This is a genomic window from Mesorhizobium sp. ISC25 (genome assembly GCF_042295465.1).
Classification (GTDB): domain Bacteria; phylum Pseudomonadota; class Alphaproteobacteria; order Rhizobiales; family Rhizobiaceae; genus Mesorhizobium.
On record NZ_CP135441.1, the window covers coordinates 449,163 to 504,616 of the forward strand.

Below are 55,454 nucleotides of genomic sequence, written 5' to 3' on the forward strand. Positions count from 1 at the left end.
TGTTCGACCGCACCGAACCGATAGCCGTACCGCCGCTCGACCCGGCCGATCGCGTCGGCGGCCATCTCGGCATTATCCAGGATTTCGTCCGCGCCGTCGAAACCGGCACCGAGCCGGAGACGCGTGGCGCCGACAACATCAAGAGCCTGGCCATGGTTTTCGCTGCCATCGAGAGCGCCGAGACCGGGCGCCGGGTCGCTATCACTGCACAGGAAGGATCATGATGCCAAACCCGCTGCTCGACATCAGGATCGGCACAATGGTGCGGGCCAATCTCGACGACCCGGCCGCCTATGTCAGGCAGATCCTGCCGCTCGGCTTCGAGAGCATCCAGCCGTTTTTCTGGCAGACGCTGGGCGGCAAGGATATTCCGCGGCTGGCGGGCGAGATCCGCGACGCGATCGGCGATGCCGATGTCGTCATTTCGTCGATCGGCGTGTTCGGCAATCCGCTGGAGAGCGGCGAAGTCGATCGCGGCGTGCTCCAGGCGTGGGAAACGGTCATCGACAACGCGCATCTGTTCGGCACCAATATGGTCAGCGGCTTTACCGGCCGCATTCGCGGCAAGCCGCTGACCGACAGCCTGCCACGTTTCCGCGAGGTCTGGGGGAAGCTGGCCAAGCGTGCCGCCGACAAGGGCGTGCGCATCGCCTTCGAGAATTGCGCCATGGACGGCAACTGGGCCAGCGGCGACTGGAACATCGCCCACAATCCAGACGCCTGGGAGCTGATGTTCAACGAAGTGCCGGACGACAATCTCGGCCTGGAGTGGGAGCCCTGCCACCAGCTGGTCTACCTGATCGACCCGATCCCGCAGATCCGCAAATGGGCGCCGCGCATCTTCCACGTCCACGGCAAAGACGCGACGGTGCGCTGGGACGTGATCCGCGAACATGGCGTGTTCGGCCGGCTGCCGTTCGTTCAGATGCGCACGCCTGGCTTCGGCGACAGCGACTGGACGCGGGTGATCAGCGAGCTACGGCTGGTCGGCTACAAGGGTGCCATCGACATCGAGGGCTGGCACGACCCGGTCTATCGCGGCGATCTCGAGATCACCGGCCAGGCGCGGGCGCTGGATTATCTCCAACAATGCCGGGGAGGCGCGAGCTACCTGCCGAATCCGGTGTGAGAAGTCGGCCGGCGGGAGGTGCCGGCCAGCTGGAGGCTGCGGCGCAACGCCGAAGCGATCGTCAAAACCCCTCGGCTAGCGAGGAAACAAAGGGAGGAACGTGCATGAGCATTATGATGAGAAGGACAGTTCTGCGCTCGACCGTCTCGGCGGCCGCGATGGCGCTCGCCGCCGCACTCTCGACCTTGCCGGCGCAGGCGCTCGATGCGCAATGGTGCAAGGATGTCCATATCCGTTTCTTCGCCGGCGGGGCGGAGGGCGATGCGTTCGGCACCATCGTCTATAATGGCGCCAAGCAGGCGGCCGCCGATCTCGGGCCCAAGGTCGACTATATCTTCTCTGGGTGGGACGTGGAGAAGATGGTCCAGCAGTTGCGCGAGGCTGTTGCGGTCAAGCCCCAAGGCATCGCCATGATGGGCCACCCGGGCGACGCCGCCATCATGCCGCTGGCCGAACAGGCGCACAAGGACGGCATCAAGATGATGTACCAGAACGTGCCGGTGCCGACGGTCACGGCGGCGTTCGGCGGCGGCTATGTCGGCGCCCAGCAGGAGCAGCAGGGCCGCGCGCTGGGCGCCGAGGCGTTCAAGCTGGCCGGGCTCAAGGCCGGCGACAAGGCGATCATGATCGGCCCGTTCGAGAACGAGAGCCGCGGCGCGCGCGAACGCGGCACGGTCGCCGCACTGAAAGAGGCCGGCATCGACGTCGTTCAAATCAATTCTCAAACCGAGTGGGCCGCCGACCCTAATCTGGCCATTCCGGTGATCACGGCAGCACTGCTCAACAATCCCGACGTCAAGGCGGTCGGCTATCCCGGCGGGCAGCTGCTGGGCAATGTGCCGACTTACATGCAGGCGGCGGGCAGGAAGCCGGGCGACATCTTCAACTTCGGCTTCGACACCAGCCCGCAGATCGTCGAGGGCTTCAAGGGCGGCTGGGTGCAACTGACGGCCGACCAGCAGCCGTTCATGCAAGGCTACCTACCGATCCTCAGCCTCTGCCAGCAGGTGGTGCTGGGTCTGGCGCCGATGAACGTCGACACCGGCGCCGGCTTCGTCACGCCGCAGAATTACGAGATTGTCGCCGAACTCGCCAAGCAGGCGCTGCGCTGACCTCCCAAGCCGTCGGCCGGGATTTAGCCCGGCCGGCGGGGTCGCTGGCGAAGACGCCGGCACGAAATCAAGCGAGGACCGCCATGGCCGAACGCCTCATCGAACTGCGTGACATCAGCAAGTCCTACGGCCAGGTCTATGCACTTGGCGGCGTCAATCTCAGCGTCGACCGCGGCGAGGTGGTCGGCCTGATCGGCGACAACGGCGCCGGCAAATCGACGCTGATCAAGATCCTCTCCGGCGTGGTCAAGCCGACCAGCGGCGAAATCCTCATTCGCGGCAAACCGGTGACCGGGTGGAGCGCCGCGCGCTCGCGCGACGCCGGCATCGAAACGGTGTTCCAGGACCGGGCGCTCGCCGTGCAGCAGACGATCGTGCGCAACATCTTCATGGGCCGCGAGCTCACCGGCTGGCTTGGCTGGCTGAAGGTCAACAAGGAGATCGCGGAGGCGAGCCGGCTGATGCGCGAGATCGGCTTCACCTCGAAAGTGTTCACGCCGCAGTCGATCGTCGGCCAGCTGTCGGGCGGCGAACGCCAGGGCGTGGCGATCGCCCGCGCCATCTACAAGAAGGCCGACCTGATCGTCCTCGACGAGCCGACGACGGCGCTGTCACTGACCGAAACGGCGAAGGTTTTTCATTTCGTGCGCCAGGTGAGGGCGAGCGGCCGGTCGATCCTGTTCATCGGCCACAACATCCACCACGTCTTCGATATCGCCGACCGCTTCGTCGTGCTCGATCGCGGCAAGGTCGCGCTCAGCGCCGACCGGAGCGAGGTCAAGTCGGCCGAAGACCTCATCAATTTCATGGAAGACGTGGCACACCCCGGCGGACTGGCGGGATTGCACGAGGCCGGGGAGCAGGCAACGCGATGAGCAAGACAATGGAGCCCGATCTGCAAACCCCTCTCGGCAGCAGCGAAGCCGCCCGGAAGGCATGGAAACACCCGTCCGACCACTGGATGCGCGGCTTTGTCCTCGACAATCGCGCTGCACTCGGCACGCTTGCGGTGTTCATCGTGATGATGGCGGTGTTCATGATCGCCAATCCGACGGTCTTCACCAGCTGGTATCTCTATAGTTCCGTGCTGACCACGCTGCCCGTGGCGCTGTTCGTGGTGGTGCCGCTGGTTTTCGTCGTCACCTGCGGCGAGATCGACCTGTCGTTTCCGGCGACGATGGGCTTCGCCTCTTGGGTGTTCGCGCTGGTCGTGCAGGCCGGCTACGACCCGTTCCTCGGCATCGCCGCCGCAATGGTCACCGGCATGCTGCTCGGCTTCCTGGTCGGCTCTCTAGTCGTCTATGGCGGGCTGTCGTCGCTGATCGCCACGCTCGGCATGAATTTCCTGCTGCGCGGCCTGATCCAGATCATCAACGAGGGCAGGTCGACGGCGCTGACCGGCCTTGCGGACAGCTGGGCCTACAAGATCTTCTCCAGCCAGCTTTACGGCATTCCGGTGCAGATATTCTGGGCCATCGGCTTCGTCGTGCTGTCGGCGCTGCTCTACAACCGCCATCGCTTCGGCGCGCAGGTCAAGGTGGTCGGCGACAATCCCGACAGCGCCCAGCAGATGGGCATCGACGTCAAGCGCGTCAGGGTGAAGGTGTTCGTCTTCGTCGGCATCGGCGCGGCAATCGCCGGCACCTTCTCGGTGATGATAAACTTCACCTGGTGGCCGACTGCGGGCGATGGTTATCTGTTGCCGGTGCTGGCATCGGTGTTCGTCGGCGGCACCCCGACCTGGGGTGGCATCGGCACCGTCGTCGGCGGCGCTATCGGCGCGGTCACCGTGTCGTTCATCCAGACCGGCGTCGTGGCGGCGGGCCTCAGCGGCTTTTACGTCCAGTTCTTCAACGGACTAATTATCATCTTGTCGCTGCTTGGCCATAAGTGGAATCAGGCGCGGTATCGGTGACGACCGGCGACCTCAAACTCCCGTGACAAACCCGTCCAGCACGCGTTTCTGGCCGGCCTTGTCGAAGTCGATGGTCAGCTTATTGCCTTCGATTGCCGAGATGTTGCCGTTGCCGAATTTCTGGTGGAAGACGCGATCGCCGACATTGAAGGGGGACGGCGTGTCGGCGACGGATTTGGCGACCAGCTCGCCGTCGATGGTGCGGCCCTTGATCGAGGTGCGGCCGGCACCGTAGCCGGAATCGGTCTCGCCATAGCCGATGCGCTCGACCTGGTGGCCGGAGCGGGTGCCCCAATTGCGGTCGGTCGCTTCGGTGCGGTTGGCCTGAGCGCGCTGCCAGCCCGGTGTCGCATAGGTGCTGGAGAAGGCGCCGGATTTCTCGGCGCCGTTATTGCCGCCTATGTTGTCGAAGCGCGATGCTCCATAGGGGTTCTGCCTGCCTGCACCTTGGCCTCCACGACCGGAGGCGAACGAGCCGCCGCCATAGGCATTGCCGTAGCCGCCATAGGAGTTGCCGCTCTCGGAAACTTCGACATGGGCTTCCGGCAGCTCGTCGAGGAAGCGCGACGGGATGGTCGACTGCCAGAGGCCGTGAATGCGGCGGTTGGAGACGAACCAGATGTGCAGGTTCTTCTTGGCGCGGGTCAGGCCGACATAGGCGAGGCGGCGTTCCTCCTCCAGCCCGGAGCGGCCACCTTCGTCGAGGGAACGCTGGTGCGGGAAAAGGCCTTCCTCCCAGCCGGGCAGGAACACGGTTTCGAATTCGAGGCCCTTGGCCGAATGCAGCGTCATGATGTTGACGGCGTCGAGCTCGGCGTTCTGCTCGGCGTCCATGACGAGTGCGACATGTTCGAGGAAGGAGCGCAGCGATTCGTACTCCTCCATGGAGCGGATCAACTCCTTGAGGTTTTCCAGCCGCCCCGGCGCTTCGACCGAACGGTCGTTCTTCCACATGTCGGTGTAGCCGCTCTCCTCGAGAATGGTCTCGGCGAGCTCGGTGTGCGGCGTGGTTTCCAGCGCCTTCTGCCAGCGCTCGAAATTGGCCGATACCTCGCGCAGGGCCGCGCGCGGCTTCGGCTTCAGCTCGTCGCTCTCGGCGAGTGTTGCCGCCGCTTCCAGCATCGGGATGCGCAGGGCGCGTGCGGTGTCGTGGATCTGGCGGATGGTGGCCTCGCCAAGGCCGCGCTTCGGCACATTGACGATGCGCTCGAAGGCGAGGTCGTCGGCGCCTTGCGCGACGACGCGGAAGAAGGCCAGCGCGTCGCGGATTTCGAGGCGCTCGTAGAAGCGCGGGCCGCCGATGACGCGGTAATTGAGGCCGAGCGTGACGAAGCGGTCCTCGAATTCGCGCATCTGGAAGGACGCGCGGACAAGGATCGCCATATCGTTCAAATTGTGCTTCTGGCGCTGGTAGGCCTCGATGGTCTCGCCGACGGCGCGGGCCTCCTCCTCGGAATCCCAGGCGGCGTGGACATGCACCTTCTCGTCGTCCTCGGCGATCTTTTCGGTGAACAGCGTCTTGCCGAAGCGGCCCTCATTGTGGGCGATGAGGTGCGAGGCGGTGCCGAGGATGTGCGCGGTCGAGCGATAGTTGCGCTCCAGCCGGATGATGGTGGCGCCGGGAAAATCCTTGTCGAAGCGCAGGATGTTGTCGACCTCGGCGCCGCGCCAGCCATAGATCGACTGGTCGTCGTCGCCGACGCAGCAGATGTTAACTTTGCTTTCGCTCACGGCCGCGCGCGAGCTTCGCTCGCTGGCCTCCGCAGGGGCGGCCTGGCCGGCCGACGCCCGGTCGGGCTTGCGGCCTTCGGCCGAAGAGCGCCCAATCTCCCCCCTCGTGGGGGAGATGTCGGCGGAGCCGACAGAGGGGGGCGCTGTCCCGCCGGCGTTTCCGCCAGGACTGTTGGTAGCGTCGCGATCCTTCGCGCCCCCCTCTGTCCTGCCGGACATCTCCCCCACGAGGGGGGAGATTGGCTTGCCTTGCGGCCGCTGTGCCAGCAGGCGCAGCCACATGTACTGGGCGGTGTTGGTGTCCTGGTATTCGTCGACGAGGATGTAGCGGAAGCGCTTGTGGTATTCCTTCAGCACGTCCGGATTGGCGCGGAAGATGCGGATCGGGTGGCACAGGAGGTCGCCGAAGTCGCAGGCGTTCAGCGATTTCAGCCGCTCCTGATAGGCCTTGTAGAGCTCGCGGCCCTTGCCGTTGGCGAAGGCACGGGCATCGCCCTCGGGGATGTCGGCGGGACCGAGGCCCTTGTTCTTCCAGCCGTCGATCATCTGGGCGAACTGCTTGGCCGGCCAGCGCTTGTCGTCCAGCCCTTCGGCCTGGATAAGCTGCTTGATCAGGCGCACGACATCATCGGTGTCGAGAATGGTGAAGTCGGATTTGAGCCCGGCCAGCTCGGCATGTCGGCGCAGCAGCTTGACGCCGATCGAATGGAAGGTGCCGAGCCACGGCATGCCCTCGACATTGCCTTCGCCGATCAACAGGCCGATGCGCTGCTTCATCTCGCGCGCCGCCTTGTTGGTGAAGGTGACTGCGAGGATCTGCGAGGGGAAAGCCTTGCCGGTGGCAAGGATGTGGGCAATGCGCGTGGTGAGCACCCGCGTCTTGCCGGTGCCGGCGCCGGCCAACACCAGCACCGGGCCTTCGGTGGTTTCCACCGCCAGCCGCTGCTCGGGGTTGAGGCCGTTGAGATAATCGGGCGCGTTGTTCTGGTTGCTGCGGGCAGCCATGGCGCGCGCGGCAATGCCCGACGGGGCCACGGGCCGCGCGTTCGGTTCGTCAAAAAAGGGCATATCTTCCGAAAACCCGGACATCTCCCCCCGAATGTAGTGATTCGGCAGCGAAAGGCCAGAAGTGTCTCCGTTTTGTTCTCTGTCCAGTCGGTAGACTCACAATCTGGAATGGGTCCGCTAACCAAAACGCCGGGCTTGCGATGGGCCAGCGCCGTAAAACGCCGAGCTTGCTTGACAGGGGAGGCGGGCCGGAGAAAGTTGCGTGGGGGCAGGAACGCAATGCGGGGTTGCCCATGGACGCGTCGCGGAGCGCACCAGTCGAAGGAGCACCGTCTTGGCTGTGGTCATCACCTCCCTGATCCTTTTCCTCATCGGCCTGGCGGTTGGCGGCGGCGGCATCTGGCTCGTGACGCTGGGCGGCAGCTGGTATTACGTCATCGTCGGTCTAGCTTTCCTTGTCGCGGCCTGGCTGCTCTACAGGCGCAGATCCACGGCGCTGTGGCTCTACGCGGCGATCGTGCTCGGCACGCTCGCCTGGGCGGTCTGGGAGATCGGCTTCGACTGGTGGGAGCTCGGCCCGCGTGGCGGCATCATCGTGCTTGTCGCGCTGTGGCTGTTGACGCCTTGGGCGCGGCGTGGGCTTACCGGTCCCGACGGACGCGCGCCGCTGATCCTCGCCGTGCTGGCCTCGCTTGCTGTCGCCGGCTATTCGATGACGACCGATCCAAAGGATATTGCGGGTGAACTCAACACCGACAAGGTGACGCCGACGGCCGATCTCGGCGGTAACGTGCCAGCTGGCGAATGGCACTATTACGGTCGCACGCAATATGGCCAGCGCTATTCGCCGCTCGACCAGATCACCGCGGAAAACGTTGCCAATCTGCAGCCGGCCTGGACCTATCGCACCGGCGACGTGAAAGGGCCCGACGACATCGCCGAGACGACCTATCAGGTGACGCCGCTGAAGATTGCCGACACGCTCTATATCTGCACGCCGCATAATTTTGCCATCGCCGTAGACGCCGCGAGCGGCAAGGAGAAATGGCGCTTCGATCCGCAGGTCAAGCTCGACAAGGACCGCCAGCACCAGACTTGCCGCGGCGTGTCCTATTATGCCGACGCCAAGATCGCCGCCGGCCAGCCCTGCGCCACACGCATCTACCTGCCGACATCCGACGCCCGGCTGATCGCGCTCGACGCCGCGAATGGCCAGGTCTGCCCCACATTTGCCGAAGGCGGCACGCTGAACCTGCTCGCCAACATGCCATATCCGAAGCCGGGCTATTATTATTCGACCTCGGCGCCGCTGATCGTCGCCAACAAAATTATCGTCGGCGGCGCGGTCAACGACAATTATTCGACGCAGGAGCCATCCGGGGTCATCCGTGCCTATGATGCCGACACCGGCGCGCTGTTGTGGAATTGGGATTCCGGCAATCCTGACCAGACGACGCCGCTGCCGCCGGGCCAGACCTATACCAACAACTCGCCCAACATGTGGTCGACGGCGAGCGCCGACGAGAAGCTCGGGCTGCTTTATGTGCCGCTCGGCAACAAGACGCCGGACCAGCTCGGCGCCGGGCGCAGCGCCAACGACGAAAAATTCTCGTCGTCGATCACCGCGCTCGACCTCAACAGTGGACAATTGCGCTGGGTGCGGCAGACCGTGCATCACGATCTCTGGGACATGGATGTGCCGGCGCAGCCGACGCTGGTCGACATCACCACGGAAAGTGGCGTGGTGCCTGCGCTGGTCGGGCCGACCAAGCAGGGCGACCTTTATGTGCTCGACCGGCGCAGCGGCGAGCCGATCGTTCCGGTCAAGGAACTACCGGCGCCGGGCGGCGCGATCGAAGGCGACCATACCTCGCCGACGCAGCCGCTCTCGGACCTGAGCTTCAGTCCGAAACCGCTGACTGGCGCCGACATGTGGGGCATCACCATGTTCGACCAGCTGGCCTGCCGGATCGAGCTTCGGAAGCTGCGCTATGAGGGCCGCTATACGCCCCCGTCACTGCAGGGCTCGCTGATCTACCCCGGCAATTTCGGCACCTTCAACTGGGGCGGCGTGGCAGTCGATCCGGTCCGGCAGGTGATGTTCGGCATGCCGACATACCTGGCGTTCATCTCCAAACTGGTGCCGCGCGCCGACGTGCCGCCTCCCGGTGACACCAAGGGCAGCGAACAGGGTCTGAACCGCAATGACGGTGCGCCTTACGCAGTCATATTGAAGCCGTTCCTGTCGCCGCTCGGCATTCCCTGCCAGGCGCCGCCCTGGGGCTATGTGGCGGGCGCCGACCTTCGGACCGGCAAGATCGTCTACAAGCATCGCAATGGCACCGTCTACGACATGACGCCGCTGCCGCTGCCATTCAAGGTCGGCGTGCCCGGCATTGGCGGGCCGATGATCACTGCCGGCGGCGTCGCCTTTCTCGGTGCGGCGGTCGACGACTATGTGCGCGCGTATGACCTGACGACCGGCAAACAGCTCTGGCAGGCGCGGCTGCCGGCGGGCGGGCAGTCGACACCGATGACCTACACGGCAGCCGACGGACGCCAGTTCGTCGTCATCGTTGCCGGCGGCCACGGCTCGGTCGGCACCAAGCCGGGCGATTATGTGATGGCCTATACGCTGCCGAAATAGAGAAGTTCCTTCAGAGCCCGAGATGCCCTTTCAGGTCGGGTACCGATGCAAGTACCTCATTGGTCAACTGCGGGCCGGCGGCTGTCTCGGCCTGCTGGACCAGCATGCTGCCGGCCTGGCTGATCTGTGCGAGCGTGAGGCCTGATGCCTTGAGTATGGCGACGCCGTTGATCAGCGCGCCGGTCTTTTCGCCGAGAGCACCGCCGAGCGCGCCCTCCAGCGAGGACAGGAGATCCCCACCGGAAGCCGCGCCGGGAGCCATGACATCATATTGCTTGGCCAGGGCGTCGGCTCCCGGGATTTTGGCGAAGAAGCTCGACAGGGTCGTACCTTCCGCCTCGTGTTCGAGCACCGAGAAAATCGTGCCGGCGATCTTTTCCGTCAAAGCCTGGTTGAGACCGGACTTCTGGGAGACGGTGTTGATGATGTCCTTAACGTCCATGATCTTTCCTCAGGCTTTGGTGTTTGCGGGCGGGTGCCGGTTGGCGCGGACCTTGACCAACGATCGTTTGAAGGCGGTGAAGGCGGTGAACCGCAGCGCCAGCAAAGTCATAGCGGCGAGTGCGAACCCACTTGCCAGAAGCGCGGAGGGAAAGGTCATGGGCGTATTCCTTCGTCGTCAATCAGGCATTCTTTTCCCGCCAAATGGCCATTCTCGTTCGCCAAATGGCCCGAGTGAGGCATAGCTCGGTAACTTCTTTTTACATTGTGGTACGTGCATTTTGCATTGCCACAAAGGACCAAAATTTAATGACAGTGCGGCGCGCGGCATCACGGCCCCCGTGCAGGGACTTTTGGCAGCCTCACTCAGCCGTGACTGGACCAGGCAAGCTTCGGCTCTATGTTGCCGCGGGGGGCCGACGAGGAGCGCGCCATGACAACACCTGCCGGACCCACTGCCGCCGAGCCTGTCATTACCCAGGCGATGATCGATGCCTATGACGAATACACGCATCTGACGCTCGACCGGCGGCGCTTCATGGAGCAATTGACCAGGCTTGCCGGATCGGGTGCGGCAGCGGCCGCGATCGCGCCGCTGCTGGCGGCGAACTCGGCCCAGGCGGCAATCGTGGCGGAAAACGATCCGCGCGTGAAAGGCGAGGACATCAGCTATCCCGGCAGCGGCGGCCAGATGAAGGGCTATCTGGTCAAGCCGGCGGACCAGACCGGCAAACTCGGCACCGTCATCGTCGTGCATGAGAACAGGGGTCTCAACCCGCATATTCGCGATGTGGCGCGGCGCGTTGCGCTGGAAGGGTTCGTAGCGCTCGCACCGGACTTCATGACGCCGCTCGGCGGCACGCCGGCCGATGAAAACAGGGCACGTGACCTGTTTTCCCAGCTCGATCCAGCACAGGTCGCCGCCAATGCGGTCGCAACGGTCGCCTACCTCAAAGGTTACAAGGACGGCAACGGCAAGGTCGGCGCCGTCGGCTTCTGCTGGGGCGGCGGCACGGTGAACATGCTGGCCGTCAACGCGCCGGACCTCGCCGCCGCCGTCGCCTATTATGGCATGCAGCCAAAGGCCGAGGACGTGCCGAAGATCAAGGCCGCGCTCATGCTGCATTATGCCGGGCTCGACACCCGCACCAATGCCGGCATCGACGCCTTCAAGACGGCACTCGACGCGGCCCATGTCGAATACTCGGTCTATGTCTATGAAGGCGCCAACCATGCCTTCAACAACGACACGTCGGCGGCCCGCTACGACAAGAAGGCGGCTGACCTCGCCTGGGGCCGGACCATCGCCTTCCTCAAGGAGAAGCTGGCCTGATCAGGCGGGCGCCGGCGCCGGCTTGTGAAATGCAACGCCGGCCACCACCAGCGCGATGCCGATGCAGTCGGTGAGGCTCGGCACCTGCCGCAGCACAATGACGCCGATCAACGTCGCGGTGACCGGCAGCAAAGACAGCATCAGCGCGAAGCTGGAGCGCGGCAGCCGCGACATGGCGAGCTGGTCGCAAATATAGGGAATGACCGACGAGCATATGCCGACGCCGACCGCCGCAAGCAGCAGCGGCGGCGCCGAGAAAGCCGGCAGCGCATCGGCAAAACCGATCGGCAGTACGACGAGAAGGGCGACCGCCATGGCGGCACCCAGCCCGGCGATGCCATCGCCGGCGCCGGCGCGCGCGACGCGGTGGCCGAGCACGATATAGCCAACGAACAGCGCGCCGTTGAGGAAAGCCCAGAACAGGCCGACGGGATCGCTCGACCATTTGACGTCGATCAGCAGCAAGGTGCCGGCGACGGCGATTGCAAGGGCGGCGAGATTGCGCGGGCTTCTGAGGCCGACAAGCGCGACGCCGATCGTGCCGACGAATTCGATCGCCGCCACCAGCGAGATCGGCAGCCGGTCGAGCGCCAGGTAAAACGAGCAATTCATCACCCCAAGGCAGACGCCGAAAGCCACAAACAACAATCGCGTCGAGCGATCGGCGCGGGCGAAGACCGCCCATGGACGGGTCAATGGGGCAAAGACGAGTGCAGCGGTGGCGATGCGCAGCCAAGCCATGCCGAGCACGCCCACCTGCGGGAACAGCAGCACCGCGAAGGCCGGTCCGAGATAGTGGAACACGGCACTGACGCCGAACCAGAGATGCGGCGGGACCGCGTTTGCCAAGGTAAAGGCGGGGCCGGCGAGTGCCGGACTCGCTGCCGGGGCTTGCGTCCGATTTTGCATAGGATCAGTATCGCAGGCGATTTTTGCCATTGATATGGATGATGGCCGGTCTCTGCGGCTATTTGCTTTCCGAAAGCAAGGAGTATTCCGCTGAAACGCCTTCGAAATGAAAATAGCGATCTGGATCCGGCCGACCTGAAAATCCTGCGCCTGCTGGAGAAGGATGCGCGCACCAGCACCGCCGAGCTGGCGCGGTCGGTCGGCCTGTCGGCGCCGAGCGTTGCCGAGCGCATCAAGCGGCTGCAGGAAAGCGGTGTGATCGAGGGCTATACGGTGCGCATCAATCCGGCCGCGCTGGGCATGAAGCTGTCGGCATGGCTGCGCATCAGGCCGGTGCCGGGGCAACTGGCTGTGGTGGCCGAAATCATCCGCGACCTGCCGGAAATCGCCCAATGCGACCGGGTCACCGGCGAAGACTGTTTCATCGCGCTGGCGCATGTCGGCTCGGTGGCCGAGCTCGAGCGGTTGATCGACCGGATCATTCCGTTCGCGATGACCAATACGGCGATCATCCAGTCGTCGCCGGTGGTGCCGCGATCGCCGCTGGGAGCGGTGAAGCGGCTGCTGTGATGTTCAAGGACGGGGCGATCATTCGTGAGCGGGTAGGCAATAGCCACGGTAGCCCTATCGCGCGGCGGCAGCGGTCGCAAGGAGCGAGCATAAGCCGCAAGACGACGCTTAAGCTCGGGACGCGACACGAAGGGCGCGCAGAGGAAAGTCCGCGTCAACGGCAGCTAGGTCATTCACCAGCATAACGGCGGCTTCGCCTTCTGCATCTGGCACTTCGGCAACCATTGCAGCCAACCAAACCACGCGAGCTGGGACTCGGCGGCCCAGCTCGATGCACCAGACAAATCTTTCATATTGTCCTCGTGGGCCATCAACGGCCGATCGTCGCAATCGCCGTGAAGGGATATTCGCGCCATGTCACACAACGTTGCCAAGTCACGGGAGATACTGGCTAGGTCCGTTCGCGAGACCGCTGCCTCTTCAAGCAGCGCCAGGCAGGCGTGCAGAAAAGCAAGGAGAGCCTGATCCCCGCCACCGGGTGCCGCGACGCGGCGGCGAAGCGCAGCCAGAACGACCGTCAACTCACTGATGCTATGTTTGCTGAAATGCCGGCTCCGGAAGAAGTCAAGTCGACCAGCGATCGCCGCCGCCCATGTCGGCAATCCTGCTTCGATTTCAGACAGCGAGTCATTCGCCATCCCGCATCTCCATTGCTATCCGCCAGCAATCCATATTGGCAGGGAGTAGGCAATGCAATTCACCGACGCAATTCACCGACGCTGTAACCGTCGCGGAACGCGTTGGCGCGATGGGGAGAAGTGCACTGCGGGGCGATGAGGGGCGGCGCAAATATACCAAATGCAAACCGGACGGCCGGTCTGTTTCTTCCCGCACCGTTCAGGCGTGGCCGCGTTTCATCCGCGCCTGCTTAAGGATGGCGCGCCAGCGGATCATGGCGAAGGGGATCGGCTCGTTGTTGTTGGCGATGTGGAAGATCTCGTTGTTGAGGTTCTTCAGCGAGCGCCAGAAATCATAGTCGGTGATGCGTGGATCAGCCGCCAGCCTGTCCGCCTCGACCTTGATGTCGGTTTTCATGCACGTTCCCCGAACCGCTGCTGCTCCGCCGCCCGTATCGCAATTCGATGCGGATGGTTTTCCAACGCCGCGCTGAGTCGTTCAACGTCTCAATTCGGCTTGTTCACGTTAAAACCTCGGTAAGGTTAACGGCGGTTGGACTGCGGTTCAAGCCGGCTTAGACGAATACCGATCGAGCGGCCGGCGCGCTCCGGCATCGGCAGGGCGGCATGGGCGGCACGCATCGCTTCCACCCTGGCCAGGACGTCGGCGGGGAAGGGCGCGACCTTCGGGCCAGCCATGTCGACATGCAATGACAGCGTTTCGGAGGTGGCGGCGAGCCAGCCGTCGAGATGGCGGATTTCCTGATAGGCCCTCAGCCGCTTCTCGTCGTGGTCCAGCAACTGGAACGAGACCGTGACCTTGTGGTCGAGATGCAGCTCCTGGACGTAGCAGACATGGACTTCCGCGGTGTAGATGGTCAGCCGTCGTTCCTTCACATAATCCGGCCCCATCCCCATCATCTCGAAGGCTTCGTCGGAACAACGGTCGAAAAGCACGTTGTAATAGGCCATGTTGAGATGGCCGTTGTAGTCGATCCAGGCCTCCTCGATCTCCATGGCGCGAGAGACGAAAGGGGCGGGAATGGGCATCGGAAACTTCCTTCTCGTCATGCCGGGTTGAGCGTGGACTGGACAGAGCGTGGTTGGTGAGACTACGCATCCCTAGATGCAGAACAAGGGTGGATGCTGGTCCATTCGCGGAGGAATCGATGGCTCTAAGCGACCTCAATCCGGTCGAGCGCAACGAAGAAGGGATTGCCGCCGTACTCGGCATCCTCAAGCAGCGGCTCGGCGAGCGATTCCAGACCGGCCAGGCGATCCGCGCCCAGCACGCGCACACCACGACCTATATTCCGACGCAGGCGCCGGACGGTGTCGCCTTTGCCGAGACGACGGAGGAGGTGCAGGAGATCGTGCGCGCATGCGCCGCGCACCGCGTGCCGGTGATTGCCTTCGGCGTCGGCTCTTCGCTGGAAGGCCACACCAATGCGCCGGGCGGCGGCATCTCACTCGATACGTCACGCATGAACCGCATCATTGCGGTCAATCCGCAGGACCTCGATTGCACCGTCGAGCCCGGCGTGACGCGCGAGGACCTCAACCGGCACCTGCGCGACACCGGCCTGTTCTTTCCGATCGATCCGGGCGCCAACGCCTCGCTCGGCGGCATGGCGGCGACGCGCGCGTCGGGCACCAACGCCGTGCGCTACGGCACGATGCGCGAGAACGTCCTGTCGCTGACCGCGGTGATGGCCGACGGCGAGGCAGTGACGACCGGCAAGCGCGCGAAGAAAAGCTCGGCCGGCTACGATCTGACGCGGCTGCTGATCGGCTCGGAAGGCACGCTTGGCATCATCACACAGCTGACCTTGAAGCTGCAGGGCATTCCGCAGGCGATTTCGGGCGGCGTCTGCCCGTTTCCCAGCGTCGAGGCGGCCTGCAACGCGGTGATCGCGACCATCCAGATGGGCATTCCGGTGGCGCGCATCGAATTGGTCAACGCGCTGCAGATGCGGGCGATGAAGACCTATTCGAAGCTCGATTATCCGGAGAGCCCCTGCCTGTTCGTCGAGTTCCACGGCAGCGATGCCAGCGTCGCCGAACAGGCCGAGACCTTCGGCATGATCGCCGAGGAAAATGGCGGCGGTCCGTTCCTGTGGACCAGCGTCGCCGAAGAGCGGACGAAATTGTGGAAAGCCAGGCACGATGCCTACTGGTCGTCGCTGACGCTGCGGCCGGGCGCCAAGGGCCTGTCGACCGATGTCTGCGTGCCGATCTCGCGCTTTGCCGAATGTGTCACGGAGACCGAAGCGGATATCGCCGAGATGGGGCTGGTCGCGCCGATCGTCGGCCACGCCGGCGACGGCAATTTCCATGTGCTGGTGCTGATGGACGTGGACGATCCGAAGGAGATCGCACTGGCGGAAAAATTCGTGGCGCGGCTCAATATGCGCGCCATCGCCATGGACGGCACCTGCACCGGCGAGCATGGCATAGGGCAAGGCAAGATAGGCTTCCTGCGGCATGAGCTCGGCCATGGCGTCGACATCATGCGCACGATCAAGCAGGCGCTCGATCCGCTGAACATAATGAACCCCGGCAAGATATTGCCGGCCGAATAGTGGAGGAAGATCCAAAATGGTGCCCGGCTTGACCGCACCACCATTTGGATCAAGACTCCAAGGACCTGAGAGGCAGGCAGGCGTCACAGACGGAGGAACGGTGTCATGGCGATTTCACGCAAGGAGGAGGCTCGGGCGCTAAGCGCCGACGAACATGCTCTCGTCGAGAAGTCGCACCATCCAGCAGTGCAGCATCTTGCCGACGCCGAACTCGCCAGCTTGGTCAAGCTCCTAAGGGAGCGGCGCGACAAGGCCCAGACCGAGGCGCATCGCCGCCGCCGCGAAATCCGCGGCAAAGGTGCGCCAAAGGGCGCCGCCGCCTCGAAGGCCGATGGAGGTTCGCAGTTGAAGCTGGCGGTTCTGGCAATGACCATGCGGCGGCTCAATGGCGAGGCCGAACGCCGCCGCCAATTGGCAGCGCGTGTTTCGCTGGTCGAGAATGCACGCAAGGCGCTGTCCATGAAGCAAGGCGCCGCGGCGGACGGTCCCGAGTTCAACACGCGCACCGCGCACAAAGGCATGCGCGCGATCGTGAGCCAGCGGCCTGAGAATCTGATCCGGCCGATGGAACTCGGCCGGCAGCGGCAGGCGGCAAAGGTGGCGCAGGCAAAGCGCGACGCCCGCTGAGTTTTCTTGGCCGCCTTCTTTTGCTCTGGAAGCCTGTCTGGCGGGAATTGCCTCTTTATCGACACGCTGATGCGGGTAGAGTGCGGCTGATTTTCAATCAACCGCTTCGGAGTTCATGCTCGCACGCCTGTTCGTGATCTTCGGTGGGCTTCTCGTGCTGGTGCTGTGTGCGGCGCTGGTGGTGCCGTACTTTGTCGACTGGACGGGTTACCGTGCCGATTTCGAACGCGAGGCCAGTGCCGTTCTGGGGCGCAAGGTGACCGTGCGAGGCGATGCAACGGCAAGGCTGTTGCCGTTCCCCTCGGTGACCTTTTCCAACGTCGCCGTTGCCGGCGGCCCCAACGGCCAGCCGGCGATGACCGTCGAAACCTTTTCGATGGATGCAGAACTCGCGCCATTCCTGCGCGGCGAAGTGCTGATCTTCGACATGCGCTTGGTGCGGCCGAAGGCGATCATCGACATCGCCGCCGACGGCACGGTCGACTGGACGATACGGCCGTCCTCGCCATTCGATCCCGGCCAGATCTCCATCGAGAAGCTGACGGTGACGGAAGGACAGATCGCGCTCAGCCACGCCGCCGGCGGGCGCAGCCATCTTATTTCCGAGATCAACTCAACGATCTCGGCCAAGTCGCTGGCCGGCCCCTGGCGGCTGGACGGTTCGCTGTTGCTGGACGGGTTGCGGACCACGATCGCCGCTTCCACCAGCAAGGCCGAACCGGACGGGCAAATGCGGCTCAGGCTCAAGGCCGATCCGGATGACTATCCGCTGGTCATCGAAACCGACGGCAATGTGGGCCTCGTCGAGGGCGCCGCGGTCTATTCGGGCCAGTTCAAGATATCGGGCGCAGACCGGACTGCGGCGCAGCCGCGCGGCACCAGCGGCGAGGCGCTAAAAGTCAGCGCCGGCAAACCGGACCCGGGCTTCAGGCTGAACGGCAAGTTTTCGCTCGACCACCAGAAGCTCGGCGTCGACGAATTCCGCTTCGAGACCGGACCGCTCGACAATCCCTACACCGCCGATGGCAAGGCTGCGGTCGACCTTGGACTGAAGCCGCATTTCTCGATAGAGGCCAATGGCGCGCAGGTGCAGTTCGATGAGGCCGTGGGGGCGGCGGCCGGTGCCGGATTGACGCTGTCCGAGAGGGTGGCGGCGCTGGAGCAGGCGCTGCTCGATCTGCCGAAGCCGACCATACCGGGCACGGTCGAGGTGAAACTGCCGGCGGTGGTGGCAGGCGACACCACGGTTCGCGACGTGCATCTGTCCGCCGAGCCGGCCGAGGGCGGCTGGGCGGTAAAATCGCTGGCCGCCACGCTACCCGGCCGCGCCAAGCTGGAAGCCAACGGCATGGTCAGCGTCGAGGACCATTTCGGTTTCACCGGATCGCTGCTTCTGGCGGTGGCGCAGCCCTCCGGCTTTGCCGCCTGGCTGTCGAAGGACGTCGACGAGGCGATCCGCCGCTTGCCGGCCGCCGGCTTCAAGGCCAAGGTGGATTTGAGCGAGAAGCACCAGGCCTTCAGCGATCTCGAACTCATCCTCGGCAAGGCAAAGTTCTCCGGCCGCATCGATTCCAGCCAGCCCGACGACACCAGGCCATCGGTGCTGATGCAACTGGAAGGCGGCGAACTCGACGTCGATGGGCTCGCCGCCTTCGCCTCGATCTTCGTCAGCGACAAGGGCGCCAACCGCTTTTCCGACCGTGATCTCGATTTCCGGATCAAGGCCGGGCCGGTCAGCGCCGGCGGCTTGACCGCCGGTAGCGTCGACACCGCGCTTAGATTGCGCGATGGGCTGCTTGAGATCGACCGACTGTCGGTCGGCGGACTTGCCGGCGCCTCGATCAGCGCTACCGGCCGGATCAAGGATTTCCCGGCGAGCCCGACCGGCAAGCTCGACGCCTCGGTGGTCGCCGTCGACCTCAAGCCGCTGATCGACGTCGCCGTCCAGCATTATCCGGACAACGCGGTGCTGAGGGGGCTGGCGGAGCGTGCCGCGGCCTATCCCGAGCTGTTCCAGGATGCGCGTATCGACGCGGTCACGAGTGCGGCAGACAATGGCGATGGTACGACCGGACTGGCAATGAGCGCACAGGGCAAGGCCGGTGGTTCGGCCTTTTCGGCGTCATTGTCCGGCAAAGGGGCGCTCGACCGGCCTCTCGAAGCGCCGGTGACGTTGACCTTCAACGCAAGGAACGCCGACGCCACCGCGCTTCTGGCGCTTTACGGTCTGCCGGCGCTGCCACTCGGCATGCTTGGCGAGGCGACCACCGACGTCTCGGCCAAAGGCACGCTTGGCGGCGGCCTGGCGACACGATTCAGCCTCGCCGGCAATGACTTCAAAGCTGGTTTCGACGGGACAATTGCCGACACGCCTCAGGGCGCGGCAGCCAAGGGCAAGGTCAGCCTTGAAACGGCCGACATCGAGCCATGGCTGATGACGACCGGCGTCGGCCTGCCCGGCATGGGGACCGGCATGTCGACGTCGCTTGCTGCCGATGCCGACTACGGCAACGGTCTCTTGGTGCTGAGCGGCCTCAGCGGCACCGTCAATGAAGCGGCGGTTTCCGGTGACGTAAATATCGACGTCAAAGAGGGGCTGCCGCATCTTGCCGGCGCGCTGTCGCTGGACGAGTTGGACCTCGATCCGATGGCGGTGATGCTGTTCGGTGACCAGGCCTTCCTTGTCAATGACGGGGCCTGGCCGACGGCACCGTTCAGCCAGAAATCCAGTTTGCCATTTACCGCCGATCTCGATCTGACGGCGGCGTCGCTTGCCGCCGGCCCGCTTGCCACCGCCTATGACGCTGCGCTGTCGCTGCAGCTCGACCAGGAGGGTATCCGCGTTTCCGACCTCAAGGCAAAGTTCCTCGGCGGCGAGTTGAGTGGCCTGTTCGAGCTCAAGAACAATGACGGCACCGGGCTTTTCTCCGGTCAGATGAAACTCGCCGGCGCCGATCTGGTAGCCGTACTGCCGGAGGCCGGCATCAGCGGAAGCGGCGAGTTCTCGACGGCGCTTTCGACCAGCGGCAAATCGGTCGACGCGATGGTTGCGGCGCTGTCCGGTTCCGGCACGGCAACGCTCAAGGGCATGACTATTGCCGGCTTCAATCCCGATGCCTTTGGCGCATTCATCGCCAAGGCCGATGCGATAGGGCGCGATATCGACGCCTCGAAGACTGCCGGCTTCGTGCCGCAGATCGCCGCGGCGGGCAGTTTTCCGGCGCAGGACACCGATATTGCCTTCACCATCGCCGGCGGCACGCTGAGGGCGCCGCCGGTCAAATTCGAAAGCCCGGGCGCGACGCTGTCCGCCGACATCACCGCCGATCTGAACACCAGCACCGTCGATGCCAAGGGCGAGATCGCCTATCGACCCGGCGATGAGGCGCTGGTCGGCTCCGAACCGATTTTGAATTTCAGCGTCGACGGTCCGTTCGGCGCCACCAAACGGCAGTTCGACAGCGAGCCGCTGGCACAGTTCCTGACCCAGCGTGCGCTGGAAAAGGAGCAGCAGCGGGTCGAAGCCATGCAAGCCGCACTGCTCGAGAAACAAAGATTGCGGCGTGAGGTGCGCTACTACGCTGCCCTGCAAACTGAGCGTGAAAGAGCGGCGGAGGAACTGCGCAGGCAACAGGAAGCAGCGCGGCTGAAGGCCGAGGCCGACGCCAAGGCAAAGGCCGAAGCTGAGGCGCAGGCCCAAGCCGAAGCGGAGGCGAGGGCGCAGGCTGAAGCCAAGGCGAAGGCTGAAGCCGAGGCGAAGGCGCAAGCTGAGGCCAAGGCGCAAGCTGAAGCCGAGGCGAAGGCCGAAGCGGAGGCGAGGGCGCAAGCTGAGGCCAAGGCGCAAGCTGAAGCCGAGGCGAAGGCGCAAGCTGAGGCCAAGGCGAAAGCTGAAGCCGAGGCGAAGGCCGAAGCCGAGGCCAGGGCGAAGGCTGAAGCGGACGCCAAGGCAAAGGCGGATGCAGCGGCGAAGGCCGAAGCCGAGGCCAGGGCGAAAGCCGAGGCGGCTGCAAAGGCCAAAGCGGATGCCGAAGCCAAAGCCAAGGCGGCGCAACAGGCTGCCGAGGAAGCAGCGCAGGCCGAAGAACAGCAACGCCAGAGGGCGGAAGAGGCGTTGCGGATCGCCTCGGAGGAAAAGGCAAAGCTCGACGCCGAACGCAAGGCCGCGGCGGAGCAAGCGCAGAAGATGGAGCGTGAGGCTCGGCCTGCAACCGATGACAATCAGTCGCCAGCGGAACCCGCGCCAAAACCCCAGATCGATCCCTCATCGATCGACAATTTGCTGAAGTCGCTGGAGGGAGGTTAGAGCGAACCCGTCATCCGGCGCTTGGCCCAATCCAGCACATAGAGCCGGAGTGCCGAGGAGAGATTGGCATCGCGCGGGCGGCTCTCGTCGATCTCGGCGACAAGCGCGGCGAGCGTCAGCTTTCGCACGGCCGCAATAGCGACCAGGTCGTCGTAAAAAGGCTTTTCGAGCGAATAGCTGGTGCGATGGCCGCGAATGGTGACCGAGCGCTTTTCGACCGGGCTCACGCGACGATCCTATTCACATTCAAGCATCGGATTTGTCCGAATCGCCGGATTTTTCGCGGCGATGGCCCGCGACGAATTTGTCGGCCTTGTCGGCGATCAGGCGGTCGCTATCCCGGCTGGTTTTGGAACGGCCATGCAGCGCCCGGTTCTGTTCGGCCAGGCGCTCCTTCTCGGCTCGCGCCTTCTGCTTGCGTGCCTGACGGAGATTGACGATCTCGGCCATGTCACGCCGCCTGTCGGGTCACTTCTTGCGGAAGGCGTCGAGCGACACCACGTCGGCGCCCTTGGCACCGGCGTCGGCCGCGGCAGGCTTCTTTTCCGCCTCGGCGGCTTTCTTCTTCGTCTCGGGCTTTTTCTCGGCGACGATGGCCAGCGGCTCGGGAGCAGGCTTGGCCTTTGTCTCCTGTTCAGCCGGGGTATCCGTCTTGACGTCGAATTCGAGCTCGAAGTTGACGGACGGGTCGTAAAAGCCGCGCACGGCCGAGAACGGGATTTCCAGTTTCTCCGGCACGTCGGAAAACGACAGCCCGACCTCGAATCCGGTGTCGCTCACCTTCAGGTCCCAATACTGGAACTGAATAACGATGGTCATTTGTTCGGGATAGCGCTCGCGCAGCCGCGACGACACACGCACGCCCGGCGCGCCGGTGAGAAAGGTGATGAAGAAGTGATGGTTGCCCGGGAGACCGGTGCGCGCGACCTCGGCCAGGACCTTGCGCATGACGCCGCGCAACGCCTCCTGGGCCAGAATGTCGTAGCGGATGTGGTCGTCGGCCATGTGGCTGTCGGGTTCCGTTGAATCGTCCTGATAGCTGTAATCAAGCTTGAGCGCGGCGTAAACCGGATATAGATCGCCAGCGTGCGGAAGCGAAGCCCATTGGCGACGATTTGATCGTCAAACGGATTTGATCCTCAGGCGTTGGCGAGCGCGCCCGGTTTGCTTGCTCGGGCCACAGGCTGCCGCTTGCCGAAGGCGCGCAGGAAGGTGCGCACGCCATTTGTCGCCGATTGCACCACCTCGTCCTCGGTCGGTGTGCCGCCGAGCATGAACGTCGTCTGCAACTCGGCATTCGCAAGCGCCATGAACTGGCGCGCTGCGACATCGGGATCGTCGATGTCAAGGAAGCCAGCATGAGCGAGGCGGGCGAAACGGGCGGCGATCGCCGGCCACGTCCTGCCCGGTCCTTCTTCGCGCCATTCGGCGAACAACTCGGGATAGCGCCCGCCCTCGGTCTGGATCAGCTTGCGCAGGAATTTGCCGTCGCGGTTGCAGATGCAGTTGTGGTTCATCCGCACAGCAAAGGCGATGAGGTCGGCCTCGAGATCCTTCGGCTGATCGGGAAAAGTGGAAATCGTGGCAAAGATGCCGGCATTGCAACGTTCGGTGAGGTCGCGGACGATGGCAACGAAGAGTTTTTCCTTGTCGCCGTGATGATTGTAGATGGTCTGGCGGGAGACGCCGGCCTCGGCGGCAATCATGTCGATATTGGCACCGGCGAAGCTTTCGCGGCAGAAGACCGAGGCGGCGGCGTCGACAATCGACATCCGCTTGGCCTCATGGCCCCGCGGCGGGAAAATGTCAGGAGAAACGTTGGCCTTCATGCAAAACTATATAGAGGTGGTTGACGAATTAGACAAGCCTGTCTAAATTTGTGGACTTGCACGAAGGGGGTTTCGTTCCGCAGAGGAGTCGGAACTCCACGGGATGGAACGTCCTAGGGTTACACGCCGGTCCTCGGCGGCAACCAGAATTCGAAAGAGCCTGCTATCATGAATGCCAAATTCCTCCGCATTGCGGTCGTGCTCGGCCTATTGTCCGCCATCGGCCCGTTTGCCATCGACATGTATCTTCCGGCCCTGCCTTCAATCGGCGAGGATCTGCATGCCGGCACTGCCGCGGTGCAGATGAGCCTGCTGATCTTCTTTCTTTCCATGGGCTTCGGCCAGATCGTCGTCGGACCGATCTCCGACATGGTCGGCCGCAAGATGCCGCTCTACGGCGGCCTGGCGCTGTTCATGGTCGGCGGCGTCGGCTCGGCGCTGGCTCCCTCGATCGAATGGCTGATCGCCTTCCGCTTCCTGCAAGGGCTCGGCGCCAGCGCCGGCATGGCCGTGCCGCGCGCGATCGTGCGCGATCTGCATACCGGCACCGAGGCCGCCAAGTTGATGTCACTGCTGATGCTGGTGTTTTCGGTGTCGCCGATCCTGGCACCGCTGACCGGTAGCCAGATCATCGAGAATTTCGGCTGGCGCGCCGTGTTCTGGACGGTGACGGGCGCGGCCGTGCTCGCCACCATCCTGCTGGCGACCTCGCTCAAGGAGACACGGCCGGTCGAGGAGCGCGCCGGGTCGTCCTTCGGGACGGCACTTTCCGGCTACCGCTTCCTGATGGGCGACCGCAACTTCCTTGGCCTGACGGCCATCGCCGGCTTCGGCATTGCGAGCTTCTTCGTCTATCTGTCGAGCTCGTCCTTCATCCTGATCGACCATTATGGCCTGTCGCCTTCGGTTTACAGCGTGTTCTTCTCGATCAATGCGGTTGCCTTTATCGGCATGTCGCAGCTGACCGGGTTGCTATCGGAGCGGTTCGGGCTGCAGCGCGTGGTGCGCGTCGCGGTGACCGGCTATGCGACGACGATGGTGGTGCTGTTCGCGGTGATGGCATCGGGTGTCGACCGGCTCGACGTGATGGCGGCTCTGCTGTTCATCGGCTACGGCTTTCTCGGTCTGGTCATCCCGACGACGTCTGTGCTGGCTATGGAAGAGCATGGCGAGATCGCCGGCACGGCGTCGGCGCTGATGGGCACGCTGCACTTCGCCATCGGCGCGGTCGCCATGGGCGTCGCCGGTGCGTTTTTCGACGGCACGCCGCTGCCGATGGTGGCGGGCATCACGCTCTGCGCGGCGATCTCCTTCACGCTGGCCAAAATAACGCTCGGCCGCAGCCGGGACGTTGCGGAAGCGCCGGCGGAGTAAGCTTCACCTATTGAGACAAAAAAGGCCGGGCGATGTTCCCGGCCTTTCACGTTTGCGATCCCGGTTCAAAGCAGCCTATGCCTATATGACAGGTTCAGGACATGCAGCTTCGACATCTCAAGACCTTCGTGGCGGTCGCCGCCACCTTGAACATCACGCGCGCCTCCGAGCGGGTTCATCTTGCCCAATCGAGCGTGACCGAACAGATCCAGGCGCTGGAGGCCGATCTGGGCACGTCGCTATTCGACAGGTCACGGCGTGGCTTGAAGCTGACCGCGGCGGGACAACGCCTGCTGGACTACGCAAACGATCTCCTCGACCTCGCCGACGAAGCCCGTTCCGCTGTCGCCGACGCGAGCGGCACGGTTGCCGGTCGCCTGACGGTCGGCGGCCTGGAGACGCTTTGCTCGACACGCTTGCCAGCTTTGCTGGGGGAATTCCATCGGCGCCATCCCGATGTGGAACTGGACCTCAAGGCGGACGATAGCAGCGGGTTGCGTGCCGGCGTGACAAGCGGGACGCTGGACGTATCTTTCCATTTCGGAGCCGTCCCGGCGGCGGCGCCGGAGCTGCGAAGCGATCAAGTGGCAGAAGAAGAGCTCGTCATCATAATGCCGGCAAATCACCGGTTGGCCGGATATTCTGCCATAACGCCCGACGATCTGGCTGATGAGGCCTTCCTCGTCACTCAGCCCGGTTGCGTCTATCGGCGGATGTTTGACGAAACGTTTGCCGCAACGTTGCCTGACCGTCCAAAACTCGTCGGCGAGTTCGCCAGCATGGGTGCGATACGGGGCCTTGTCGCAGCCGGTCTTGGATGCGCGCTGGTTCCGCGTCTCGTGGCTTCCGCGGCTGACGCCAATATCGTCGTGTTGCCTTGGGTCGCAAGCAGCCCGGTGACGCCGGTCACCATGGTATGGCGCCACCGGCGCGTTCAAGCGCCGGTGCTGCGGCTGTTCCTCGCAATGGTTCGCGAAATTTGGCCATCGCTAGACCAGCCGCTGGCCACCATCGACATGAAGCACGGTTCCGGTGATGAAGCCGTTATGCATCAGGGACGTGATGGCTTGGGCAATGTCGGCTGCCTGGCCGATCCGGCCGACGAGCAGACGCTTTGCCATGGCGTCCAGCGCGACGGTCTTTCCGCTGCCGACGACGGCATCCCAAATCGGCGTGTCGACCCAGCCCGGTGAGACGACGTTGACGCGGATCGGCGCCAGTTCGACGGCAAGCGCGTAGGCGAGTGAGCCAAGTGCCCCGTTAACGGCTGCCACCACCGAGCCTTTCGCCGCCGGACGATAGGCGGCGATGCCCGAGGTCAGCGTGATCGATCCCCCGAGCGTCAGACGAGGCGCGCCATGTTTGGCAAGAAGCAGCGGCCCGACGATTTTGGAATCCATCACTTTCCGCGCCACCGAGATGTCCAGCCCGGGAAGCAACACATAGACGCCCGTAACGTCGGCGGCGGTCGAGACGATGTGGTCGAGCGTACCGACATCCTGGAACAGGCGCTGGACCTCTTCCTCGCTTGTGACGTCGGCTGCGATCGTCCTCAGCCTTTCCGGGTGAGGCAAGCGCTGCCGTGCGGCCGACAACCGGTCCTCGGAGCGGCCGACGATCGTAACTTCGGCGCCGGCGGCAAGCCGCCGTTCGGCCAGCGACAGCCCCATGCCGGAACTGCCGCCAACGATCAGGACGCGTTCGTGTTTTGGTGTAGGTTCCTGGTTCATCTTGTCTCCATCAGGTAGCTCGCAGGGCGTGAGCACACGCGGCGAGAAACTGAGGCCTTGTCCCGCAAAGGCATGAGAGAAGGGAAACGGGAAGATACGAATGCTGCCATCGGAGGTTCCGATGATGGGAAGCCTGGATGCAGAAGGTTTAGGCGGAATGCCGCTCAAGTGTTCTCGGCATTGCTGCCGCGCGATAGGCTCGGCGCAGTTGCAAAACAATCAGCGCCGCCGGATGCGGTTCAGGCAGCGGCGAAGGATAAGTGTGATGAGAGAGAGAGAAATGGAGGTTTCTGTTGCCAGGTACCTCCGAACCCCGCCTAGAAGTGCGAACCACTAGGGCTTGAATTGAAGCTATCGCACCGCTTACGCGGCGAGACGTGCTTCCGCATAGTTGTCGTTGGCAACTATAAGTTTAGCCCGATAACGGTGGTACAATGCCGGGCAAAAGTACGATCTTTACACCTTCGTCGATCCTATTTCGCCCCCAGCAAAAGCCGCTCCCGAGCAGCGGTTTTTGGTGGAGGCGCCGGGTACCGCCCCCGGGTCCGAACGGCTTATTTCATCGCCTGTTTATCGCCATAGTCGGTCGAGCCGACGAAGCGAATATAGGGACTGGCGGTGGAAAATGAAAGGCCGGAATGCCACTTTCGCCCGTGTCAAAGTGGATCATCAAGGGTTGACTTGCGGCCGGTCTCAACCGAAGCTTTGTGGCGGTGAGGAGACGCAGCGCATAGTTGCGGCAGCGCGCCACAATCCTCATCGACCGGATCCCGTGGCGCCGACGAGGGGAAATTCGATGGCCGATTATCTCGCAGACGTAAAGAAATATGATGCGGCGGCGGATGCCGACGCGGTCGCCAAGATTGTCAAGCATCTGGGCATCGCGCTCAGGAACCGCGATTCCTCGCTGGTGTCCTGCACCGACCCGGAGGAACTGAAGCGCGTCAGGAACAGCTGGGTCGCTGGCAAGCTCGGCGTCACCGACGGCGCCAAGGCGGATGCGGCAATCAAAAAGACCTGCAAGGCGATGGCGGCGGACAACAGCAAGAGCAGGGTGACGTTTTACTACCTCGTCGCCAAGGATCTGGGCATGCTCGGCTCGCTCTGAACAACCTCGCCGCCGGTGTCGGTGGGCTCCGGTGGAATCGTCTCGCTTTGCTGTGTTCGGCGGACGGTCATTCGGCTATGATGGCTGACAACCCGAATCGGACCGGAGCCGATGCGCCAGTATCTCGACCTTCTGAAGCATGTGCTGGAAAACGGCGCCGATCGCGGCGACCGTACCGGCACCGGAACACGCTCGGTATTCGGCTACCAGATGCGCTTCGACCTCGCCCGCGGCTTTCCGGTCACCACCACCAAGAAGCTGCACCTGAAGTCGATCATCCACGAGCTTTTGTGGTTCCTGGCCGGCGACACCAACATCAAATATCTCAACGATCACGGCGTCTCGATCTGGGATGAGTGGGCCGACGAGAATGGCGATCTCGGCCCGGTCTATGGCAAACAGTGGCGGTCGTGGCCGGACGGCCATGGCGGCGCCATCGACCAGATTGCGAATCTTCTGAAGGAGATACGCAAAAATCCTAATTCGCGGCGGCTGATCGTTTCGGCGTGGAACCCGGCCGAGGTGGAGGCCATGGCGTTGCCGCCCTGCCACTGCCTGTTCCAGTTCTATGTTTCGGAAGGCAAGCTTTCCTGCCAGCTCTACCAGCGTTCGGGCGATATCTTTCTCGGTGTGCCGTTCAACATCGCGTCCTATGCGTTGCTGACGCTGATGGTGGCGCAGGTGACCGGACTGAAACCCGGCGATTTCATCCACACGCTCGGCGACGCACACCTTTATTCGAACCATTTCGAGCAGGCGCGCGAGCAATTGCGGCGCACGCCCAAGGCGTTGCCGACGCTATGGATAAATCCCGAGGTGAAGGATCTCTTTGCCTTCCGCTTCGAGGATTTCCGGCTCGAGAACTATTTCGCCGACGCGACGATCAAGGCGCCGATCGCGGTCTAGGACCTACTTGACTGTCCATATCGAAATTGCCTACTGCGGCTGCGCCCTCGTTTGCCCGTGCCGCGGGTACTGATTTCATGTGATATTTCCTTTGGCCTCGATACCGCTGTATCCAGCGGAGGTTATCGCACGCCGAGAAACCTGAGCTCAGAATGCCGTCGCCGGTAAAGAGCCTTTCCTTGTTATGTTCACATGGATATATCGATGGACGGCTTCGGGCGTTCCGAGACGAGGAGAGTTTCATGCTGGCGCGCAAAGGTTCGACGACGATTGCCATCGCGGGTCTCGCAGCCATCCTGATGGCCGCGGTGCCGGCGGCCCATGCCGATGACAAGGTGGTCGTGTTTGCTGCGGCGAGCCTGAAGGACGGGCTCGATGCCGTCAACAAGGCCTGCGAGGCCGATGTCGGCGAGGCGGCAACCATTTCCTACGCGGCGAGCTCGGCGCTGGCCAGGCAGATTGAAAGCGGCGCGCCGGCAGACGTGTTCATCTCGGCCGATCTCGACTGGATGAAATATCTTTCCGACAGGAAGCTGACCAAGCCCGAAACCGAAGTGAAACTGCTCGGTAACCAGATCGTGCTGATTGCGCCGCAGGATTCCAAGGTCGAGACCAGGATCGAAAAGGGGTTCGATCTAGCCGGGCTCGTCGGTGACGGCAAACTTGCCATGGGCGATGTCAAGGCGGTGCCGGCAGGCAAATACGGCAAGGCAGCCCTTGAATCGCTCGGTGTCTGGTCTTCGGTCGAAGGCAAGGTGGCGCAGGCCGAGAATGTGCGCGCCGCCCTAAAACTGGTGTCGACCGGCGAGGCAGCACTCGGCATCGTCTATGCCACGGATGCGCATGCGGAGCCCGGCGTGAAGGTGATCGGCACTTTCCCCGACAATACACATCCGCCGATCATCTATCCGGTTGCCCAGCTTGCGGATTCGAAGGGCAAGGATACCCCGACGTTCCTGAAATGCCTGCAATCCGCCAAGGCTGGCGAACTCTTCAAGGCGCAAGGTTTTACCATGCTTGCGCCGAGCAACTGACGAACGGCACCGCACATGAACTGGCTGCTGGATCTCGCTCCCGACGAATGGAATGCGGTCCGGCTGTCGATCAAGGTGGCGACCGTGGCGATGATTGCCAGCCTGCCGCCAGGCGTGGCGATCGCCCTTGTGCTCGCCCGCGGCCAGTTCTGGGGCAAGACACTGCTCAACGGGCTGGTGCATCTGCCGCTGATCATGCCGCCGGTGGTGACCGGCTATTTATTGCTTCTGACTTTCGGCAAGCGTGGTCCGGCCGGGGCCTTCCTGGCCGAGCATTTCGGCATCGTTTTTTCCTTTCGCTGGACGGGCGCCGCGCTCGCCTGCGGCGTGATGGGTTTTCCGTTGATGGTGCGGGCGATCCGGCTGTCGATCGAAGCGGTCGACCGCAAAATCGAGGCGGCCGCCGGCACGCTCGGCGCCAATCCGCTATGGGTGTTCGGCACGATCACGCTGCCGCTGATCCTGCCCGGCCTGATCGCCGGCGCGATCCTCTCCTTCGCCAAGGCGATGGGCGAATTCGGCGCGACGATCACCTTCGTCTCCAATATCCCGAACGAGACGCAGACGCTGCCGTCGGCGATCTACACTTTCACGCAGGTTCCCGGCGGCGACCCCGGCGCGCTCAGGCTGACGCTGATCTCGATCGTCATCTCGATGGCTGCACTCGTGGCCTCGGAAGTGCTGGCGCGGCGCGTCGGCCGGCGGATGGACATCGAATGACGGTTCAGGTCGACATCAGCCACCGGCTTGGCGATTTCGCCGTCAATGCCCGCTTCGAGAGTGCCGGGCGGCTGACTGCGCTGTTCGGGCCGTCCGGCTCCGGAAAGACGACGCTTATTAATTTGATTGCCGGGCTGATCCGCCCCGACAAAGGCCGCATCGCGGCCGAGGGCCGCGTGCTGGTCGATAGCGATGCCGGCCTGTTCGTGCCGAAGCACAAACGGCGGATCGGCATGGTGTTCCAGGATGCGCGGCTGTTTCCGCATATGAGCGTGGCGAGCAATCTGCGCTATGGCCGTTGGTTCACGCCGGCTGCCGAGCGCTACGCGGATATCAATGGCGTGGTCGAACTGCTCGGAATCGGCCATTTGCTCGACCGGCGGCCGGCAAAACTCTCCGGTGGCGAGAAGCAGCGCGTGGCAATCGGCAGGGCGCTGCTTGCCAGTCCGAAATTGCTGCTGATGGACGAGCCGCTGGCGTCGCTCGACGAGGCGCGCAAGGCCGAGATCTTGCCTTATATCGAGCGGCTACGCGACGAGACGAAAATTCCGATCGTCTATGTCAGCCACTCGATCGCCGAAGTGGCGCGGCTGGCGAGCGACGTCGTGGTGCTGATGCAAGGCAAGGTCGCTGCTTCCGGCCCGACCGGAGCGATCATGCAGCGTCTGGATCTGTTGCCGGCCGAAGAGCGCGGCGAGGGCGGTGCCGTGCTGGATGCCGCGGTTCTGCGCCACGACGAAGCCTTTGGCATGACGGTGCTAGGCTCATTGGCGGGCGAGATACGGGTGCCGCTTCTGGCAACGCCGGTCGGTGCGCCGGTGCGCGTCCGCATCCGTGCCCGCGACGTGATGATCGCCACCGAGCAGCCGGTTGGCCTCAGCGCGCTCAACATACTGCCGGGCACGATTGTGGCGATAGAGCCGGGCGAAGGGCCTACGGTCGAGATTGGCCTCGACTGCAATGGCGCAACCGTGCTTGCCCGCATCACCGAACAGTCGCGGCAGACGCTGCGGCTTCGGCCTGGTCGAAAGGTTTTCGCGGTGGTCAAGACGGTCAGCTTCGACCGGGCGAATACCGGCGCCGGCTTGCCGGCCGAGGCGGATGGGTGAACGGCCGATGATTCGCTATATCGTTTTAGAATAGCGGTATCGCTGCAGAACTTGTAGAATAGCGTCACCGCGGAGGAGCAAATGCCGTCGCTGAGTTTGCGGATAAATCTCGATCCAGATGGCCGCCTCGGGCCGGGCAAGATCGAGCTTCTGGAACAGATCGCCGCCTTCGGTTCGATTTCGGCCGCGGCGCGCGGTATGGAGATGTCTTACAAGCACGCCTGGGATCTGGTCGAGGACATGAACCGTGTGTTCGGCAAGCCGCTGGTTGCGGCACAGACGGGCGGCAAGAAAGGCGGTGGCGCCCAGTTGACGTCGGTCGGGCTTGCGGTGGTCAGCCGCTTCCGCGCCATCGAGCGGGCTGCTTCTTCAGCAGCGGCGGCACATATGGAGGCGCTGCAGGCCGAGATCGACGCTGCGTGAACTCGGCGGAATTCATGCCGCGCTCGATCTCTGCTACTCCTCAGGCTCGCCCGGCTTGCGCAGCAGATAGGTGTCCATGATCCAGCCTTTTTTCCGACGGGCCTCCTCACGAGTGCTCACGATCTCGTCGCCGACGTCGCCAATCCGGCCCGAGATGACGATCTCGTCGGGCGTTCCGAGATAGGCGCCCCAGTGGACGGTGACGTCCTTGTCGTCCAGCGTGTTGAAGGCGCATTTTCCGTCCAGCATGACGATGGTGCTGCCGACGTTTTCGCGCAGACCTTCCTCGGCGAGCCGGCGGCCGGTGGTAATCAAAATGGTGTCGCCGATGCGGTTCAATGCCATTTTGTGGCTGGCTGCGAGTGCCTGGATAGCGGTGATGCCGGGGATGACATCCAGCTCGAACGCGACATTGCCTCTGAGGCGCACGCGCTCGAGGATGCGCAGCGCGCTGTCGTAGAGCGAAGGATCGCCCCAGATCAGGAAGGCGCCGCAGCCATCTTCGGGGAGTTCATCGCGGATCAGGCCTTCGTAGATCGCGGCGATCGCCTCGTGCCAGTCGTCGACGATCGAGCGGTAGGAAGGCGCCGGCTCGGCGCGCACCGGAACATCGAATTCAACGCGGCGCGAGTTGGGATTGGTGACGAAGCGGTCGCAGATCTGGCGGCGCAATTCGGCGAGATCATTCTTCTTCGCGCCCTTGTCGGGGATGAACAGCACGTCTGCCCGGTTGAGGCCGTTAATGGCCTGGACCGTCATGTGCTCCGGATTGCCGGCGCCGATGCCGATGACAAGAAGCTTGCGCATGGGCGAACTCCTGCCCGATCGGGACCGGCGTGTCTAGACCGACATGACATGCCGGCAGGCGCCGGCGCGTTTGCCGAAAGGCTTTGAAACGCCACATTGAACAGCTAGAGTCATGTTGGCATTCTCGCCGGGGGAGTTTCCATGTTCCGTTACGTCCTGACCGCAGCCTTGGCGCTCTCGGCTACGCCTGCGCTCGCCAATGATTCGGTCGCCGAACTCGGCACTGGTGGGCTGATCCTTTCGCGCAGCGATGCGGTGGCGATGGAAAGCGAGGATCTCTACATCTCGCCGGAAAAAGTGACGGTCGATTACGTCTTCCGCAATAACACCGACAAGGATGTCGATGCGATCGTCGCCTTTCCGATGCCCGACATCGAAGGCGACCCCGAAGAAATACCGGCAATTCCGGAGGCGCAGAGCGACAATTTCCTTGGCTTCGAAGTGACGATCGACGGGTTGCCGGCAAAGCCGCAGCTCGAGCAGAAGGTGTTCGCACTCGGCATCGATATCGGTGCTGACCTGAAGGCGCAGGGGGTGCCGTTCTATCCGTTCGGCGATGCGGCCAAGGCAGCACTGGCAAAGCTGCCGCAAGCGGTCGCCGACGACTGGGTCAACCGGGGCATCATCATCGAGGACACCGCCGACGACGGTTCGGGCATGAAGACCGCCTATACGCCGTTCTGGCAATTGCGCTCGACCTATTGGTGGCGCTCGACCTTTCCAGCCAACAAGGCGGTCCATGTCTCGCATCGCTACAAGCCGAGCGTCGGTGGCACCTCCTCGGTCAGCTTCTTCTATGACGGTCGGTTCCAGGGTCAGTATGCCGCCTACAAGACCCGCTACTGCATGGATGGCACGTTCGAGAATGCCGTGCGCAAGGCAGCCAAGGACGATCCCGACGGCTACCCCAAATATTTCGAGAACCGCATCGCCTATATCCTGACCACGGGCGGCAACTGGGCGTCGGGAAACATCGGCACGTTCAAGCTGACCGTCGACAAGGGCGATCCGAAGAACCTGGTCTCGTTTTGCGGCGAAAACGTCACGAAGGTCGGACCGACGACATTCGAGATGAAGGCGCAGAACTTCTACCCCGAGCACGACATCGACATTTTGCTGCTGGAGCCATCCGATGGCGGGAACGGCGGCTGATGGACCTCGCGATTTATGTCGCCATCGCCGAGAACGGTGTGATCGGGCGCGAGGGTGGGTTGCCGTGGCGGCTTTCCACCGATCTCAAGCGGTTCAAGGCCGATACAATGGGCAAGCCCATCATCATGGGCCGCAAGACCTATGAAGGCATCGGCCGGCCATTGCCGGGCAGGCTCAACATCGTGGTGACGCGAGACAGGGCATGGCGCGCCGAGGGCGTCGAAGTCGCGCATTCGATCGAGGACGCGATCGCGCTGGCGAGGGTGCGCGGGCGCTGCATGGCCGGCGCTGACGAGATCTGCGTCATCGGCGGCGGCGAGATCTACGCTCAGGCGCTGCCGTTGGCCGATCGGCTGCACGTGACCCATGTGCTGGCCGCGGTCGACGGCGACGCCCATTTCCCGCCGATCGACCCGGCGCTATGGCGGATAGTCCGCTCACAGGAGGTGGAGGCCGGTGAGAAGGACAGCCATGCGACACGCTATTCGGTTTACGAGCGGCGCCGCGACGTGAATTGAAGACGACAAAGCGTCGCGACAGGTCTAAATGGACCCAAAGGCGGACTGTTACGGCAGCCGATCGCGTTGAAAGCGTGCCGTTGCATCCCTATAGAATAATAATATTGGATTTTGCGCCGGCGAGCCGGCGCTTGAGGGAATTCCAAGCGAAAGGACATTCATGCCCTGGAACGACAAGAGCGGCGGCGGCGGCCCGTGGGGCGGCGGCAACAATCAGGGACCTTGGGGACAGGGACCCAAGGGACCCAGTGGCCCGCAGGGCTCGCCTCCCGATCTCGAGGATATCATCCGGCGTGGGCAGGATAGGTTGCGGCGCGCGCTGCCGGGCGGCGGTGGCGCGAGCCCGGCCGTGTTCGGGCTGATTGCTGCGGCGCTGGTGGTGCTATGGGCGTTCAAGGCGGTCTACACCGTGCAGCCCGACGAAGTTGCGGTGGAGCTCAGGTTCGGCAAGCCGAAGGCGGAGCTTTCGCAGCCTGGCCTGCATTTCCATTGGTGGCCCATTGAAACGGTCGAGACCGCCAACATCGCCGAGCAGCTTGTCAGCATCGGTGGCGGCAGCACCAGCGGCAATGGCCTGATGCTTTCCGGTGACCAGAACATCGTCAACGTGCAATTCTCGGTTGCCTATCAGGTTTCCGACCCGAAGGCCTATCTGTTCGACGTGTCCGACCCGGGCGGCATGCTGCAGCAGGTCGCCGAAAGCGCGATGCGTGAAGCGGTCGGCCGGCGTCCGGCGCAGGACATTTTCCGCGACGACCGGCAAGGCATTGCGGCGTCGGTGCGTGAGATCATCCAGACGACGCTGGACGGCTACAAGGCCGGCCTCAACGTCAATGCCATTTCGATCGAGGACGCCGCGCCGCCGCGCGAGGTGGCAGACGCGTTCGACGAGGTGCAGCGGGCCGAACAGGACGAGGACAAGTTCGTCGAGCAGGCCAATCAGTATTCCAACCAGAAGCTCGGCCAGGCGCGCGGTGCGGCCGCGCAGATCCGCGAAGACGCTGCCGCCTACAAGAACCGGGTCGTGCAGGAGGCCGAAGGCGAGGCGCAGCGCTTCATCTCGGTCTATGACGAATATGCCAAGGCGCCGGAAGTGACGCGCAAGCGGCTTTACCTGGAAACGATGGAGAGGGTGCTGAAGGATTCGAGCAAGGTCATTGTCGAGCAAGGCAACGGGCAAGGGGTGGTTCCCTACCTGCCGCTGCCGGCATTGCAGCAGAAGGCGCCGGCACCGGCCACCGGAGGAAACCAGTGATGGCCAACCGTCTTCCCGTCATTGCGGTCATCGCCGCGGTCATCCTGTTCCTGCTCTATTCGTCGGTCTTCGTCGTCAATGCGCGCCAGCAGGCGCTGGTGCTCAGGTTCGGCGAAATCGTCGACGTCAAGAACCAGCCGGGCATCTATTTCAAGGCGCCATTCTCCTTCTTCGATGCCGACACCGTTCAGCTGATCGAAAACAGGGTCCTGCGCTTCGACCTCGACAACATCCGCGTCCAGGTTTCGGGCGGCAAGTTCTATGAGGTCGATGCCTTTATCGCCTATCGTATCTCGGATCCACGTGTGTTCCGCGCCGCGGTCTCCGGCCAGATCGAACTGGCCGAGGCCCGGCTTAGGACGCGTCTCGACGCCGCCTTGCGCCGCGTCTACGGCCTGCGCGACTTCGAGGCGGCACTGTCGGAAGAGCGCGCCGTGATGATGCGCGAGGTGCGCGATCAGCTGAGGCCCGATGCCACCTCGCTTGGCCTGCAGATCGAGGATGTCCGCATCCGCCGCACCGATCTCACGGCCGAAGTCTCGCAGCAGACCTTCGACCGCATGAAGGCCGAACGTCTCGCCGAAGCCGAGCGGCTGAGGGCGCGAGGCAATGAGGCAGCGCAGCGGATCAGGGCTCGCGCCGACCGCGAAGTGGTCGAAATCGTCGCGGAAGCGCAGAAAGAGTCTGAAATCCTGCGCGGTGAAGGTGAAGCCCAGCGCAGTGCCACGTTTGCCGGGGCCTATCAGCGCGATCCGGCCTTCTTCGATTTCTATCGCTCGATGAATGCCTATGGCACTGCGCTGAACAGCAGCGGAACGACGATGGTGCTGTCGCCGAATTCCGAGTTCTTCCGCTTTTTCCGCGACCCGGACAGCAAGGAAACGCCCGCGGCACCGCCGGCACCAGCGCCGGCCGCTCCCGTCGCGCCAGCGGCACAGCCAGGCACCGGCCAGTAGGGCCGGTGCAGGGGAAGCCGGCGTAACGGAGGATTTATCCTCTGGCGGTAGCCGTAGCCGCAAACGTGCCTTATTTCTTGCCAACATGACGCGACGCGGCGTTTTTGCCGAAGCGCTTTTTTAGAACACCCGGAGGCCTTTCGATGACATCCACCACCCTTCTGCGTGCAGCGAGGCGGACGTTCATCGCCGGGGCCGCTGCGCTTCTGGTCGGCGCCGTTGCCGTTCCGTCTTTCGTGACGCCGACAGTGGCAGCCGACGGGCCGCCCTCGGTTGCCGATCTCGCCGCCGGCCTGCTCGGCGCGGTGGTCAACATCTCGACGTCGCAGACGGTGAAGGGCACTGAGGGACCGGGCGCGGTGCCGATGCCGCAGCTTCCAGAAGGCTCACCCTTCCAGGACTTCTTCGACGATTTCTTCAAGAACCGTGGCGGCGACAAGGGCGGCGGCGGACAAAAGGTTCAGTCGCTGGGCTCCGGCTTTGTGGTCGACGCCGAGCAGGGCATCGTGGTGACCAACAACCACGTCATAGCCGATGCCGACGACATCGAGGTGAATTTCTCCGACGGGGTGACGCTCAAGGCGACGCTGGTCGGCACCGATACCAAGACCGACGTCGCGGTGCTGAAGGTCGATCCGAAAGGGCACAAGCTGACGGCCGTGAAGTTCGGCGATTCCAACACGATGCGTGTCGGCGACTGGGTGATGGCGATCGGCAATCCGTTCGGTCTCGGCGGCACGGTGACGGTCGGCATCGTCTCGGCGCGCAATCGCGACATCAATTCCGGCCCGTATGACGACTTCATCCAGACCGATGCCGCGATCAACCGCGGCAATTCCGGTGGACCGCTGTTCAACAGCAGCGGCGAGGTCATCGGCATCAACACGGCAATCATCTCGCCGTCGGGCGGCTCGATCGGCATCGGCTTCTCGATCCCGTCGCAGCTTGCATCGGGCGTCGTCGACCAGCTTCGCCAGTTCGGCGAGACGCGGCGCGGCTGGCTCGGCGTGCGCATCCAGCCGGTGACCGACGACATTGCTGAAAGCCTGGGCATGGCGACCGCCAAGGGCGCGCTGGTTGCTGGCGTCATCAAGGGGGGGCCGGTCGACAACGGCACAATCCAGGCCGGCGACGTGATCATCAAGTTCGACGGCAAGGACATCCATGAAATGCGCGACCTGCCGCGCGTTGTGGCGGAGAGCCCGGTCGGCAAGGCGGTCGACGTGATCATCGTGCGCAAAGGGGTCGAGCAGACCGTCAAGGTGACGCTCGGCCGGCTCGAGGACGGCGAGAAGCTTGCCAGCGGTGGTGAAAACGGCAACACCGACCAGGACGATGCCGACAAGGCGCCTGCGGTTTCGACGGCTGCCGTGCTTGGCATGACGATCGGCGAGCTCAATGACGAGACGCGCACGAAATTCGGCATCGCCGCCGACGTTTCCGGCGTCGTCGTGACCGACGTCTCAAAGGATTCGGCAGCGGCCGAACGCGGCATCCAGCCGGGCGAGGTGATCACTGAGATCGCGCAGGAATCGGTCGCGACGCCCAAGGACGTCATGGACCGGATCGGCGCGCTGAAGGAGCAAGGGCGCAAGAACGCGCTTTTGATGCTGGCGTCGAAGACCGGCGAGCTGAGGTTTGTGACAATCCGGATGGATTGAGTCCGGAAGAGCCTGCAACACTCTGATCTTGAAAAGAAAAGGGCGGCTAGCGGGCCGCCCTTTTTCTTGCATGCCAGTCCGTGCGTGACAGCCTGTAGAAGACATGTCGCCTGAGTGCGGTGTGGCTGTCCGGAACGCCGGGATGGTCGAAGTCGGAGGCCGGGTCGGCGGTCATGCCCAGGCGCTCCATGACGGCAGTGGACCGGCTGTTATCCTTGACTGCGAAGGACACGATTTCGTCGAGGCCAAGTCTTTCAAAACCATAGGTGAGCCACGCTTCGGCTGCTTCGGTGACATAGCCGCGGCCCCAGAATTCTGGTGCCAACCGCCAGCCAATCTCGATCGTGCCGGGCGGCAGGAATGGCAAATGATCGGTTCCGGTTATGCCGACGAAGCCGATGCATTCACCTGTGGCTGCGATCTCAGCGGCCGCGAAGCCGAAGTCGGTGCGATCGATAGCCGCGCGCAACTCCCCCATCTTAGCGTCAGCCTGGGCGCGGTCGCGGCGAAACGGAAAGAATTCCATGACGCACTCGTCGGAATTGATGCGATGGAAGAGCTCGCGGTCACGATCTTCCCAGTTGCGCAGGATCAGGCGCTCGGTGCGGATCGGCGTCATTCGACAAATTCTTCCCAGCGATAACCCTGCAGATAAAGCAAGGCGGTGAGGTCGCCGTGGTCGATGCGGATCTTTGCCTCAGCCGCCACGGCCGGCTTGGCGTGCAAGGCGACGCCGATGCCGGCAAGACGGATCATGTCGAGATCGTTGGCGCCGTCACCGACGGCAATGGCATCGGCAGGCGTCAGGCCGAGGCGGGCGGAAATCTCGATAAGGGCTTCGGCCTTGGCGGCGCGGCCGAGGATCGGCTCGGCGACCAAGCCGGTGAAGCGGCGATCCTGCTCGATCAGCCGGTTGGCGCGATTTTCGTGAAAACCGAGCAAGGCTGCGACGCGGGTGGTGAAGATGTCGAAACCACCGGAGATCAGCGCTGTCCAGGCGCCGCTGGCCGCCATAGTCTGGACGAGCGTGCGGCCGCCGGAGGCCAGCGTCAGGCGATTGTCGATGATGCGGTCGATGATTGCGGCATCGAGACCCTTGAGCAGCGCCACGCGCTCGCGCAAGGCCGGCTCGAATGCGATCTCGCCGTTCATCGATCGCGCCGTGATGGCGGCGACGCGATCTTTGACGCCGATCTCGTCGGCAAGCTCGTCGATGCATTCCTGGTCGATCATCGTCGAATCCATGTCGGCGATCAGGATCTTCTTGCGCCTGTTCTCAGCCGGCTGGACGGCCACGTCGATCGGTTCGGAAGCAAGTGCGGCATGCAGGCGCGCCGTCATTTCGGAAGCTTCGGCGGTCTCCGGCAAATCGAGTTCGCAGGCGATGCCTTCGGCCAGCCAGCGAACAGCGCTTGCGCGGACCGACCGCGAGGCCATATTCGCTAGCGTCGGCGTCAATGCGCGGCCGGCGGGATGGGATAGCAGCGTGGCGGTCAGCGGCATCGAAAATTCCAGCGGACAGGCGGGCGAAGGCCGCGTGAAGAACGCGATCCTGATAGCCGGGCCGACCGCCAGCGGCAAGTCGGCGCTCGCACTCGACCTCGCCGAGCGCAATGGCGGTGTCATCGTCAACACCGATTCCATGCAAGGCTATTCGGTGCTCGCCGTGCTGACGGCGCGGCCTGGTCCTGCCGAACTCGCCCGCGTCCCCCACTTTCTTTATGGACACGTCAATCCGTCCACCGCCTATTCCACCGGCGCCTGGTTGCGTGATGTCATGAAGCTCATCGACGACGGCAGGCTTTCGGCGCGGCAAGTGATTTTCGTTGGCGGTACCGGGCTTTATTTCCGGGCGCTCACGGAAGGTATCTCGGAGATGCCCGACATTCCGAAGTCGATCCGTGATCGCTGGCGCTACGAGCTCCAGGAACAGGGCGCGGTGAGATTGCACCGCATCCTGTTGCGCGAGGATTCTGCGGCCGGCATGATGCTGAGGCCGACGGATGGCCAGCGCATCGTGCGGGCGCTGGAGGTGCTCGACGCGTCGGGCCGTTCCATCCTGGACTGGCAGGCCGCGCGTGGCCGGCCGTTGATCGACAGGAGCAGCGCGCGCTTTTTCGTCATCGAGCCGGAGCGAGCGGCGCTGGTAGAGCGGATCGATGCCCGCTTCGACCGCATGCTGGACAAGGGGGCACTCGACGAGGTGAAACAGCTTTCAGCGCTCGGCCTCGATCCCGACCTGCCGGCGATGAAAGCAATTGGCGTTCGCGAGCTTCAGGCCGCGCTGGCCGGCGCCATCAGTTTTCCCGAGGCTATCGAGCGCGCGAAAATCGCGACGCGGCAATATGCCAAACGGCAGGCTACCTGGTTCAGGCACCAATTGGGCCCGGAATGGCAGAGATTGCGCCTTGGTGACGGGATCGACTCGATGATCTCACCCCCTCCTTCGAGCGCAACCTGAAAAGCCGACGTCGAAGCGACATTTCGCGTTGAAGTTGTCCAGGTTAACTGTCCGTAAGCTCCCGCATGCCATAAAATCGATGGGAACTTTCGAACGGGGAGCAGATGCGTTTCCACAAGGCGGAATCAGCCTTTTTCGTCTTTATTTTTGTAATCCTGGCCGCCGGCCTGGTGACGCTTTACGCCTATGCGCTCCTGCAAACCCTGGCGGCCGACATTAGCAATACGCCTTCGGAACTCGATGAAATCGTCTATCTCAACAAGCTGCTGTTTGCGACGGGCGTGTTGCTGGCGACTGCGCTGTTCTTCGGCATTTTCTTCATCTACCCGCTGATCCGAAAGCAGGCGACGGAAGAAGGCAAGCTGCGCGCAATGACCGTTTCGCTCAGCGCGCGCTCGGAGACGCTGGAGCATGCGGCGCTCACCGACAGCCTCACCGGCATGCAGAACCGGCGTTATTTCGACGATGCGCTGAAGGAATATCTCGAAGAGTTTCGCCGCATCGAGAAACCAGTCGGGCTGATGATCCTCGACCTCGACCATTTCAAGCAGGTCAACGACAGCCACGGCCACGATGTCGGCGACGAGGTGTTGCGGGCCGTCGCCAACTGTCTCAAGGACATGACACGCTATCACGACGTCGTGGCGCGCCTGGGCGGCGAGGAGTTCGCGGTGGTCACGCCCAATATGGACGCCGAGCTGCTATCCAAATTCGCCGAGCGCATCCGCAAGGCGATCGCCAACATGTCGGTGCTGACAGGCAATGTCCGACTGAAAATCACCACCAGCGTCGGGCTTGCCGTCTGGGATCGCAAGGAAACCGCCGAGGAGTTCTATCGCCGCGCTGACCGCCAGCTCTATGAGGCAAAGAGGCAAGGGCGCAACCGCGTCTGCGCCTGAAATCCCGTCATTGAATTCGATGCTGGCCGTCTGGTATCGTTTTCTGCGTTTCCGGTGCACGCAGACCGATGTCACCCAGTCAAGCTGAGATGCTGCCTTTGCGGGGCTTGCCGGGAATAGAGGTGTTCCGTGACTATATCCGATCTCTCCGATCTTTACCGGGGCTATATTGCATGCCTGAACAAGCAGGATTGGCCAAATCTGGGGCGGTTTGTCCATGATGAAGTGACCCACAACGGTCGCAAGCTCGGATTGTCCGGCTATCTCGAAATGTTGGTGAGAGACTTCGACGAAATTCCGGACCTTTACTTCGACATTCAGCTATTGGTTGCCGATCCGCCTTATATAGCGAGCCGGCTAAGCTTCGACTGCGCTCCAAGGGGAACGTTCCTTGGGCTCGATGTAAGCGGGAAGAGAATTTCGTTTGCCGAGAACGTATTCTATGAGTTTCAGAGAGAGAAAATTCGCCAGGTGTGGTCAGTTATAGACAGGGCAGCCATCGAAGCTCAGCTTTGATACCTGCGGCCGCACCGATGAGGTCTGCCTAAAGTCGCCCGACTTATTCGTTTTGCGGGCGTAGCCCGAAGGTCGCCGGCTTGAGGCCGTAGCGTAAGTCGAAATCGTCGTTCCGCTGGGTGCGTGCGGCCGGCGGTTTGCGATAGTCCGAATCGCCGGCCTGCCGGCCCGGATCGACGACTTCCGCGAACGCCATTGCCTGTTGCGGTCTAGGCACATTGCGCAGCCGTTCGACGATCGCCACGAGGTCGACTTCGTTGCCGGTTTCGGACGGCAAGGCGTCCTCGCGCTTGGCCGTGCCGGGGATCAAATCCTCGGAGAGCTTTTCAAACTTCATCCGCATCGTCGTCGCCACGCCTTCCCCAAAGGCGATAGCCTCGCGCTGGCCCATGGAAGATAGGAACGCCAGCGTCGAAGCCGAGGAATCGGCGATCGCCGACCGGATGATCGCCTGGTCCTGCTCGTTGGCGAGCCGCATGGCAAAGAACGTCGAGCACTGCGACAGGATGGTCGGGTCGAGCTCGCCAGGGCGCTGGGTGACGACACCGAGATAGCAGCCATATTTACGGCCTTCCTTGGCGATGCGCGACAGCGCGTGCCGCGTCGGCGCGAAACCGAGGCGCGGATCGGCCGGCATATAGCGATGCGCTTCCTCGCACAGGAAGAGCAGCCGCAGGCGGCCTTCGCTCCACAACGCCAGGTCGAAGGCCAGCCGCGCCAGCACCGAGCATACGGAATTGACCACCTCGGATGGCATGCCGGCCATTTCGAAGCAGGTCACCGGGCGGCCGTGATGCGGCACGCGGAAGATGTTGCCGATCGTCTCGTGGATAGTGTCCTCGATCAGGCGTGAGTTGAACATGAACCGGTAGCGCGGATCGGATGCTGCCGATTCGATACGTGTCTTCAGTGACCTGAGGGTCGGGCGATCGTTCTTGCTTTCCAGCAATCCCATGCGCTCGTCGACCAGCTTGATGAGGTCGGCAATGCGATAGGGCATCGGCGCGTCGGCGGTCAGCGCGTCGGTGCTGCGCCGTAGGTAGTTGCCGGAGTTCGGATTGCGGTAGAGGTTCTTGGCCGCGGGAATGAGATCGCGTAAGGCGTCGACCTCTTCCGGGACCGTCTCGCGGCCGCGAAACAGCACCTCGGCAAATTCTTCGAGCTTGAACATCCAGAAGGGCAGGTCGAGGGTCGTCGAATCGACCCTGACGCAATATTCGGGCAACGACGCGGCGAACTCGTTGTGTGGATCGAGGATGAGCACGCGCAGGTCTGGCCGGGCGGCGATCGACTTGCGCAAGAGCAGCGACACGGCAGTCGATTTGCCGACCCCGGTGGTGCCGACAATGGCGAAATGCCGCGCCAGCGTATCGTCGATGGCGATATTGGCGTCGATGGCCTCGTCCTGCGACAGCGTGCCGATGGTGATCGAATCACGACCGGCGAGATCGTAGACGGCCTGCAGATCGCGGCTGCGGATACGATGGGCAATGGCGCCGATATGCGGATAGGTCGTGATGCCACGGTCGAAGACCGGCTTTGCGCCGGGTTCGGCACCATCGCGCACCTCGCCGATCAATTCGATGCTGACCTCGATCGGATTCTGGCCCTCGCTGCTCCAGGCACGATCCGACTTGCCGATTTCGTAGACCAGGCCGACGGTTCGTGATGTACCGAGATTGATCGAGATCATCTTGCCGACGCTCCACAGGCCGGTGACCGTGCCTTCGATATCGTCGGCATAAGCGCTGATGGTGGCGCGCGCGCCATCGCATTGCACGACATTGCCCAGAATCCGCTTGTCGTTCTGCTCCGCCCTGCGGCGCTCCAGCAAAGACGGTTCTCCAATGGAGGCTTCGCGTTCAACGAGCATGGACAGGCCGGTCCCCTTTTCCCAAGCGATGAGCCTAGGCGAACGGGGTTAAGGTGGGATGAGGCCGGATGGTTTAACGGACATTAAGGAGTTTGCGAAAACTGGACGAAACGGCCGTTGCTCGAGCGCGGAATTTCGCTATATTGGATCAATGGATGATATAGCGAACGATATATCCTCGACTATCGGCAGAAGGATACACGCCGAAAGGGTGGCTCGCAGCTGGTCCCTGGCGGAATTGGCGGAGCGGTCCGATGTCTCGAAAGCCATGCTGAGCACGGTAGAGCGCGGCATGACGAGCCCGACGGCGGCACTTCTTGTGCGCATTGCGGCCGCTTTCGGCATGACGCTTTCCACTTTGATCGCAAGGGCGGAATTGCAGGGCGGCGGTCTGCTTCGCGAACGTGACCAGCCGGTCTGGCGCGATCCGGCTACGGGTTATGTGCGGCGGCACCTTTCGCCGGTTTCGGATATGCCGCTCGAACTGATCCGGGTCCAACTGCCGGCGGGCGCCAAGGTAAGTTTCCCGGCGGCGTCCTATGCCTTCATCAGGCAACAGATCTGGCTGATCTCCGGGCGGCTGGAATTCACCGAGGGCGACATCGTTCACAGGCTCGAACCCGGCGACTGCCTGGCGCTCGGCGCGCCATCCGATTGCGTCTTCCACGCTCCGGGGCCGGACGCCGCCGACTATCTGGTTGCGTTGGCCAGGAGCTGAGGTGAAGGCGCGCCGTCCGAAACGCTCCGACAATGGTGGTCCGCCGCTCGACGACTATGACGGTCCGCCCTGGGGCAAGGGCGACCCCTATATCTTTCTTGCCTGGCGGACCGCCCATGCCCAGGCATGGAAAGTGCCGAGCCGCGAGATCATGCTGATGCGGCTGGACAAGGCCGAGCGGCTGGGCCTGACCTACGAGGAATACACGCTCGAACTGCTGGAACGCGGGCGACATCTGCAAGAGGAAGACGCCGAGCGCATCGCGGAAATCCGCCGGGCCAGGAAGCGGAAGCGATCCAGTCATTTCGACTGACGGGCGGCGAAGGGGAAACCACATGAGTTCGATCGAAATCAGGCCACTCAGCAATACTGACGGAACGCAAAAAATGCTGGTCGATTTGCTGATCGGGACAGTCGCCGCCGGCGGCTCGGTCAGCTTTATGCATCCGCTGGCGCCGGAGATAGCCGCAGCCTTCTGGAGCAAGTCGCTTCAGGCGGCCGCCAGAGGCGAAAGGGTGGTGCTGGCTGCCTGGAACCGCGAGGCTCTGGTCGGCACCGTCACCTTGCTGCTCGACTGCCCTCCCAACCAGCCGCACCGGGCCGAGATCGCCAAGCTGATGACCCGCCTCGATTATCGCGGCAAGGGCATCGCAACCCGCCTGATGGAGGAGGCGGAAGCTGTTGCCGTGGAGAAAGGCCGCACGCTGTTGGTCCTGGATACTGCAAAAGAGGAGGGGGCTTCCGGCCTCTATGAAAAGCTCGGCTTCGCGCTGGCCGGCGAAATACCGGATTATGCGCTGAAGCCGCATGGCGGGCTGACAGGCACCCTCATCTACTGGAAACGCATCGGTTCAGCCTGATCCGGCCCGTGCACATTCGCCGTTGACAGCGGCGTCAAACCAATTCTATTGTCCGCCACCATGAAAAAGGCACTCATTCTCGTAGGAAAGCGCGTGGGCAAGGCGGTGTAACCGCCAGGCGATGACCTCCCATGCGCAAGACACAGGCTCCCTCGGGGGCCTTTTTTATTGCCCGAAACACGACTAAACGACCAGCAATCGCCCGATGGCGAACAGTACGGGACCAGACCGATGAGCAGTGGACAGAATGAGCGGCGCGAAATGCCAAGAACCGAAATGACTGGCGCCGAAATGGTGGTGCAGGCGCTGAAGGACAACGGCGTCAAGCATGTTTTCGGCTATCCGGGCGGCGCGGTTCTGCCAATCTACGATGAAATCTTCCAGCAGGACGAGGTCGAGCACATCCTCGTTCGCCACGAGCAGGGCGCGGGCCACGCGGCGGAAGGCTATGCGCGCTCCACCGGCAAAGCCGGCGTCATGCTGGTGACCTCAGGGCCGGGCGCGACAAATGCGGTGACGCCATTGCAGGACGCGCTGATGGATTCGATCCCGCTGGTCTGCCTGACCGGCCAGGTGCCGACTTCGCTGATCGGCTCGGATGCGTTCCAGGAGTGCGACACGGTCGGCATCACGCGGCCCTGCACCAAGCACAACTGGCTGGTGAAGGACGTCAACGAGCTCGCGGCAACGATCCACGAGGCCTTCCATGTGGCAACCACAGGGCGCCCCGGTCCGGTCGTGGTCGACATTCCGAAGGACGTGCAGTTCGCCAAGGGTATCTATGTCCCGCCGCAGACGGCGCCGCGCACCAGCTACCAACCGAAGGTCCAGGGCGATCTGGAAAAGATCAAGGCGGCGGTCGAGCTGATGGCCGGCGCCAGGAAGCCGATCATCTATTCGGGCGGCGGCGTCATCAATTCCGGCCCGGAGGCGAGCCATCTGCTGCGCGAGTTGGTCGACCTGACCGGCTTTCCGATCACCTCGACGCTGATGGGCCTTGGCGCCTATCCGGCGTCGGGCAAGAACTGGATGGGCATGCTCGGCATGCACGGCACCTATGAAGCGAACATGGCGATGCACGATTGTGACGTCATGCTCTGCATCGGCGCGCGCTTCGACGACCGCATCACCGGGCGGCTGACGGCGTTTTCGCCGAATTCGAAGAAGATCCACATCGACATCGACCCGTCGTCGATCAACAAGAACGTCCATACCGACGTGCCGATCATCGGCGATGTCGGTCGCGTCCTGGAAGATCTGGTGCGGCTGTGGCGGGCAACCGCCAAGGCCGACAAGAAAACGCTTCACCCGTGGTGGGAGCAGATTGCCAAATGGCGCGCCCGCGATTCGCTCGCCTACAAGATGAACCACGAGGTGATCATGCCGCAATATGCCGTCCAGCGGCTCTATGCGCTGACCAAGGACCTCGACACCTACATCACCACCGAGGTCGGCCAGCATCAGATGTGGGCGGCGCAGCACTACCACTTCGAGAAGCCGAACCGCTGGATGACCTCCGGTGGGCTGGGCACGATGGGCTACGGCCTGCCGGCGGCACTCGGCGTGCAAATCGCGCACCCGGATGCGCTGGTCATCGATATCGCCGGCGACGCTTCGGTGCAGATGACGATGCAGGAGATGAGCGCGGCGGTGCAGCACGAGGCGCCAATCAAGATCTTCATCCTCAACAACCAGTATATGGGCATGGTGCGGCAATGGCAGCAGCTGCTGCACGGCAACCGGTTGTCGCATTCCTACACCGAGGCGATGCCGGATTTCGTCAAGCTCGCCGAAGCCTATGGCGGCCACGGCATTCGCTGCGACAAGCCGGACGAGCTCGATGATGCCATCAAGGAGATGATCGGGGTCAAGAAGCCCGTCCTGTTCGACTGCCGCGTGGCGACGCTCGCCAACTGCTTCCCGATGATCCCGTCCGGCAAGGCGCATAACGAGATGCTGTTGCCGGACGAGGCGACGGACGAAGCTGTGGCCAACGCTATCGACGCCAAGGGCAGGGAACTGGTGTAGCCTGGTTCAAGGAAGCTGTGCGAAAACAGCAGATTAGCGCAAAAGTTTGAAACCGAGATTCATGTCATGAACGCACAGTTGCAACCGACCGGCTCCGCCTATTTCATAGCCAAGGAGACGGAAAAACCAGAGAACCACACGCTTTCGGTCCTGGTCGACAACGAGCCGGGCGTGCTTGCCCGGGTCATCGGCCTGTTTTCCGGACGCGGCTACAACATCGAGAGCCTGACGGTCTCGGAAACCGAGCACGAAAAGCATCTGTCGCGCATCACCATCGTGACGCGCGGCACCCCGCATGTGCTGGAGCAGATCAAGCACCAGCTCGAGCGCATCGTGCCGGTGCACCGCGTCGTCGATCTCACCGTGCGGTCGCAGGAATTCGGACAGGAGCGGCCACTGGAGCGGGAACTCGCGCTGGTCAAGGTCGCCGGCACCGGTGAAGCCCGCGTCGAGGCGCTCCGGCTCGCCGATGCATTCCGCGCCAGCGTCATCGATGCCAACACCGAGCATTTCATCTTCGAGATCACCGGCAAGGGCTCCAAGCTCGATCAGTTCATCGCCATCATGAAACCGCTCGGGCTAGTTGAAATCTGCCGTACCGGAGTGGCGGCGATGAACCGCGGCCCGCAAGGGATGTGATCATCCAGCTTGGCTCTATCTCATCGCTTTGCCACCGATCGCATTGATTAGGGGAACGGCATGACATTCGATGCATTCTTCGCCTTGCTGGTCTATGCCTTCGTGACCTCGATCACACCGGGCCCGAACAACTTCATGCTTCTGGCCTCGGGGGTGAATTTCGGCTTGGTCAAGACCGTGCCACACATGCTGGGCATCAGCATGGGCTTCCTCGTGCTGTTGCTTGCGGTAGGCTTCGGGCTTGGCGCCGTATTGACGGCCTTTCCGGTGCTGCATACCGGGTTGAAGATCGCCGGCGGCCTCTACCTGCTTTATCTCGCCTGGAAGATCGCCGTGTCGCGCTCGCTCGGCGGCGAAGGCGACGCGAAGGGCCAGCCGATGCGCTTCATCGAGGCTGCGGCTTTCCAGTGGGTCAATCCCAAGGCTTGGGTGATGGCGATTACAGCCATGGCCGTCTATACGAACCCGGAACGCCCGTTTGTGTCGGTGGTGCTGATCGCGGCCGCTTTCGCCGTCGTCATGCTGCCGAGCATTTCGACCTGGGCCGGTTTCGGCATGGCGCTGCGCGGTTTTCTGGCGGATGCGGTGCGGCTCAAATGGTTCAACATCGCCATGGGCGTGATGCTTGCGGCGACGCTGTGGCCGATGCTGCGTTAGCTGCCGTTTTATTGTGCACTGCACATTAAATCTTCGTAATGACGGGTTTTGGCCCTTTTTCGCCTTCGGCATCCTCTATTATCTGGCAAAAGCGCGGCAAGAGGCTGCGAGTTGAGCTAGACTGCAGCCACTGGATAGCGGCGTGTCGGATCGAGAGGCCTTTTGTCGATGCGCGGAAAGATCGTATTTGCGGTGATCGCTGCAGCCTGCGTTGCCGCGGCGTGGCTCTATCTTTCGCCCAGCGCAATGAGCGGTCTTCAGCAGATTCTGTCGGTGAAGCAGACGACGGCGGCCGCGGACAAACCCGCTGCAGCGGCAAATGCCGCGCGTTCGACTTCGGTGGTTGCCGCCACCGCTTCGACGGCCGATTTCCCGGTCCGGCGCTATGCCATCGGCTTCGTGTCCTCTCCTGCCGTGGTCAGCATCAACGCACGGGTCTCGAGCCAGATCGTTGCAATCGCGGTCAACGACGGACAGATGGTGAAGGCCGGAGACCTTCTGTTCTCGCTGGACGATCGCTCGTTGAAGGCGCAACTGACACGCGATCAGGCGACGCTCGCGAAAGACCAGGCGCTGCTTGCCAGCGCAACGGCCGATCTTCAGCGCGCCAAAAATCTCGTCGCCAGGCAGGCCGGGACACAGCAGACCTACGATCAGGCTGTCGCGGCGCAGAAATCCGCCGCGGCCACCGTCGACGCCGACAAGGCAACGATCGATGCAGACCAAATCCAGCTTGGCTTCGCCACAATCAGGGCGCCGATCTCCGGCAGGCTTGGCGCGGTCAGCGTCGCGGTCGGCGACCTCGTCACCACCAGCAACGGCAGCAGCACGTCGACTCCGCTGGTGACGATCACGCAGGTCGACCCGCTGCAGGTGAACTTCAATCTTCCGGAAAGCGATCTTGCCTTGCTGCACAAGGCGCTGGCAGCGCCGCAGCAAGGTGCGGTAACGCTGACCAAGGATGGCGACCCGAAGCCGATCGGCAAGGGAACGCTGGATTTCGTCGATTCCAGCGTAGACACGGCGTCCGGCACGATCGCAACGCGAGCCAGCGTGCCCAACGCCGATCTTTCGCTGTGGCCGGGCCAATATGTCAACGTCGTGCTCGATGCCGGCATCATGCCACAAATGACGTCCGTTCCGACGGTCGCCGTCCAGCCCAGCCAGAAGGGCCCGTTCGTCTATGTGATCAAGCCGGACAACACAGTGGAAATGCGGCCCGTGCAAGTCGCGCTGACAGAAGGTGCCAACACCGCGATCAGCCAAGGATTGAAAAGCGGCGAGCGTGTCGTCGTCGAGGGCCAGACCAAGCTGAAAAACGGCGCGGCGGTGCGCGAAGGCAAGGCTTCGACCGGCACCGGCGATCAGGCGGCTCCGAAGGTTGCCGAGGCTGACCGGACCGGCGGAACACAGCCATGATTTCCGAATTCTGCATCCGCAGGCCCGTCGCCACGCTGCTCATGTCGTTCGCCCTGGTTCTGGGCGGGCTATTTGCTTACAAATTCCTGCCGGTCGCGGCGCTGCCAAGCGCGGAATTTCCGGTTGTCAACGTCTCGGCCTCGCTGCCTGGTGCCTCGCCGGAAACCATGGCGACCTCGGTAGCAACGCCTCTGATCAAGCAGTTTTCCACTATCGCAGGTATCGATTCGATCTCGACGACCAACTCGCTCGGCTCGACCTCGATCGCCATTCAGTTCGTGCTCAACCGCGACATCGATGCAGCCGCCGCCGACGTGCAGGCGGCGATCGCACGCACGCAGCGACAATTGCCGCCGGAGATGACCAGCCCGCCGAGCTACCGCAAGGTCAATCCAGCCGACGCGCCGATCCTGCTGATGTCGCTTGTCAGCGACACCATTCCGCTGACCGATCTCAATGCGTTTGCCGAGAATGTGATTTCGCCTTCGCTGTCGACGATCGACGGCGTTGCGCAGGTTTCGATCTACGGCCAGCAGAAATATGCCGTGCGCGTCCAGATCGATCCGACGGCGCTCGCCGCACGCGGCATTTCGATCGACCAGCTGCAGACGGCCATTGCCTCGGCCAACAGCAACACGCCGCTCGGTGTGCTCAAGAACAACAAACAGCAGCTGACAATCACCGCGAACACGCAGCTCACCAATGCGGCGGGGTTCTCCAACATCATCATCGCCACCAAGAACGGCCATCCGGTGCGGCTCGGCGAGGTGACCCGCGTCATCGATTCGGTCGAGACCACGACGACGGCAAGCTGGTACGACGGCACCCGCGCCATCATCATGGCGGTGCAGCGTCAGCCGGATGCCAACACCGTCGATGTCGTCGACCGCGTCAAGGCGATGCTGCCTTCCTTCGAGGGTCAGATGCCGGCGACGGCGAGCATCCAGTTGCTCAACGACCGCTCGACGTCGATCCGCGAGGCGGTCGACGACGTGCAGTTCACGCTGCTGCTCACCATCGCGCTCGTGGTGATGGTGATCTTCCTGTTCCTGCGCCGGGTGACGGCGACGGTCATCCCGGCAGTGGCGGTGCCGATTTCGCTCATCGCCACGCTGGGTGTGATGTACCTCTTCGGGTTTTCCATCGACAACGTCTCATTGATGGGGCTGACGCTGGCGGTCGGCCTTGTCGTCGACGATGCAATCGTCATGCTCGAAAACATTTTCCGCCATATGGAGGAGGATGGGCTCTCGGCAATGGAGGCGTCGCTCAAGGGCGCCCGCGAAATCGGCTTCACCATCATCTCGATCTCGATCTCGCTGGTCGCCGTGTTCATTCCGGTGCTTTTGATGGGCGGCGTGATCGGGCGCATCTTCAACGAATTCGCGGTGGTGGTGACGGTCGCCATCCTGGCGTCGATGTTTGTCTCGCTGACGTTGACGCCGATGCTGTGCTCGCGGCTGTTGTCGTTATCGAAAGCCGAGCAGAAGGCGGCGCATGGCGAGGACCATAGGCAAAACGTTTTCATGCGGGGCTATGACTGGCTGCTGACATTCTGCCTGCGCCACAATTTCCTGGTTTTCCTTATCTTCCTCGTGACCGCCGGGCTGTCGGTCTGGCTGATCCAGATCTCGCCGAAGGGCTTTTTCCCACAGGAGGATATCGGCCAGGTCTCGGTTACGACCATCGCGCGTCAGGATATTTCGTTCGACGCCATGGTGAAGCTGCAGGGGCAAGTGGCGGATGTCTTCACCCGCTCGCCCTACGTCGCGCATGTCGGCTGGTCGGCGGGCAGTGGAAACAATGCGCTCAACCAGGGCCAGCTGTTTGTGCAGCTGAAGGACAAGGGCCAGCGACCGAACATCGACAAGGTGCTTTCGGATCTGCGGCGCCAGCTTGCCAATGTGCCCGGCATCGAAACCTACATGCAGCCGGTGCAGAACCTGCGGCTCGGTGCGCGCTCTTCGGCGAGTGCCTATCAGCTTGCCGTGCAGGGCCTCGATACCGGCCTGACGAATGTCTGGGCGCAAAAGTTGACGGACGCGATGGCTGCCGATCATGGCGCCTTCACCGACGTCACCAATGATCTGCAGAACAACGCGTTGCAGGCGACGCTGGTGATCGACCGCGACAAGGCATCGACGCTTGGCGTCGATACCGACACGTTGCGTTCCAGCCTCTATGGCGGTTTCGGCACCCAGCAGGTGTCGACCATCTTCGGTTCGGCCGACAGCTATAAAGTGGTCATGGAGCTCGACCCGAAGATCGAGTGGTCGCCCGAACGGATGCTGGCGATCAAGGTGAGAACGGCGAGCGGCAGCCTGGTGCCGCTTGGCGCCTTCGCGCGTGTCGATCGGACCGCCGGTACCCTGACCGTCAATCAGCTCGGCCAGCTTCCGGCTGTGACCATCTCCTACAATCTGCCGCAGGGCGTAGCCCTTGGCGACAGCGTGAGCCACATCAATGCGCTGAAGGAAAAGATCGGCATGCCGCCGACGATCTCGACCACTTTCTCGGGCACGGCGAAGACCTTCCAGGATTCGCTTTCCAACCAGGGGCTGCTGATCGGCGGCGCGATCCTGACCATCTATATCGTTCTCGGCATGCTCTATGAGAGCTTCATCCACCCGCTCACTATCCTGACCGGGCTTCCGTCGGCGGTGCTCGGTGCGCTGGTGGCACTGCGGCTGGCGGGAATGGATTTGTCGGTGATCGCGGTGATCGGCATCCTGATGCTGATCGGCATCGTCAAGAAGAACGGCATCATGATGATCGACGTGGCGCTCGAGCTTAGGCGCGAGGGGATGTCGCCTGTCGAATCCATCCACAAGGCCTGCCTGATGCGCTTCCGGCCGATCATGATGACCACGCTTGCGGCGCTGATGGGCACCATCCCGATCGCGCTCGGTACCGGCGCCAGCGCGGAACTGCGCCAGCCTCTCGGCGTGGCGGTGGTCGGCGGTCTTGTCGCCTCGCAGGCACTGACGCTGTTCGTCACGCCCGTCATCTACGTCTACATGGAGCATTTTTCCGGCTGGCTGGTCAGGTTGTGGGCGGTGCGCCGGGGCGAGCCGAGCCCGGTCGAGGCGGTCGACCAGCCGTCACTGTTCGACGACGAGGAAGAACCGGTGCCGCAGAAGGCGGCAGCCGAATAGAGCTGGCCCAAGCCGTGGTGCTTGCGGCCGGGTGTCCGCGATCGTAATTTGACGCCATGTCGCATAATCACGACCACGACAACGAGCTTGATCCTTTTGCGGCGCGGGTGCGCGCACTGGAGACGATTCTCACCCGCAAAGGCCTGATCGATCCGGCGGCGATCGATGTCATCGTCGACACCTACGAGACCAAGATCGGGCCGCGCAACGGCGCAAAGGTGGTGGCGAAGGCCTGGGTTGATCCCGCGTTTGCAGCATGGCTGAAGCGTGATGCAACGGCGGCCATCGAATCGCTCGGCTACACCGGCCGGCAAGGCGAGCACATGCAGGCGGTGTTCAACACGGCCGACACGCACAACCTCGTCGTCTGCACGCTATGCTCCTGCTATCCGTGGTCGGTGCTCGGCCTGCCGCCGGTCTGGTACAAGGCGCCGCCCTACCGTTCGCGCGCGGTGATCGATCCGCGCGGCGTGCTCGAGGAATTCGGGCTGACCTTGCCGGCGACGACGACAATCCGGGTGTGGGATTCGACCGCCGAGCTGCGCTATCTCGTCGTGCCGATGCGGCCCAGGGGTACGGAGGGCTGGGATGAGGGACGGCTCGCCGATCTGGTGACGCGCGATGCCATGATCGGCACGGCGCTGGCGCGGGAGCCGGCATGAACGGGCCGCAGGATCTCGGCGGCCAGATGGGTTTCGGGCCGGTCGCGCCCGAGAAGGACGAACCCTATTTCCATGCCAATTGGGAAAGGCGGGCGCTTGGCGTGACGCTCACCGCTGGCGGCATGGGCGCCTGGAACATTGATGAGAGCCGGCATGCGCGGGAATCGCTGCGCCCGGCCGACTACTATGCGTCGAGTTATTACGAAATCTGGATCAAGGCGCTGGAGGTGCTGCTCAAACGCCATGGTTTCGTCAGCGACCGCGATCTGGCCGCGGGCGACGCAGTCGACCCGGCAGCGACACCCAAACGGGTGCTGAAAGCCGCAGATGTTCCGAGGGTGCTGGCCAAGGGCGGGCCTTGCGACCGGCCTGTCGCCGCCCCGCGGCGGTTCAAGGCCGGCGACCTGGTGCGAACCAAGAACTTTCATCCGACCGGCCACACCAGGCTGCCGCGCTATGCCCGCGACAAGCAAGGCGTTATCGACGCCGTGCGCGACGCCTTTGTCTTTCCCGACACCAATGCGCACGGCCAGGTTGAAAACCCGCAATGGGTCTACACAGTGGCCTTCACCGGCGACGAAATCTGGGGCGAGGGCGCCGACCCGACACTTGTCGTGTCGATCGATGCCTGGGAGAGCTACCTTGAGCCGGCATGAGACGGGGTCAGTCGCCGCCATGCTGCCCGCCGGTGTCGAGGCGCCGGTTTTCGCCGAGCCGTGGCAAGCAGAGGCCTTTGCCATGACGGTGGCACTGCATGATAACGGGCTGTTTTCATGGAGCGAATGGGCGGATGCTTTGTCGGCAGAGGTGAAGCGGCCAGGCGCCGCGAGCGACGGTCATGATTATTACGAGCACTGGCTGGCGGCACTGGAAAAACTGCTTGCTTCGAAAGGTCTGGCTGCGAAGACCGATGTGGACGCCATCGCCGCTGCCTGGGAACGCGCCGCGCATGCTACGCCGCATGGCAAGCCGATCCTGCTGGAGAACGATCCACAGCGGGCCGGGTAAAGCTGCGGTCGCCTGGCGTTGTTCTCTTTACGTTCCGGCTCGTCACTGATAGCCTGACCCTGTCGCAGCGGCGTGATTGCCGGCGATGAAATTGCTGGTGACGGCAGTCACCTTGTCTTTCCCTCGCGAATCCGGTCTGTCGCGCTGATGGAATTCTCTCCTCAACAGGACGAGGCGCTGAAGGCGGTGGCCGGCTGGCTGAAAACCGGCAAGCCGCAGCTGTTCCGGCTGTTCGGCTATGCCGGCACCGGCAAGACGACGCTGGCGCGCTATTTCGCCGAGCATGTCGACGGCCAGGTGCAGTTCGCCGCCTTTACCGGCAAGGCGGCGCAGGTGCTGCGTTCCAAGGGCGCGGTCAATGCCCGCACCATCCATTCGCTGATCTACCGGCCGAAAGGCGAGGAATCGGTAGCGGACGAGGTGACCGGCAAGACATCGATGTCGCCGACATTTTCGCTTAACCGGCAGAGCCCGATCTCGCGGGCCAAGCTCGTCGTCATCGACGAATGCTCAATGGTCGACGAGCAACTCGGCCGTGACCTGATGAGCTTCGGCACGCCGATCCTGGTGCTCGGCGATCCCGGCCAGTTGCCGCCAATCTCCGGCGGCGGCTTCTTCACCGACCACGAGCCCGACATTCTGCTCACCGAAATCCATCGCCAGGCGCGCGACAACCCGATCATCCGGCTGGCGCTCGACGTGCGCGAGGGCCGCGAGTTCATGCGCGGCGACTATGGCGCGGCGCAAGTGATCGGCAAGGAAGACGTCACCCAGGAACTGGTGCTGAAGGCGGACCAGGTGCTGGTTGGCACCAATCGCACGCGCCGTCGCTATAACCAGCGGCTGCGCGAGCTGAAAGGATTCAATGCCGATTATCCGCAAGCCGGCGACAAGCTGGTCTGCCTGCGCAACGACCCGGCCAAGGGACTGCTCAACGGCTCGCTGTGGAAGGTGATGACCTCGTCGCGCGAGACGGTCAAGCCCGGTATCAATCTGCTGGTTTCGCCGGAGGAAGACGACCCGGATCGCGGCGTCGCCAAGATCAAGCTGCTC

The 55,454-nt window shown here is 63.2% G+C and carries 54 protein-coding genes, 1 other RNA gene and 1 pseudogene (2 of these 56 cut by a window edge); 39 read left to right on the forward strand and 17 right to left on the reverse strand.

Annotated elements, in window-relative coordinates:
- The 5 genes from RQ479_RS02270 to RQ479_RS02290 all read left to right on the forward strand — a co-directional run.
- Window positions 1–224: the 3' end of a Gfo/Idh/MocA family protein gene (locus tag RQ479_RS02270; protein ID WP_376703966.1), read on the forward strand. 811 nt of this gene lie to the left of the window's left edge; the window shows 224 of its 1,035 coding nt (coding positions 812–1,035); the start codon falls outside the window, past its left edge; the stop codon is at window positions 222–224.
- Entirely contained in the window at window positions 221–1,129 is a 909-nt protein-coding gene (locus tag RQ479_RS02275; RefSeq protein ID WP_352465109.1) for a sugar phosphate isomerase/epimerase, read from the forward strand. Before RQ479_RS02270 ends, RQ479_RS02275 begins: the two co-directional genes overlap by 4 nt.
- 104 nt (window positions 1,130–1,233) lie before the next feature.
- Window positions 1,234–2,241: a substrate-binding domain-containing protein gene (locus RQ479_RS02280; protein ID WP_292664858.1), complete on the forward strand. Its 1,008-nt coding sequence runs from the start codon at window positions 1,234–1,236 to the stop codon at window positions 2,239–2,241.
- A gap of 83 nt (window positions 2,242–2,324) precedes the next feature.
- A complete protein-coding gene (locus tag RQ479_RS02285) occupies window positions 2,325–3,116 on the forward strand; it encodes an ATP-binding cassette domain-containing protein (protein WP_352465107.1) in 792 nt (263 codons plus the stop codon).
- Window positions 3,113–4,156: an ABC transporter permease gene (locus tag RQ479_RS02290; RefSeq protein WP_376703967.1), complete on the forward strand. Its 1,044-nt coding sequence runs from the start codon at window positions 3,113–3,115 to the stop codon at window positions 4,154–4,156. The genes RQ479_RS02285 and RQ479_RS02290 overlap by 4 nt, the downstream gene beginning before the upstream one ends.
- 12 nt (window positions 4,157–4,168) lie before the next feature.
- Here the strand turns inward: RQ479_RS02290 and RQ479_RS02295 are convergent, their stop codons facing one another.
- Window positions 4,169–6,976 (reverse strand): ATP-dependent helicase, encoded by a 2,808-nt coding sequence (locus RQ479_RS02295; protein WP_376703968.1) that lies wholly within the window; start codon window positions 6,974–6,976, stop codon window positions 4,169–4,171.
- A 253-nt stretch (window positions 6,977–7,229) separates the two neighbouring features.
- On the opposite strand from RQ479_RS02295, the gene RQ479_RS02300 reads away from it, so the two are divergent.
- Window positions 7,230–9,542 carry a glucose/quinate/shikimate family membrane-bound PQQ-dependent dehydrogenase gene (locus tag RQ479_RS02300; protein WP_376703969.1) on the forward strand — a complete coding sequence of 771 codons (2,313 nt, stop codon included), beginning with the start codon at window positions 7,230–7,232 and terminating at the stop codon, window positions 9,540–9,542.
- A 10-nt stretch (window positions 9,543–9,552) separates the two neighbouring features.
- Here the strand turns inward: RQ479_RS02300 and RQ479_RS02305 are convergent, their stop codons facing one another.
- Window positions 9,553–9,984, reverse strand: a complete 432-nt coding sequence (locus RQ479_RS02305; protein ID WP_376703970.1) for a hypothetical protein — start codon at window positions 9,982–9,984, stop codon at window positions 9,553–9,555.
- A gap of 9 nt (window positions 9,985–9,993) precedes the next feature.
- Complete coding sequence (locus RQ479_RS02310; protein WP_376703971.1) at window positions 9,994–10,143, reverse strand: hypothetical protein; 150 nt, start codon at window positions 10,141–10,143, stop codon at window positions 9,994–9,996.
- 273 nt (window positions 10,144–10,416) lie between these two features.
- Here RQ479_RS02310 and RQ479_RS02315 point away from each other — a divergent pair, with 273 nt between their 5' ends.
- Window positions 10,417–11,316: a dienelactone hydrolase family protein gene (locus RQ479_RS02315; protein WP_376703972.1), complete on the forward strand. Its 900-nt coding sequence runs from the start codon at window positions 10,417–10,419 to the stop codon at window positions 11,314–11,316.
- Here RQ479_RS02315 and RQ479_RS02320 read toward each other — a convergent pair whose 3' ends face one another.
- Complete coding sequence (locus RQ479_RS02320) at window positions 11,317–12,225, reverse strand: DMT family transporter (RefSeq protein WP_376703973.1); 909 nt, start codon at window positions 12,223–12,225, stop codon at window positions 11,317–11,319.
- Between the two features lie 90 nt (window positions 12,226–12,315).
- Here RQ479_RS02320 and RQ479_RS02325 point away from each other — a divergent pair, with 90 nt between their 5' ends.
- Entirely contained in the window at window positions 12,316–12,795 is a 480-nt protein-coding gene (locus tag RQ479_RS02325; protein ID WP_376705849.1) for an Lrp/AsnC family transcriptional regulator, read from the forward strand.
- Between the two features lie 173 nt (window positions 12,796–12,968).
- Here RQ479_RS02325 and RQ479_RS02330 read toward each other — a convergent pair whose 3' ends face one another.
- The 3 genes from RQ479_RS02330 to RQ479_RS02340 all read right to left on the reverse strand — a co-directional run bounded on the left by RQ479_RS02330 (window position 12,969) and on the right by RQ479_RS02340 (window position 14,462).
- The gene (locus tag RQ479_RS02330) at window positions 12,969–13,433 is read right to left on the reverse strand and encodes a hypothetical protein (RefSeq protein WP_376703974.1); all 465 of its coding nucleotides are present in this window, start codon (window positions 13,431–13,433) and stop codon (window positions 12,969–12,971) included.
- Window positions 13,434–13,632: 199 nt separating this feature from the next.
- Window positions 13,633–13,830, reverse strand: a complete 198-nt coding sequence (locus RQ479_RS02335; RefSeq protein ID WP_023676715.1) for a hypothetical protein — start codon at window positions 13,828–13,830, stop codon at window positions 13,633–13,635.
- 125 nt (window positions 13,831–13,955) lie between these two features.
- A complete protein-coding gene (locus tag RQ479_RS02340) occupies window positions 13,956–14,462 on the reverse strand; it encodes a thioesterase family protein (RefSeq protein ID WP_376703975.1) in 507 nt (168 codons plus the stop codon).
- 119 nt (window positions 14,463–14,581) lie between these two features.
- Here RQ479_RS02340 and RQ479_RS02345 point away from each other — a divergent pair, with 119 nt between their 5' ends.
- The 3 genes from RQ479_RS02345 (at window position 14,582) to RQ479_RS02355 (ending at window position 20,924) form a co-directional block, all read left to right on the forward strand.
- Entirely contained in the window at window positions 14,582–15,994 is a 1,413-nt protein-coding gene (locus tag RQ479_RS02345) for an FAD-binding oxidoreductase (protein WP_376703976.1), read from the forward strand.
- Between the two features lie 105 nt (window positions 15,995–16,099).
- Window positions 16,100–16,621: a hypothetical protein gene (locus tag RQ479_RS02350; protein ID WP_376703977.1), complete on the forward strand. Its 522-nt coding sequence runs from the start codon at window positions 16,100–16,102 to the stop codon at window positions 16,619–16,621.
- A 115-nt stretch (window positions 16,622–16,736) separates the two neighbouring features.
- A complete protein-coding gene (locus RQ479_RS02355; protein ID WP_376703978.1) occupies window positions 16,737–20,924 on the forward strand; it encodes an AsmA-like C-terminal region-containing protein in 4,188 nt (1,395 codons plus the stop codon).
- Here RQ479_RS02355 and RQ479_RS02360 read toward each other — a convergent pair.
- From RQ479_RS02360 to RQ479_RS02375, 4 genes are all read right to left on the reverse strand, one after another.
- Entirely contained in the window at window positions 20,921–21,151 is a 231-nt protein-coding gene (locus tag RQ479_RS02360) for a ribbon-helix-helix domain-containing protein (RefSeq protein ID WP_352466940.1), read from the reverse strand. The two genes, RQ479_RS02355 and RQ479_RS02360, sit on opposite strands and share 4 nt — an antisense overlap.
- A gap of 19 nt (window positions 21,152–21,170) precedes the next feature.
- Window positions 21,171–21,374: a DUF4169 family protein gene (locus RQ479_RS02365; RefSeq protein ID WP_352466939.1), complete on the reverse strand. Its 204-nt coding sequence runs from the start codon at window positions 21,372–21,374 to the stop codon at window positions 21,171–21,173.
- Window positions 21,375–21,392: 18 nt separating this feature from the next.
- Entirely contained in the window at window positions 21,393–21,929 is a 537-nt protein-coding gene (locus RQ479_RS02370) for an SspB family protein (protein WP_352466938.1), read from the reverse strand.
- A gap of 134 nt (window positions 21,930–22,063) precedes the next feature.
- Complete coding sequence (locus RQ479_RS02375) at window positions 22,064–22,753, reverse strand: TetR/AcrR family transcriptional regulator (RefSeq protein WP_352516820.1); 690 nt, start codon at window positions 22,751–22,753, stop codon at window positions 22,064–22,066.
- Window positions 22,754–22,921: 168 nt separating this feature from the next.
- Here RQ479_RS02375 and RQ479_RS02380 point away from each other — a divergent pair, with 168 nt between their 5' ends.
- On the forward strand, window positions 22,922–24,127 hold the full coding sequence (locus RQ479_RS02380) for a multidrug effflux MFS transporter (protein WP_376703979.1): 1,206 nt from the start codon (window positions 22,922–22,924) through the stop codon (window positions 24,125–24,127).
- 101 nt (window positions 24,128–24,228) lie between these two features.
- Window positions 24,229–25,044, forward strand: a pseudogene (locus tag RQ479_RS02385) (LysR family transcriptional regulator); the annotation flags it as partial.
- 72 nt (window positions 25,045–25,116) lie between these two features.
- Here the strand turns inward: RQ479_RS02385 and RQ479_RS02390 are convergent.
- The gene (locus RQ479_RS02390; RefSeq protein ID WP_376703980.1) at window positions 25,117–25,857 is read right to left on the reverse strand and encodes an SDR family oxidoreductase; all 741 of its coding nucleotides are present in this window, start codon (window positions 25,855–25,857) and stop codon (window positions 25,117–25,119) included.
- Between the two features lie 279 nt (window positions 25,858–26,136).
- Window positions 26,137–26,492, reverse strand: a transfer-messenger RNA (tmRNA) gene (gene ssrA / locus RQ479_RS02395).
- 161 nt (window positions 26,493–26,653) lie between these two features.
- Here ssrA and RQ479_RS02400 point away from each other — a divergent pair.
- From RQ479_RS02400 to RQ479_RS02425, 6 genes are all read left to right on the forward strand, one after another.
- A complete protein-coding gene (locus RQ479_RS02400; RefSeq protein ID WP_352466933.1) occupies window positions 26,654–26,965 on the forward strand; it encodes a DUF2853 family protein in 312 nt (103 codons plus the stop codon).
- A 111-nt stretch (window positions 26,966–27,076) separates the two neighbouring features.
- Complete coding sequence (locus RQ479_RS02405) at window positions 27,077–27,871, forward strand: thymidylate synthase (RefSeq protein ID WP_023676701.1); 795 nt, start codon at window positions 27,077–27,079, stop codon at window positions 27,869–27,871.
- Window positions 27,872–28,113: 242 nt separating this feature from the next.
- A complete protein-coding gene (gene modA, locus RQ479_RS02410) occupies window positions 28,114–28,905 on the forward strand; it encodes a molybdate ABC transporter substrate-binding protein (protein ID WP_376703981.1) in 792 nt (263 codons plus the stop codon).
- 15 nt (window positions 28,906–28,920) lie between these two features.
- The gene (gene modB, locus RQ479_RS02415; RefSeq protein ID WP_352466931.1) at window positions 28,921–29,625 is read left to right on the forward strand and encodes a molybdate ABC transporter permease subunit; all 705 of its coding nucleotides are present in this window, start codon (window positions 28,921–28,923) and stop codon (window positions 29,623–29,625) included.
- On the forward strand, window positions 29,622–30,734 hold the full coding sequence (gene modC / locus RQ479_RS02420) for a molybdenum ABC transporter ATP-binding protein (protein WP_352466930.1): 1,113 nt from the start codon (window positions 29,622–29,624) through the stop codon (window positions 30,732–30,734). Before modB ends, modC begins: the two co-directional genes overlap by 4 nt.
- Window positions 30,735–30,815: 81 nt before the next feature.
- On the forward strand, window positions 30,816–31,157 hold the full coding sequence (locus RQ479_RS02425; RefSeq protein WP_352466929.1) for a winged helix-turn-helix domain-containing protein: 342 nt from the start codon (window positions 30,816–30,818) through the stop codon (window positions 31,155–31,157).
- Between the two features lie 33 nt (window positions 31,158–31,190).
- On the opposite strand, the gene cobF is transcribed toward RQ479_RS02425, so the two are convergent.
- Window positions 31,191–31,964, reverse strand: coding sequence for a precorrin-6A synthase (deacetylating) (gene cobF, locus RQ479_RS02430; protein WP_376703982.1), 774 nt, complete (start codon window positions 31,962–31,964; stop codon window positions 31,191–31,193).
- A 141-nt stretch (window positions 31,965–32,105) separates the two neighbouring features.
- On the opposite strand from cobF, the gene RQ479_RS02435 reads away from it, so the two are divergent.
- The 5 genes from RQ479_RS02435 (at window position 32,106) to RQ479_RS02455 (ending at window position 37,506) form a co-directional block, all read left to right on the forward strand.
- Complete coding sequence (locus RQ479_RS02435) at window positions 32,106–33,116, forward strand: DUF4424 domain-containing protein (protein ID WP_376703983.1); 1,011 nt, start codon at window positions 32,106–32,108, stop codon at window positions 33,114–33,116.
- Window positions 33,116–33,634 carry a dihydrofolate reductase gene (locus tag RQ479_RS02440; protein WP_352466926.1) on the forward strand — a complete coding sequence of 173 codons (519 nt, stop codon included), beginning with the start codon at window positions 33,116–33,118 and terminating at the stop codon, window positions 33,632–33,634. Before RQ479_RS02435 ends, RQ479_RS02440 begins: the two co-directional genes overlap by 1 nt.
- 160 nt (window positions 33,635–33,794) lie before the next feature.
- Complete coding sequence (hflK, locus tag RQ479_RS02445; protein ID WP_292664363.1) at window positions 33,795–34,889, forward strand: FtsH protease activity modulator HflK; 1,095 nt, start codon at window positions 33,795–33,797, stop codon at window positions 34,887–34,889.
- Entirely contained in the window at window positions 34,889–35,845 is a 957-nt protein-coding gene (hflC, locus tag RQ479_RS02450) for a protease modulator HflC (protein WP_292664365.1), read from the forward strand. Before hflK ends, hflC begins: the two co-directional genes overlap by 1 nt.
- Before the next feature lie 143 nt (window positions 35,846–35,988).
- Window positions 35,989–37,506: a DegQ family serine endoprotease gene (locus RQ479_RS02455; protein WP_352718975.1), complete on the forward strand. Its 1,518-nt coding sequence runs from the start codon at window positions 35,989–35,991 to the stop codon at window positions 37,504–37,506.
- Between the two features lie 46 nt (window positions 37,507–37,552).
- On the opposite strand, the gene RQ479_RS02460 is transcribed toward RQ479_RS02455, so the two are convergent.
- Together RQ479_RS02460 and serB are read right to left on the reverse strand one after the other, a co-directional pair.
- A complete protein-coding gene (locus tag RQ479_RS02460; protein ID WP_376703984.1) occupies window positions 37,553–38,125 on the reverse strand; it encodes a GNAT family N-acetyltransferase in 573 nt (190 codons plus the stop codon).
- Window positions 38,122–39,009: a phosphoserine phosphatase SerB gene (gene serB, locus RQ479_RS02465; protein WP_376703985.1), complete on the reverse strand. Its 888-nt coding sequence runs from the start codon at window positions 39,007–39,009 to the stop codon at window positions 38,122–38,124. Before serB ends, RQ479_RS02460 begins: the two co-directional genes overlap by 4 nt.
- Between serB and miaA the strand changes: the two genes are divergently transcribed.
- The 3 genes from miaA to RQ479_RS02480 all read left to right on the forward strand — a co-directional run bounded on the left by miaA (window position 38,993) and on the right by RQ479_RS02480 (window position 41,382).
- A complete protein-coding gene (gene miaA / locus RQ479_RS02470) occupies window positions 38,993–39,967 on the forward strand; it encodes a tRNA (adenosine(37)-N6)-dimethylallyltransferase MiaA (RefSeq protein WP_376703986.1) in 975 nt (324 codons plus the stop codon). The genes serB and miaA overlap by 17 nt on opposite strands.
- Before the next feature lie 104 nt (window positions 39,968–40,071).
- Window positions 40,072–40,866: a GGDEF domain-containing protein gene (locus RQ479_RS02475; protein ID WP_376703987.1), complete on the forward strand. Its 795-nt coding sequence runs from the start codon at window positions 40,072–40,074 to the stop codon at window positions 40,864–40,866.
- A gap of 129 nt (window positions 40,867–40,995) precedes the next feature.
- A complete protein-coding gene (locus tag RQ479_RS02480; protein ID WP_352466922.1) occupies window positions 40,996–41,382 on the forward strand; it encodes an ester cyclase in 387 nt (128 codons plus the stop codon).
- Window positions 41,383–41,425: 43 nt separating this feature from the next.
- Here the strand turns inward: RQ479_RS02480 and RQ479_RS02485 are convergent, their stop codons facing one another.
- Window positions 41,426–43,255 (reverse strand): ATP-binding protein, encoded by a 1,830-nt coding sequence (locus RQ479_RS02485; protein WP_376703988.1) that lies wholly within the window; start codon window positions 43,253–43,255, stop codon window positions 41,426–41,428.
- Between the two features lie 151 nt (window positions 43,256–43,406).
- Between RQ479_RS02485 and RQ479_RS02490 the strand changes: the two genes are divergently transcribed.
- From RQ479_RS02490 to RQ479_RS02545, 12 genes are all read left to right on the forward strand, one after another.
- Window positions 43,407–43,973: an XRE family transcriptional regulator gene (locus tag RQ479_RS02490; RefSeq protein WP_352466920.1), complete on the forward strand. Its 567-nt coding sequence runs from the start codon at window positions 43,407–43,409 to the stop codon at window positions 43,971–43,973.
- A 1-nt stretch (window position 43,974) separates the two neighbouring features.
- The gene (locus tag RQ479_RS02495; protein WP_376703989.1) at window positions 43,975–44,286 is read left to right on the forward strand and encodes a hypothetical protein; all 312 of its coding nucleotides are present in this window, start codon (window positions 43,975–43,977) and stop codon (window positions 44,284–44,286) included.
- A gap of 22 nt (window positions 44,287–44,308) precedes the next feature.
- A complete protein-coding gene (locus tag RQ479_RS02500; RefSeq protein WP_352516818.1) occupies window positions 44,309–44,833 on the forward strand; it encodes a GNAT family N-acetyltransferase in 525 nt (174 codons plus the stop codon).
- A 276-nt stretch (window positions 44,834–45,109) separates the two neighbouring features.
- Entirely contained in the window at window positions 45,110–46,861 is a 1,752-nt protein-coding gene (locus RQ479_RS02505; protein WP_376705850.1) for an acetolactate synthase 3 large subunit, read from the forward strand.
- 66 nt (window positions 46,862–46,927) lie between these two features.
- Window positions 46,928–47,500 (forward strand): acetolactate synthase small subunit, encoded by a 573-nt coding sequence (gene ilvN, locus RQ479_RS02510; RefSeq protein ID WP_023676680.1) that lies wholly within the window; start codon window positions 46,928–46,930, stop codon window positions 47,498–47,500.
- Window positions 47,501–47,560: 60 nt separating this feature from the next.
- Complete coding sequence (locus RQ479_RS02515) at window positions 47,561–48,157, forward strand: LysE family translocator (protein WP_376703991.1); 597 nt, start codon at window positions 47,561–47,563, stop codon at window positions 48,155–48,157.
- Between the two features lie 168 nt (window positions 48,158–48,325).
- Window positions 48,326–49,576, forward strand: coding sequence for an efflux RND transporter periplasmic adaptor subunit (locus tag RQ479_RS02520; protein WP_376703992.1), 1,251 nt, complete (start codon window positions 48,326–48,328; stop codon window positions 49,574–49,576).
- The gene (locus RQ479_RS02525) at window positions 49,573–52,731 is read left to right on the forward strand and encodes an efflux RND transporter permease subunit (RefSeq protein ID WP_376703993.1); all 3,159 of its coding nucleotides are present in this window, start codon (window positions 49,573–49,575) and stop codon (window positions 52,729–52,731) included. The genes RQ479_RS02520 and RQ479_RS02525 overlap by 4 nt, the downstream gene beginning before the upstream one ends.
- A 56-nt stretch (window positions 52,732–52,787) precedes the next feature.
- Window positions 52,788–53,393, forward strand: a complete 606-nt coding sequence (gene nthA / locus RQ479_RS02530) for a nitrile hydratase subunit alpha (RefSeq protein WP_376703994.1) — start codon at window positions 52,788–52,790, stop codon at window positions 53,391–53,393.
- Window positions 53,390–54,049, forward strand: coding sequence for a nitrile hydratase subunit beta (gene nthB / locus RQ479_RS02535; RefSeq protein WP_376703995.1), 660 nt, complete (start codon window positions 53,390–53,392; stop codon window positions 54,047–54,049). Before nthA ends, nthB begins: the two co-directional genes overlap by 4 nt.
- Before the next feature lie 19 nt (window positions 54,050–54,068).
- Window positions 54,069–54,401, forward strand: a complete 333-nt coding sequence (locus tag RQ479_RS02540) for a nitrile hydratase accessory protein (protein ID WP_376705851.1) — start codon at window positions 54,069–54,071, stop codon at window positions 54,399–54,401.
- 147 nt (window positions 54,402–54,548) lie between these two features.
- Window positions 54,549–55,454: the 5' portion of an ATP-dependent RecD-like DNA helicase gene (locus RQ479_RS02545; RefSeq protein ID WP_352456559.1), read on the forward strand. The gene runs 222 nt beyond the window's last position; only the first 906 of its 1,128 coding nucleotides appear in the window; its start codon is at window positions 54,549–54,551; its stop codon lies beyond the right edge, outside the window.

What these genes read in the sequence shown, in the direction of transcription:
- RQ479_RS02320 (WP_376703973.1), bottom strand. Translation starts at nt 12,225, where the DNA reads ATGCAAAATCGGACGCAAGCCCCGGCAGCGAGTCCGGCACTCGCCGGC.
- RQ479_RS02400 (WP_352466933.1), top strand. Translation starts at nt 26,654, where the DNA reads ATGGCCGATTATCTCGCAGACGTAAAGAAATATGATGCGGCGGCGGAT.
- RQ479_RS02435 (WP_376703983.1), top strand. Translation starts at nt 32,106, where the DNA reads ATGTTCCGTTACGTCCTGACCGCAGCCTTGGCGCTCTCGGCTACGCCT.
- RQ479_RS02295 (WP_376703968.1), bottom strand. Translation starts at nt 6,976, where the DNA reads ATGTCCGGGTTTTCGGAAGATATGCCCTTTTTTGACGAACCGAACGCG.
- RQ479_RS02275 (WP_352465109.1), top strand. Translation starts at nt 221, where the DNA reads ATGATGCCAAACCCGCTGCTCGACATCAGGATCGGCACAATGGTGCGG.
- RQ479_RS02280 (WP_292664858.1), top strand. Translation starts at nt 1,234, where the DNA reads ATGAGCATTATGATGAGAAGGACAGTTCTGCGCTCGACCGTCTCGGCG.
- RQ479_RS02540 (WP_376705851.1), top strand. Translation starts at nt 54,069, where the DNA reads ATGCTGCCCGCCGGTGTCGAGGCGCCGGTTTTCGCCGAGCCGTGGCAA.
- nthA (WP_376703994.1), top strand. Translation starts at nt 52,788, where the DNA reads ATGTCGCATAATCACGACCACGACAACGAGCTTGATCCTTTTGCGGCG.
- RQ479_RS02330 (WP_376703974.1), bottom strand. Translation starts at nt 13,433, where the DNA reads ATGGCGAATGACTCGCTGTCTGAAATCGAAGCAGGATTGCCGACATGG.
- hflK (WP_292664363.1), top strand. Translation starts at nt 33,795, where the DNA reads ATGCCCTGGAACGACAAGAGCGGCGGCGGCGGCCCGTGGGGCGGCGGC.
- RQ479_RS02350 (WP_376703977.1), top strand. Translation starts at nt 16,100, where the DNA reads ATGGCGATTTCACGCAAGGAGGAGGCTCGGGCGCTAAGCGCCGACGAA.
- RQ479_RS02305 (WP_376703970.1), bottom strand. Translation starts at nt 9,984, where the DNA reads ATGGACGTTAAGGACATCATCAACACCGTCTCCCAGAAGTCCGGTCTC.
- serB (WP_376703985.1), bottom strand. Translation starts at nt 39,009, where the DNA reads ATGCCGCTGACCGCCACGCTGCTATCCCATCCCGCCGGCCGCGCATTG.
- RQ479_RS02485 (WP_376703988.1), bottom strand. Translation starts at nt 43,255, where the DNA reads ATGCTCGTTGAACGCGAAGCCTCCATTGGAGAACCGTCTTTGCTGGAG.
- RQ479_RS02290 (WP_376703967.1), top strand. Translation starts at nt 3,113, where the DNA reads ATGAGCAAGACAATGGAGCCCGATCTGCAAACCCCTCTCGGCAGCAGC.
- nthB (WP_376703995.1), top strand. Translation starts at nt 53,390, where the DNA reads ATGAACGGGCCGCAGGATCTCGGCGGCCAGATGGGTTTCGGGCCGGTC.
- RQ479_RS02380 (WP_376703979.1), top strand. Translation starts at nt 22,922, where the DNA reads ATGAATGCCAAATTCCTCCGCATTGCGGTCGTGCTCGGCCTATTGTCC.
- RQ479_RS02460 (WP_376703984.1), bottom strand. Translation starts at nt 38,125, where the DNA reads ATGACGCCGATCCGCACCGAGCGCCTGATCCTGCGCAACTGGGAAGAT.
- RQ479_RS02405 (WP_023676701.1), top strand. Translation starts at nt 27,077, where the DNA reads ATGCGCCAGTATCTCGACCTTCTGAAGCATGTGCTGGAAAACGGCGCC.
- RQ479_RS02345 (WP_376703976.1), top strand. Translation starts at nt 14,582, where the DNA reads ATGGCTCTAAGCGACCTCAATCCGGTCGAGCGCAACGAAGAAGGGATT.
- RQ479_RS02285 (WP_352465107.1), top strand. Translation starts at nt 2,325, where the DNA reads ATGGCCGAACGCCTCATCGAACTGCGTGACATCAGCAAGTCCTACGGC.
- RQ479_RS02455 (WP_352718975.1), top strand. Translation starts at nt 35,989, where the DNA reads ATGACATCCACCACCCTTCTGCGTGCAGCGAGGCGGACGTTCATCGCC.
- RQ479_RS02505 (WP_376705850.1), top strand. Translation starts at nt 45,110, where the DNA reads ATGACTGGCGCCGAAATGGTGGTGCAGGCGCTGAAGGACAACGGCGTC.
- RQ479_RS02440 (WP_352466926.1), top strand. Translation starts at nt 33,116, where the DNA reads ATGGACCTCGCGATTTATGTCGCCATCGCCGAGAACGGTGTGATCGGG.
- RQ479_RS02355 (WP_376703978.1), top strand. Translation starts at nt 16,737, where the DNA reads ATGCTCGCACGCCTGTTCGTGATCTTCGGTGGGCTTCTCGTGCTGGTG.
- RQ479_RS02425 (WP_352466929.1), top strand. Translation starts at nt 30,816, where the DNA reads ATGCCGTCGCTGAGTTTGCGGATAAATCTCGATCCAGATGGCCGCCTC.
- ilvN (WP_023676680.1), top strand. Translation starts at nt 46,928, where the DNA reads ATGAACGCACAGTTGCAACCGACCGGCTCCGCCTATTTCATAGCCAAG.
- modA (WP_376703981.1), top strand. Translation starts at nt 28,114, where the DNA reads ATGCTGGCGCGCAAAGGTTCGACGACGATTGCCATCGCGGGTCTCGCA.
- RQ479_RS02370 (WP_352466938.1), bottom strand. Translation starts at nt 21,929, where the DNA reads ATGGCCGACGACCACATCCGCTACGACATTCTGGCCCAGGAGGCGTTG.
- RQ479_RS02375 (WP_352516820.1), bottom strand. Translation starts at nt 22,753, where the DNA reads ATGAAGGCCAACGTTTCTCCTGACATTTTCCCGCCGCGGGGCCATGAG.
- RQ479_RS02520 (WP_376703992.1), top strand. Translation starts at nt 48,326, where the DNA reads ATGCGCGGAAAGATCGTATTTGCGGTGATCGCTGCAGCCTGCGTTGCC.
- cobF (WP_376703982.1), bottom strand. Translation starts at nt 31,964, where the DNA reads ATGCGCAAGCTTCTTGTCATCGGCATCGGCGCCGGCAATCCGGAGCAC.
- RQ479_RS02475 (WP_376703987.1), top strand. Translation starts at nt 40,072, where the DNA reads ATGCGTTTCCACAAGGCGGAATCAGCCTTTTTCGTCTTTATTTTTGTA.
- RQ479_RS02310 (WP_376703971.1), bottom strand. Translation starts at nt 10,143, where the DNA reads ATGACCTTTCCCTCCGCGCTTCTGGCAAGTGGGTTCGCACTCGCCGCT.
- RQ479_RS02335 (WP_023676715.1), bottom strand. Translation starts at nt 13,830, where the DNA reads ATGAAAACCGACATCAAGGTCGAGGCGGACAGGCTGGCGGCTGATCCA.
- modC (WP_352466930.1), top strand. Translation starts at nt 29,622, where the DNA reads ATGACGGTTCAGGTCGACATCAGCCACCGGCTTGGCGATTTCGCCGTC.
- RQ479_RS02365 (WP_352466939.1), bottom strand. Translation starts at nt 21,374, where the DNA reads ATGGCCGAGATCGTCAATCTCCGTCAGGCACGCAAGCAGAAGGCGCGA.
- RQ479_RS02315 (WP_376703972.1), top strand. Translation starts at nt 10,417, where the DNA reads ATGACAACACCTGCCGGACCCACTGCCGCCGAGCCTGTCATTACCCAG.
- RQ479_RS02340 (WP_376703975.1), bottom strand. Translation starts at nt 14,462, where the DNA reads ATGCCCATTCCCGCCCCTTTCGTCTCTCGCGCCATGGAGATCGAGGAG.
- RQ479_RS02390 (WP_376703980.1), bottom strand. Translation starts at nt 25,857, where the DNA reads ATGAACCAGGAACCTACACCAAAACACGAACGCGTCCTGATCGTTGGC.
- modB (WP_352466931.1), top strand. Translation starts at nt 28,921, where the DNA reads ATGAACTGGCTGCTGGATCTCGCTCCCGACGAATGGAATGCGGTCCGG.
- RQ479_RS02515 (WP_376703991.1), top strand. Translation starts at nt 47,561, where the DNA reads ATGACATTCGATGCATTCTTCGCCTTGCTGGTCTATGCCTTCGTGACC.
- RQ479_RS02490 (WP_352466920.1), top strand. Translation starts at nt 43,407, where the DNA reads ATGGATGATATAGCGAACGATATATCCTCGACTATCGGCAGAAGGATA.
- hflC (WP_292664365.1), top strand. Translation starts at nt 34,889, where the DNA reads ATGGCCAACCGTCTTCCCGTCATTGCGGTCATCGCCGCGGTCATCCTG.
- RQ479_RS02525 (WP_376703993.1), top strand. Translation starts at nt 49,573, where the DNA reads ATGATTTCCGAATTCTGCATCCGCAGGCCCGTCGCCACGCTGCTCATG.
- RQ479_RS02500 (WP_352516818.1), top strand. Translation starts at nt 44,309, where the DNA reads ATGAGTTCGATCGAAATCAGGCCACTCAGCAATACTGACGGAACGCAA.